The organism is Sulfitobacter sp. EE-36 (genome assembly GCF_000152605.1).
GTDB lineage: Bacteria > Pseudomonadota > Alphaproteobacteria > Rhodobacterales > Rhodobacteraceae > Sulfitobacter > Sulfitobacter pontiacus.
The window spans coordinates 115343-172155 of the sequence record NZ_AALV01000007.1 but is presented as its reverse complement, the minus strand read 5'-3'; the positions used below and the strand labels follow the sequence as shown (position 1 = coordinate 172155).

The window sequence follows — 56813 nt, the reverse complement described above, 5'->3', positions numbered from 1 at the left end:
GAGGCGGGACAGATCAAGGTGACCGAGGACATCGTCGACGGATTGGAAAACGCGCCACAGGCGCTGATCGGCCTGTTGGCCGGTGAGAACAAGGGCAAGCGCATGGTGCGTGTTGCCGCGGACCCATCCTGAAGGAGTATCCCATGTCTGCATTGAAAGAGGCACTAGCCCATAGTGAAACGCTGATCGGGACCGAGGTCGGGGTCTCTGACTGGATCACGGTGGATCAAGAGATGATCGACCAATTTGCCAAAACCACCCACGACATGCAGTGGATTCACATCGACCCCGAACGCGCCGCTGCGGAAACGCCCTTTGGCGGGACGATTGCGCATGGGTTCCTGACCCTGTCGCTGGCGAGCCGCTTTGCCTATGATTGCTTTAACATGATGCCCGGACAGGTGATGGGCATCAACTATGGCATGAACAAGCTGCGGTTCCTGACCCCGGTCAAGGCGGGGTCGCGGCTGCGCGGGCGGTTCACGTTGCAAAAGGTCACGGCGCGCAACGCCACCGATATGCTGCGCGAGAACCTGCTAACGATCGAGATCGAGGGCGTCGAGACACCCGCGATGGTCGCCGAATGGTTGGGGCTGGCGGTTTTCAAAGACTAACCCCCCACACCAGCGCAAAGACAAAGGGCCGCGCATCCCTGCGCGGCCCTTTGCTATTTCGTCACCTCGGTTATCCCGCGGGACAGGCGGCACCCGTCTCGATCCAGGCCTTGGTCAGCTCGCCAAAAATCTCCTGACTGCCGGGTGCGGGCTCGCGGCCCTCGCCCGGATGCCACCCCCAGCCGACCAGACCGTCTTCGGCGTTATGCTCGTGCAGCTCTTCCAGGGTCTTACCGCCATTGCGTTCCTCGTCCTTGATCTGGGCACAGATTTCGGCAGCCGATTTACCGATCCAGCCCATTTCAATCGGGGCCAGTTGCCAAGGGGTATGCCCCGGGATCGACCCGCCCCCCGCGGCAAAGGTAAAGTTCTGTTCGCCATGACAGGTGTTGCAGCGCATGCCGGGCGCGCCAAAGTCCGCCTCTCCGCGTACCACGGGGGGTTCGTGCATCTGCATATCCATCCCTTGGCGTGGGGAGTTATCGACGGGGTGGCAATTCAGGCAACGGGGATGCCCGATCACCACCATCATTTCCTCGAAAAGCGCGGTGGAGCGTTCTGCCTCCCCCTCGATCGCGTCAAATTCGTCAACCGTGCGCAGACCGTTGACGGTCTCTGCCATGACAGGGCCCGCCATCAGCGCAGTGATGGCCATGATGTTCAGTGTATTTTTCATGACTTACACTCCTACAGATTTGGTAAAGGGCAGTTTGGTAACAGCTTGCCCCGTCAGGGCACGCCACGCGTTTGCAACGGCGGGACCGACGGGCGGCAAGCCCGGCTCGCCGATGCCGGTGGGGTCGTTATCGCTTTGCACGATAGCGACCTCTACCTCTGGCATCTCGTTGATGCGCAGCATGCGGTAGGTGTCAAAGTTGCGTTCCATGATGGTGCCGCCTTCGCCAAGGGTGACTTCGTCGAACAGCACCGATCCCAGACCGTAGCCCGCCCCGCCTTCGATCTGGGCGCGGATGACATTGGGGTTCACGGCGACGCCACAGTCAACGGCGCACCAGATTTTGTGCACCTTAGGAAAGCCGCCCTGATCCGAAACTTCGACGATCTGGGCCACATAGGTGTTAAAGCTTTCGTGCACAGCAACACCGTAGGCACGATCCCCCTTCACCTTGGTGCCGTCCCAACCCGCCAGCGCGGCCACTTTCTCCAACACGCCACGGTCGCGACCGGCGTCGCCTTTCATCAGGTCCAGACGCCCCTGAACGGGGTCTTTGCCCCCTGCTTCAAGCAGTTGATCCAGAAACACCTCGGTCGCGTAACCCGTATGCGAATGGCCGACCGACCGCCACCAGAGCACGGAAACGGGGCTATCCTGCCGGACCCAGTCCACCTTCAGCGCGGGCAGGTCGTAGGGCATCTTGGTGGCCCCCTCGTAGGACGTGGGGTCCATGCCGTCTTTCATCATGCCTTCCATCGGACCACCGGCCATGATGGACTGGTTCACCACCACATCATGCCACCCGACGATATTGCCGTCCGCGTCCAGACCGCCCTTCATCTTATGCACGGTCAGCGGGCGATAATAGCCGCCGATCATGTCGTCCTCGCGCGTCCAAAGCAGTTTCCAGGACCCGTTCCCACCCGCGGCTTTCGCGATCTCGGCGACTTCGGCGGCGACATGGGCCGTGGGCTGCGCGCGGCGGCCAAAGCTGCCGCCCGCGAACATCACGTTGATCTGCACCTCCGATGGATCGATCCCCAAGGTGGCGGCCAGAGTTGGCTTGTCGAGCGACGGGAATTGCGAGCCCATCCAAAGCTCCGCCTTGCCGTCCGTGACCTCGAGCACGGCGTCAAGCGGTTCAAGCGCGGCATGGGCAAGATAGGGAAAGTGGAACTCTGCCTCGATCACCTGCGCGGCCCCGTCGATCCCCGCCATGGCATCGCCAACCTCTTCCGCGGCGCGACCGCCTTCGGCAGCGGCACGCGAGAAATCCGCATAGATCTGCGCGCTCGACCGGGTTTCGGCTTTGCTGTCATCCCATGTCACCTGCAATGCCTCGCGCCCTTTAAGCGCGGCACCGGTGGTCTTGGCATAGACCGCGACCCCTTGCGGGATTTCACGTACCGCGATGACACCCGGCACCTTCAGCGCGTCGGTATCGTCAAAGCTGGCGACAACGGCGCCCATCTTATCGGGGTGGGCCACGACGACCGTTTCCATCCCCTCGCGGTAGACATCCATCGTGTATTCCGCCTGCCCGGTTGTTTTGGCATGGGTGTCCAGCTTGGGCACATCGGTGCCGATCAGGGTAAAATCCTTGGCCTCTTTCAGCTTGGGTTCGGCGGGGGCGGTCATGGTCGCCGCCTTCTCGGCGAAAGCACCAAAGCCTGCCTCGGTCCCGTTGGGGTGGGATATCCGCCCTTTCGAGATCGTGATCTCGGACGCGGGCACGCCCCATTCGGCGGCGGCGGCATCAACCAGCATCGCGCGGGCGGCAGCGCCGGCCTTGCGCATCTGCATATAGCTGTTCGCCATCGCGGTGGACCCGCCTGTGCCCTGCAACCCGAACAGCGTATTGGCGTAAAGCTCGTCATTGGCAGGCGCGCTTTCGGCACGCATCTGCGACCAGTCGGCATCCAGTTCCTCGGCCACGAGGGTCGCAAGGCCGGTGTTCGGCCCTTGCCCGAATTCGATATGTTTGATCAGCACCGTCACCGTGTCATCAGGGGCGACGCGCACAAAGGCGTTCGGCGCGAATGTGGCCGGATCGGCCGCCGGATCAAAGGCGGTCGCGGCACCGGACTGGGCGCGCGATTTTTCGGGTAGAACAACGCCGATCACCAGTCCGGCAGAAGCGGTAGACAGAAAGCCGCGGCGAGAGAGATTAAGATTGGTCATGGCTTACCCCTCCAGCTCTTTGGCGGCGTTCTTGATCGCCTCGCGGATACGGACATAGGTGGCGCAGCGGCAGATGTTGCCGGCCATTGCATTGTCGATATCCTCGTCCGTGGGGTTCGGGATCTCGCGCAGCAGGGCCGTGGCGCTCATCACCTGACCGGATTGGCACCAGCCGCATTGGGGCACGTCGATCGCCTCCCACGCCGCTTGGACCGCTTTGGCCTCTGGCCCGTCGACACCCTCGATTGTGGTCACATAGGACCCTTCGACCATAGAAATCGGGGTGACGCAGCTGCGGCGGGTCATGCCGTTCAGCTCGACCGTGCAGGCACCGCATTGCGCGATACCGCAGCCGAATTTCGTGCCGGTCAACCGCAGGTCGTCGCGCAGCACCCACAAGAGGGGCGTGTCATCGGGCGCGTCGACGCTCACCTCTTTGCCGTTCAGGGTAAAGTTTATCATGCTGGCTCCTCCTATTGGATGTTGGCTGCTGGCGTGGAATGTTGGGACTTCCCTCGCAGAGGGAACTAGCCCGCAACCGCGGCGCGTCAATGTGCCCCAACGCAAAAGACGGAGGCAACGCGCGGTTGCCTCCGTCCTGACTTCATCAAAGCACGATGGTGCCTAGCCGGTGGTGTCCTTGACCGGATCCTTGCCGGTGAAACGCGCCACCATCGCAAAGAAATACGGCACGAAAAGAACACCCAGAACAGTTGCGGCAATCGTACCGGCCAGCACACCGGCCCCAATCGCTGTACGTCCACCGGAGCCCGCACCGGTGCTGAGCACCAGCGGCAATACCCCCAGCGAGAACGCCATAGAGGTCATAATGATGGGGCGGAACCGTTGCCGCGCGGCGTCGACAGCGGCGTCAAAGATGCTTTCGCCCTCTTGCCGTCTGTCGCGGGCAAACTCGACAATCAGGATCGCGTTTTTCCCCGTCAGACCCACCACAGTCAGCAGCCCGACCTGAAAGAAAACCCCGTTTTCGAACCCGCCCAGATAGGCGCCGGTCAAGGTCCCCAAAATGCCGATTGGCATGGCGAGCATCACGGCAAAGGGAATCGACCAGCTTTCATAAAGCGCCGCCAGCGCCAAGAAGATCGCCGCCAGGGACAGACCGTACAGCAAGGGGGCCTGGTTGCCGGATTCCTGTTCCTCCAAGGACAACCCGGTCCAGGCGATCTGGAAGCCGGGGGGCAACTGGGTGACCAGACGTTCAAGCTCTGCAATCGCCTCGCCTGTGCTGACCCCTTCGGCGGGAGAACCCTGGATCTGCATCGCGGGGATACCGTTATAGCGGTTCACCCCCTGCGGCCCGTACGCCCAGCTTCCTTCGGCAAAGTTAGAGAAGGGCACCAGCCCCCCGCTATCATTACGCACACGCCATTTCTCAAGGTCCGACGGGGTCGCACGGGCAGCGGCCTCGCCCTGCACATAGACCCGCTTGATCCGCCCCTCATCGACAAAGTCGTTCACATAACGACCCGCCCAGGCGACGGTCAGCAGGTTGCCCACATCCGTGGCACTGACCCCCATCGCACCGGCGCGGCGCCAGTCGATATCCAGATTGAACTGCGCCGCATCTTCCAGCCCGCTGGGGCGGGCAGAGGCGATCAGCGGGCTTTGCGCCGCCATCCCCAAAAGCTGATTGCGGGCCTCCAGCAGCTGTTCGTGGCTTTGACCGCCGCGGCCTTGCAGGTAGAAATCAAAGCCCGACACGTTGCCAAGCTGGCTGACCGAGGGTGGCACGATGGGGAAGACCATCGCGTCCTGTATCTGGCTGAAGGCACCAAAGGCCCGCCCCGCCACCGCCTGCACGCTTTGCGCCGCCTCTGTGCGTTGCTCCCAGTCTTTCAGTCGTACGAAGACCAGACCAAGGTTCTGCCCTTGGCCCGCAAAGCTGAAACCCACCACGCCGAAGACGGATTCAACGACGTCACCCTCGTTTTCCAGATAGTAGTTCTCGACCTGTTTGATGACCTCGAGCGTGCGTTCCGCCGTCGCGCCCGTGGGGGCCTGCACCAGCGTGAACAGCGTGCCCTGATCCTCGGCCGGCAGGAAGCCTGCAGGCGTGCGCATGAACAAGAACACCATCGCCGCGATGATCGCCAGATAGACCAGCCCGACCCGCAGCGGACGCCGCACGAGCCAGCCCACCGTGCCGGTATACCCACCAAGTGTCTTGTCAAAACCGCGGTTGAACAGGCCAAAAAATCCGCGCCGCTTCTCGTGGCTGCCCTGCTTGAGCAGGGACGCACAAAGCGCGGGCGTCAGGGTCAAGGCGACCACCACCGACAGCGTCATCGCCGAGATGATGGTGATCGAGAACTGCTTATAGATTACCCCAGTCGAGCCGGGGAAAAACGCCATCGGCACAAAGACCGCCGACAGAACCACCGCGATCCCGATCAGGGCGCCGGTGATCTGGTCCATCGACTTGCGCGTCGCCTCAAGCGGGCCGATGTGTTCCTGCTCCATGATCCGTTCGACGTTCTCGACGACCACAATCGCGTCATCGACGAGTAGACCAATCGCCAGCACCATGCCCAGCATCGTCAGTGTATTGATCGAAAAGCCAAAGGCCGCGAGCACGCCAAAGGTGCCCAGCAAGACGACCGGCACCGCCAGCGTCGGGATCAAGGTGGCGCGGATGTTCTGCAAGAACAGATACATGACGATGAAAACCAGCACGATCGCCTCGATCAGGGTCTTGATCACCTCTTCGATAGAGATTTTCACGAAAGGCGTCGTATCGAAGGGCACGACATAGCTCACGCCTTCGGGGAAGAACGCCGACAGTTCCTCGATCCGCTGTTCGACGGCGGCGGCTGTATCCAGCGCGTTGGCACCGGGGGCAAGGCTGACCGCCATGCCGGTCGCCGCATTGCGGTTGTAGCGCGAGATCGTGGCATAGCTTTCCGACCCGATCTCGACCCGCGCGACATCGTTCAGCAGCACCAGCCCGCCGTCGGTTTCTGCGCGCAGCACGATCTGGCGGAAATCCTCAGGGCTGGTCAGCAGAGATTGCGCGGTGATCGTGGCGTTCAGCGCCTGCCCTTCGACGGCAGGCCGGCTGCCAAAGGATCCCGCTGAAATCTGCGCGTTCTCGGCCGAAACCGCTGCCACGATGTCGGACGGGGTCAATTCAAACGCGGCGAGCTTCACCGGATCAAGCCAGATGCGCATCGCGTATTGCGCCCCGAACACTTGTACGCTGCCCACGCCTTCGACGCGGCTGATCTCGTTCACCAGATTGGATTGCATGTAATCGCCAAGGTCGGTGGCGTCATACTTCCCGTTCTCGCCAATCAACCCGATCACCATCAAGAAGCCGGCAGAGGATTTCTGCACCGTGATCCCCTGCCGCTGCACCGGTTCTGGCAACAAGGCGGAGGCTTGCGACAGTTTGTTCTGCACCTGCACCTGCGCGATATCGACATCTGTGCCGGTCTCGAACGTCAGCGTAATGCTCGCCCCGCCTTCGCTGGTGGACGACGACGAGATATAGCGCAGCCCGTCCAGACCGGTCATCTGCTGTTCGATCACCTGCGTCACCGTATTGGCCACCGTCTGCGCCGAGGCACCGGGATAGGACGCGCGCACAGCCACAGAGGGCGGCGCGATCTGCGGGTATTGCGCCACGGGTAGGTTGAGGATCGACAAGACGCCGATACCCATGATGAAAATCGAAATCACCCATGCGAAGATGGGGCGGTCAATAAAGAAACGGGCCATGCAAAACGCTCCGGCTTTTGGTTATTCGGCGGGTGCCGGTGCGGCGTCCTCGGACTTGGCGTCTGGGGCGGCTTGCTCTTGTGGGGTAACGGTTGCACCGGGTGCGGCCTTTTGCAGCCCCATCACGATCACACGGTCGCCCGCCGATAGCCCCTCGCTCACGATCCAGTCCGATCCACGGTCCTGCAGCACGGTCAACTGGCGCTGTTCGACGACGTTGTCGCCGTTCACCACCATCGCCAGCGGCTGCCCGCGACGGTCGCGGCTTACGGCTTCTTGCGGGACAAGGAAGGCACCTTTCGCGATCCCCGTGGGCATTTCAACGCGCACATACATGCCCGGCAGCAGCAGACGGTCGGGGTTGTCAAAGGCCATCCGCAGCACGACGACACCGGTTTGCTGGTCCACATCCGGTTCGGCGGCGGTCAGCGTACCGGTCTGGTCATAGATACTGCCATCGGCCAGCGTCAGCTTGACCTCGCGCGGGGTATCGCCAAGGCGCTTTTCCGCATTGCCGCGCCGCCAATCCAGCAGTTCGGCCGCTGATTGCGTCACATCGACATAGACCGGATCAATGTTGCGGATCACGGCCAGCGGGCTGGCCTGACTGTTGGTCACCAAGGCACCGGGGCTGGTCAGGGACCGCCCGATCTCGCCCGATAGACGGGCGCGGACCTGCGTGTGATCCAGCTCGATCTGGGCAGAGCGCAGCCCCGCCTGCGCCGCCTGAAGCGAAGCCGCCGCGCTGTCGCGTGCCGCTATCGCCGCATCCAGCGCCTGATCGCTGGCAACATTGCGCGAGGACAGTTCCTCGAGCCGCTTGGCCTCCCGTTCGGCAGAGCTGGCTTGCGCCTGTGCCTGCGCGACCGATGCCTGCGCCTGCGCGACAGCGGCCTCGTAAACGATGGGATCAATTTTAAAAAGCACATCGCCTTCCGCCACGGGCTCACCCTCGGCAAACAGACGCTCTGTGATGATGCCGGCCACTTGCGGGCGCACCTCTGCCTCGGCAGAGGCGACAACGCGTCCGGGCAAGGTCGTGGCAAGCTGCACATCCTGCGGCTGCATCGTCATGACGGTGACGGCAGCGGGCGGGCGATCGCCCTGCTGCGCCGTTGCGGGGACAGACACCGCACAAATAGCCGTTGCAAGGGCGGCGCAGCGCAGCCCGGAGATCAAGGAGTACATTCTGACGATCCTGTCTTTTAGTTCAAATCGAAAGCACCACCGCGGGGTGCTGTGGATGGGGCGGACAAATTGCCCTATTTTTCCGGTGCCGACACGGGCGACGGCGCCGTCACCTTAGGCCCGCAGGTGGCACGGGTGTCTGCCGGTGCAGCGGCTGCAGGCCGAGGCTGGATCTTGCGATAAACCAGAAACGACACGCAAGCTACCGCGCCCATCATCGGGATTAGGGTTGCCATAGCCAAAAGCGCATTGCCCAGCAAGGCACCAAGCGACCCGACCAACAAACCGGACCCCATCTGGATAAAGCCCAGCATCGACGCCGCCGCCCCCGCAGCCCGCCCAAAGGGGGCAAGTGCCGCGGTGGACATGGCAGGCATCACAAAGGCAATCCCGAAAGAATAGGTCGCGACCGGCACCATCACATGCAGAAAGCTCGGCGGCCAAAGCAGCAGGGTTAACGTCCCCAGACTGCCCAAGGCCACAAACACCAGCCCCGGCCCGACCAGCCGCTCTGCCGAAAACCGGCCCATCAGCTGGCGCACCAACAAGGACGCAGTAAAGAAGCTGCCCGATTGCGCCAACATCGACGCCCCGAATTGCGCAGGCGTCAGCCCGACCTCGTCCATCAGGATAAACGGCAGGAATGTCGCCTGCGCATAGAGCGCGCCAAGGGCACCGCCCATCACCAAAGCGGCGGATAGGAACTGCGGATTGCTGAGCAAAGCCTTGTAGGTCCGGCCAAGCGCCTTGAAATTCAGGCGCGAGGGGTCTGCGGTCACGGTTTCTTTCATGGAAAAAAGCGCGACCCAGATCACGAGGAAACCGATCACGGTCATCAGCAAGAAAATCGACTGCCAGCCAAACACCGGCAGCATCAGCCCCCCGATGGTCGGGGCCAGCGCCGGACCAAGGGCTAGAATAATCCCGATCAGGTTCATGATCCGCGACGACCGGTCATCGGTGAACAGATCCCGCACCAATGCCCGCGAAATCGCGATCCCCGCGGAGGCACCGATACCTTGCAGAAAACGCGCGCCCATCAGAACCTCTACCGTGGGCGACAGGGTCGCAGCGACACTGGCCACACAATAAAGCGCCATGAAGGCAATCGTGATCGGCCGCCGTCCAAGCGCATCCGACAGCGGCCCTGCGATCAGCTGCGCACAGGCGAAGCCCCCGAAATAAAGCGTCAGCGTCAGCTTGATTGCGGATTCCGTGGTGTCAAAGACGCGCACCAGCTCTGTCATCGCGGGCGTATACAAGGCCATCGAAACAGGTCCGATGGCCACCAGAAGCGCGCCGATCAGACTGACCCGCCGTTCTGACATAATGGGCGTTGTCATTCGGCAGCCTCGGATTTGCACGTCGCCCCGCGGGAGGCCGACAGGTTCTGTCGCAGGGTCAGGGCCGTGGCGCGGAAGGTTTGCCACTGCTCTGGCGTCAATCCTTCCGAAATGATCGTCTCTACCCGTGCACCGGCCTGTGCGATCTGCGACAGGATGTCATTGGCTCGCGGAGTCAGGGACGCGATCTTGGCGCGGCGGTCATTCGGGTCGGCGGTACGGGCAATCAGCTCTGCCGCTTCCAGACGGTCCAGAAACCCCGTGAGGCTCATCGGCGTCATGCCAAGACTTTCAGCCAGCATATGCTGCCGCGTCGCCCCGCAGCGCGCCATATGCGCCAGCACCCGTGCCTCTGCCGCCGTCACAGGAAGCTCGGCGGCTTCGATCTCGCGCTCGAACACGCCACGGCTGAGCCTGCCGATGTCGCTGATAAGGAAACCAAAGCTGTCGGGGTTGATCTTGGTACGCATGTCTTGTCCGCTTTTAATATGTTTACCTTATTATATAGCGCACTGATACATCTTGGACCAAGTGTCAATTCGACCCTGCCCCAAAAAAACGTGAGGTTACCACGGTAAAGCTGTCAAATGCGGCGCAGCTCGAACCGGGATCGGTAGCGCACGGGCTTTTCTGGCAGCAGCAAACAATCGGGATACTCGGGGTGGTGCGGGGTATCGGGCCAGAACTGCGGCTCGATCGCGAGCCCTGCCTGTGGCCCATAGGCACCCCCGTCGACGCCCAAATCCGCACCTGTATCAATATGCGCGCCGTTATAGAGCTGCACCCCAGGTTGATCTGTCAACACATCCAACTGTAGACGTTGAGTGCTTAACCGGCACGCAAGCACCATCTGGTCCCCGCCTTGGGAAAGGCAAAAGTTGTGATCCAGCACCGGCCCGATGGCGCGCGCATGGCGATAGTCGAATTCGCTGCCCGCTACCGCGACGGGCGCGCCTAACGGGAGTTGAGCGTTATCCACAGCAAGGTAACTGGTCGCGGGCACCATCAGGCGGTGATCCGACAGATCCGCCGATCCCGTCAGGTTCCAATAGCCATGAAAGGCGGGGTTGAAATAGGTGGGCTGATCCGTCGCGCCCGTCATCTCGATCTCTAGATGTCCCGCAGTATCAATCGTGTATGTAACAGAGGCGTTAATATTCCCGGGAATCCCGCCCAACCCGTCGGGGTGGTGCAGCTCAAGCCGGCAGCGCGTGGGGGTGACATTGGTAAAGCGCCAGTTCCGGCCGGAATATCCCGCGACGCCGCTGTGCAATGTGGTCCGTCCTGCTTCGTTTTGATCAAGCTGATGCCGGATGCCCGCAATCTCCATCTCTGCGCCCGCGATGCGATTGGCGACCGGACCGACCACCGCGCCAAAGTACTGCATGCTGCCAAGGTAGGCAGCCACGTCGCGCCCGCCCAGTATCAGCGAATGCGATTCCCCCATGACGCGAAGCTCTTGAATCGTTGCCCCCCAAGACAAAACGGAAATCGACGTACCGCCATTGCTGATCTGATGCCGGACGATCTTTTCACCCTCTGGCGTTGTGCCGAAAATCGTTGAATCGGCTTTATTTTTCTTGCTCTGCGCCGTCGTCATCGAATGGTCCCTTTCGTCTATTCAACTGCTCAAACGAACATCTAATTAGCCTAAATGCCTAAGTATTTAACCGAGATCGCCCCAATTATGACAAGTTTCGCCATCAGATAGAAAGCAACAGAAACAGCCATACCGAGCTGTTACGGACAAGTAGTAAGGCAAACAAATGAAAATTCTTGCGGTAGATGACGACCCAATCATCCTAGAGCTTTTGTCGCATTTCATTGAAGGCATGACAGACCATACGCTGGTCACTGCCGAATGCGCTGCCGATGCACTTGAGGCGATCAAGGACAACGCCCGCGCCCCGTTCGACAGCTTCCTTCTGGATATTCAGATGCCGGTCACCGACGGTATCCAGCTGGCCAGCCAGATCCGCGCGATGAAGCAATATCTGGATGCGCCGATCCTGATGCTGACCGCGATGTCCGAAAAATCCTATATCGACGCCGCCTTCTCTGCCGGTGCGACCGACTATGTGACCAAGCCGTTCGAAATGACCGAGCTTAAGGCGCGGCTGTCGCTGGTTGAACGCGCGGTTGACGGGTTGGCAACCCGCACGAGCAAAGTGTTCGCGGCCAAGGCGGTTACCCATCACGACGGTCGGCCCGAACGCGCCGTGCAATTGCACGAGCCGATGGCGATCCATGATGTGAACAACCTGATCGAGTTCATGGCGCTTGAGAACTATGTGCAGCAATTGTCGCGCAGCGACCTGTTCGGGTCGATCTGTTTTGCCTTCAACATCCGCGATGTCGAAATCTTCCACGAAAACATGTCGAACTTTGAATTCTGCAGCATGCTCAGCGATGTCGGAGAGATCATTTCGGATACGCTGGAAGGCTGCCAGTTCCTCATGTCTTACGCAGGCGGCGGCACGTTTGTGTGCATCACAGAAAGCGGCTGGCGCCCTGATCCCAAGCTTTTGGCGAATAATATCAACATTTCGCTGGCAAAAACCGAATTGTTCGATAACCGTGGTCAACACATCAACCCACGTATTTGCGCTGGCAAGGCGGTACGGTTGATGTGGAAGACAAATTCCTCGGTCATGGATGCGCTGTCAGAGGCGCATGCCTCTGCCGAAGAAGCGACAGCCAACTACCAGAAGGTCCAGAACGACTTCTGGAATGTGGGGAGAACAGCGTGATGCACAAGAAGCTGGAGTTACCGGGGATCGAGCGTATTCGCGCGCGGTTCCTCGATATGCTAGAGCAGCGCCAGCGTGCGCTGGCCGAGCACGCGCTTGCCGCATGGGAAGGCAGCACGCTGCAAGAGATCAACGATAACCTCGCCGAAGCGCGTACCATTCTGCACCAGATCGCGGGCACGGCCGGTTCTTTGGGATTCGACGATCTGGGTACCGTGGCGCGCGACAACGAGCTTGCGATTGACGCGCATCTGGATGGCCCCAAGGGCAAGATCGCCAACTGCCCGACCGAGATTATCTTTGGTCTGGATGACTTCCTGAAATCCTCCGAAGCGTTGATTGCCGAACAATCCGCGTTGGAATCCGCCTAAACGTTCCTTTGCGCTTCCGGCCCCCACGGGCCATTTGCCGTTGCAGCGCCTCGCGCTCCGGCGATGCGGGGTGTGCCCCGCTTTCCCAGACATCCCATTGATTTCCGCACCATGATGTAGGACGTTCGTCGCGCAACGAAATGCCCCTAGTCGAAAGCGGAACTGCACCATGACCCAACCCCATATCCTGATCGCAGGCGGCGGTATCGGCGGCCTAGCACTGGCGCTTTCGCTGCACCAGCTTGGCCTGCGCTGCACCGTTTATGAACAGGTGCGCAGCTTGAAACCGCTGGGTGTGGGGATCAACATCCAGCCCAATGCCGTGCGCGAGCTGTTTGATCTGGGGTTGACCCAAGCGCAGCTTGACGAAATCGGCGTGCCCGCAAAGGAATGGGCGCTGGTCGGGCAGAAGGGGCAAGAGATTTACGCAGAGCCGCGCGGCACCGACGCAGGCTATCGCTGGCCGCAATATGCCGCGCATCGGGGCCAGCTGCATATGCTGCTGTATCAAACGCTGGTGGATCGCGCTGGTGCCGAGGCCGTGCAGCTTGGTGCCAAGATCACCGGATACACCCACGGGCCAGCGGGTGGCGTGACCGCGCATATCGCCCATGCCGACGGGTCACAGACACATGCCGAGGGCACCCTGCTGATCGGTGCCGACGGGATACATTCCGCCGTGCGTGCGCAGATGCATCCCGATCAGCCGCCGATCCACTGGGGTGGTGCTTTGATGTGGCGCGGCACCTCGCGGGCAAAACCGGTGCGCACGGGGTCTTCGTTTGTCGGGCTTGGCGACCACCGCCAGCGCATGGTGATCTATCCGATTTCAGCCCCCGATGCCGACGGCTATGCCACCATCAACTGGATCGCCGAAGTCACGCTGGACGAGACCGAGGATCGCAAAAGCGGTTGGTACCGTCCGGCGGATCTGTCGGACTTTGCACATCACTTTGACGGCTGGACTTACGATTGGCTGGATGTCCCCGCCCTGCTGCGCGGCGCGACAGAGATTTACGAGAACCCGATGATCGACCGTGACCCGATCCCCACATGGGTCGACGGCCCTGTTGCCCTGATCGGCGACGCGGCCCATGCCATGTATCCCACGGGATCGAACGGCGCGAGCCAGGCGATCATGGACGCCCGCCATCTGTGCGCGCGCTTCCTGCAAGACGGGGTAACCCCCGCGGCGCTGCGCAGTTTTGACGACGCTTATTGCGGACCGATATCAGAGCTGATCCTGCGCAATCGCGGGGCCGGTCCTTTCGGATTGCTGAACATGGTTAACGACCGCTGTGGCGGTGCCTTCGACCAGATCGACGACGTGATCCCTCCTCAGGAACGGGCCGAGTATATGGCGCAGTACAAGACCGCAGCAGGATTTGCCGTTGATCGGTTGAATGCTTCTGACCCCACTTTGCCCCAAGGCGCACGCCTTACAGAGTAAGTCCCTAGGATCACCGCGTATTTTTTGGGAGATGCCAAAAACGTGAGCGGCAAAAAAGTTATCTTACTAAAATTGTCGGGTTGACCTTCCCCGCGATACTGTTCAGGTATTGCGCATAATTTCCATGCCTCCGGCGCGGCCCGTCGATCCGCAATTGTCGACAGCATCCGCAGGCGCGATCCGTCAAAAGGAACTGAACGTATGACCCGCAGCTTGATGACCTCTGTGCTTGCATTGACCTTGGCCTCCCCCGCTTTGGCGGTAGAGAAGTCCGAGGTGATCGACACATACGCCGACATCGCCGAAGCCGCCTACGGCGACAGCCTGATCACAGCCCAAGCGCTGGTCGACGCCGTGGATGCCCTGATCGCAGAGCCCTCCGCCGACACGATGCAAGCCGCCCGCACCGCGTGGCTGGCAGCGCGCGTCCCCTACCAGCAGACCGAAGCCTACCGTTTCGGCAACCCCATCGTTGACGACTGGGAAGGCAAGCTGAACGCCTGGCCGCTGGACGAAGGTCTGATCGACTATGTTGACGCCTCCTATGGCGGGGCCACCGATGAAAACGCCGCCGCCGCGTTGAACGTTATCGCGAACCCCACCTTTACACTGTCGGGCACCGAAGTTGACGCCAGCACAATCACCCCCGACTTCCTTGCCGAAACCTTGCACGAAGCCGACGGGAACGAAGCCAATGTGGCGTCGGGCTACCACGCGGTTGAATTCCTGCTCTGGGGGCAGGATCTGAACGGCACGGAACACGGGGCCGGTGGGCGCGACTGGACAGACTACGCCACGGGCGAAGACTGCACCAATGACAATTGTGACCGCCGCGGTCAGTACCTGAAGGCTGCTGCCGATCTGATCGTGACCGATCTGGAGTATATGGTTGCACAATGGGCCGAAGGCGGTGCCGCGCGCACCAACCTGACCGACAACGAAGACGGCGCGATCTCGGCGATGCTGACCGGCATGGGGTCGCTGTCTTACGGTGAGCTCGCGGGCGAACGCATGCGCCTTGGTCTGATGCTGAACGACCCCGAAGAAGAGCATGACTGCTTCTCGGACAACACACACAACAGCCATTATTACGACGGTCTGGGCATCCAGAACGTGTACCTCGGAGCCTATGCGCGTACCGACGGCACGCTGGTCACCGGCCCGTCCCTGTCCGATCTGGTCGCTGCCGAAAACGCTGATCTGGATGCGGAAATGCAGCTGAACCTGTCGACCACCATGCGCAAGCTTGGCCAGATCAAGACCGCTGCCGAAGCGGGCATGTCCTATGACCAGATGATGGCGCGCGGCAACAAGGGCGGCGAAGCCTTGGTCATGGGGGGGGTGAACGCCCTGATCGCACAGACCAAGACCATCGAACGCGTCGTTGCCACACTCGGCGTCGATGACGTGGCGATTGAAGGCTCCGACAGCCTCGATAGCCCCGGCGCCGTGTTCGAGTAATACCCCGTTTTCATGAGTTCCTCCTCCCACTGAAAGTAAACAAGAATGAAGAAACTAGCTCTCGCCGGTTGCGCTTTGGCGCTGACCGGTGCCACTCCCCTTTTGGCTCAAGAACAGGCATTTGTCTGGGGCGGTGAGTTTGAGATCGGCGTCGACAGCACCGTCACATCCGATGATCCTGCAGGCGAGTTGACCGATAACTACGCCAGCCTGTCGCTTGCCTTCGAAGCCGGTGTCGCGACCAGCATCACGCTGTTTGGTGAAGTGACCCTGGAAAGCGTCACCGATCCGGCCGAAACCCGTCAGTTCGACGATCTGGGTCTTTATGTGAACGAACTTGGCCTGCGCTTTGATCTGGCCGCAGGCGAGCTGAGCGTCGGTAAAGTAAGCCCGACCTTCGCTGTTGCATGGGACGCAGCCCCCGGCTTTTACGGCACATCGCTGGCCGAAGACTATGAGTTGTCCGAAGTGATCGGTGCGACATTCGACATGCCTGTCGCCGCCTCCGGCGGGGTTCTGTCCTTTGCGCTGTTCTATGCGGATGACACGGCGTTCAGCGACTCGCTGGGGACAAAGCGCGGCCGCAACACCACCGCGGATGGCGGCGCGGGGAACACCGGCAAGCTGAACAACGTGGCGCTACAGTACACGCAAGAAGTTGGCGACACGACCTACTGGGTTGGCGGGCGTTTCCTGACCGCGGGTGACAGCGATGTATCCGACGAAAAAGGGGCCGTCATCGGGATGGCGCATGACTTTGGCAACGGTTTCGACCTGATCGCCGAAGTGGCCTATTTCGACGGGTTCGCAGGCACGGGCGAGGATTCCACCTATGCGACGTTGGGCGGTTCCTACGTTCAGGGGCCGTGGGCCTACTCTGCCAGCTACACCGGCATCGACAACACCGCGAACGGTTACGACGATTTGATCACCGTGGGTGTAGACTACACGTTCGAGAATGATATGTCGCTGGGTGGTGGCGTCGGCTTCTACGATGTAGACGGCAACGACTTTACCGCTGTCGGGGCATCGCTGGTGATCCCCTTCTGATATCGAAATAGGGCAGAATATGCATTTCCTCCGGTCTTTTATCCCTCAGGCCCTGGTGATGTCCCTGCCCCTATTGAGCGGTCCGGTCTACGCCGGGCCGCTTGATGAACCCCACCTGGATATCATCCCGCGTACCGCCGATGAAACGGCCCGTATCGCCGATGTGACCGCCCCACCCGACAGTTTTGACGCCCCCAGCCCGTTCGAGGTGAACAGCGGCGGCGCGGCCACCGTACGCCCGCGCATGAACGCCGATGCGTTTTCGCAGGCCTCCGGCAATATGTCGTTCGAGGACGAGCTGACCTTCAAACTGGGCAATGGGCTGTTTCGCAAGCTGTGGGTGTCGTCGCCTTCGTCGACGCTGGCCTCTGACGGGTTGGGGCCCTTGTTCAACGCGCGGTCGTGCCAAAGCTGCCACATCAAGGACGGGCGCGGCCACCCGCCCGAGGGCCCCGACGACAGCGCGATTTCGATGTTCCTGCGCGTGTCTATTCCGGGCAACGAAGACGCCGGCAACATAAAAGAGATCGAAGGGTATCTGGCCACGCTCGCCGAACCCACCTACGGCACGCAAATGCAGGATTTCGCCGTCTCGGGGCATAGTGCCGAGTACCGCTTGCAGGTCGATTATACCGAAGCCCCCGTGACCCTGTCGGGCGGGCAGGTCGTCTCCTTGCGGCACCCGACATACACCGCGGCTGATCTTGGCTATGGTCCGCTGCACCCCGACGCGATGCTGTCGCCCCGTGTGACGCCGCAGATGATCGGGCTTGGGCTTCTCGAAGCGATCCCTGCCGCGGATATTCTGGCGCTGGCAGACCCTAATGACGCCGATAGTGACGGTATTTCGGGCCGCGCCAATATCGTCTGGTCGCAGGAATACAACATGCCGATGCTGGGCCGTTTCGGGCTCAAGGCCGGGATGCCCACGATCCGCGAACAATCAGCTGGGGCCTTTGCGGGCGATATCGGCATCTCTAACCCGATCTTCGGCGATCCGTTTGGCGATTGTTCGACCATTCAGGATGCCTGCGTAAACGCGCCTCATGGGGCCGGTGACGTGCGCGGGTTCGAGATTGACGCCGAAGGGCTGGATCTGGTCACCTTCTACAGCCGCAACCTAGCCGTGCCCGCCCGTCGTGACGCGGACACACCCGAGGTGCTGCGCGGCAAACAGGTGTTCCATGAAACGGGCTGCGCGGACTGCCACCAGCCCAGCTTTGTCACCCATCGCCTGAAGGACCAGCCAGAGCAAAGCTTTCAGCTGATCTGGCCCTATACCGATATGCTGCTGCACGACATGGGCGAAGGTTTGGCCGATCACCGCACCGAGGCCCGCGCCACCGGCACCGAATGGCGCACTGCGCCGCTGTGGGGGATTGGGATGACCGAAACCGTATCGGGACACACGCAATTCCTGCACGACGGGCGCGCGCGGTCACTGCTGGAAGCCGTGCTTTGGCATGGCGGAGAGGCCGAGCCCGCCAAGAACCGCGTCATTGACATGCCACCCGCAGACCGTGATGCTTTGATCCACTATCTGGAAAGTTTGTAACATGAAAAAACTGGTCCTCGCCCTTGGTCTTTTCTGCGCACCATTGGGTGCTGCGGCCGAGGTAGGCTCCGCCGTTTTGCGCGATGTGGTCGATCATCACATCCTGCCCCGCTATACCACACTGGCAGAGCGTACGGATTCACTGGCCACCGTTGCCCAGCAGAATTGCGCCCCCGATGACGCCGCGTTGCGCACTGCCTACCACGATGCCTTTGATGCGTGGATCGCGGTGAGCCATCTGCGTTTTGGCCCATCCGAGACCGACAACCGCGCCTTTGCGCTGGCCTTCTGGCCCGACAGCCGTGGGGCCACACCCAAAACGCTCGCGGGGCTGATCACGGATGCCGATCCCGTGGGCCGTGACCCGCAGGCCTATGCCGATGTTTCCATCGCGGGGCGCGGTTTCTATGCGCTCGAATTCCTGCTGTATGACGACCAGATCAGCACGATGGGCGATGCTGGCTATCGCTGCGCTTTGGTGCAGACGGTAACTGCCGATATCGCCACGCAGTCCCAAGCCATTCTGGACGGCTGGACCTCTGGCTATGCCGAGGCCGTTGCCACCCCCGCCGAGGCAGGCCCCTACCGCAGCACCGAGGAAGCGGCGCAAGAGCTTTTCAAGGCGCTGAACCTCGGGTTGGAGTTTACCGCCGACACCCGCATCGGCCGCCCCATGGGCAGCTTTGACCGCCCGCGCCCCAATCGGGCAGAGACGCGGCGATCGGGGCGGTCTTTGCGCAATGTCGTGGTCGCGCTCACCTCTCTGCAGGATCTGGCGGAGCGGTTGGCGGCGGATGACGTAGCCGTGGTGGCCGCCTTTGACGACCGGTTTGACGAGGCGCTGGCCATCGCTGCCGATCTGGACGACCCTGTGTTCGCTGGAACGGCCAAGCCGCAATCCCGTCTGCGTGTAGAGGTGTTGCAGCAGTCTGTTACCGCGATCCGCGATGTGGCCCGCCAAGATCTGGGCCCGCATTTGGGCGTCGCTTCGGGCTTTAACGCATTGGACGGAGATTGATCCCGTGACCAACCGCCGCCATTTCATTGCAGGGATGCTGGCATCAGGATTGGTGCCCGCCCCTACTTGGGCCGATGCGGGCGGGCCGGCCTATCTTGCCGCTGCCGGTCTGCGCGATGGCAGCTTTGTGCTCTGCGGCATCGACGCGGCGCTTGAGGTGGTGTTCGAAATCCCCCTGCCCGGTCGCGGCCATGCGGCGGCGGCGCATCCGTCCAAGCCGCAAGCTGTCGCCTTTGCACGGCGCCCCGGCAATTTCGCACTGGTGATCGACTGCATGTCGGGGCGGGTCAAGGCCACGCTGCACGCGCCCGAGGGGCGGCACTTCTACGGGCACGGGGCTTTTTCCGCCGACGGGAGCCTGCTTTACACCACCGAAAATGACTATGCCAACGGCATCGGGCGCATTGGTGTCTGGGACGTGGCGCTTGGATATGTACGCGTCGATGAATTTGCCAGCGGCGGAGTCGGCCCCCATGATATCAAACGTCTGCCCGGTGGTGACACGCTGGTCGTGGCGAACGGCGGGATTGATACGCATCCCGATTCAGGGCGCGCCAAGTTGAATATCCCCACCATGCGGCCCAACCTCACCTACATCAACGACCGCCGTATTCTAGAGCAGATAGAACTGCCCCATGACATGCACCGCAACTCGATCCGGCATCTGGCCGTAGGGTCCGACGGGCGTGTCGCTTTCGGGATGCAATGGCAAGGCGACGGCGATGCCCCCGCGCTTGTCGGGCTGCATCAGCAAGGGGAAACACCGCTCTTGCTGGACGGTGCCGAAGATATGCACGGGTACATCGGCAGTATTGCCCTGTCGGACGACGGGTCCGAGATTGCCGTAACCTCGCCCCGTGCCGGTTTGGTGCAGGTATTTGACGCAGCAACCGCGTCATACAGCCGTAGTATCGCGCTTACCGATGTCTGCGGTGTTGCAGCGGCACAGGGTGATTTTATCGTGACCAGCGGTACCGGTATCGTTCAGCGTCTCTCTGGCAGGTTGAACCCGGAAAAACCACTGATGTGGGACAATCACCTCGTCCGGCTTTAGGCCCTGGTGGGGCGGTTTGATGTCGCCGGCTTACATCTTCGAAAACGCAAAAAGCCCCGTGACCGGCATCTTGGCCGGTCCACAGGGCAAAGTAGTAAGGGCCGGAGCAGGCCCGAAAATCGATTAAGCTGATGAACTCTGCCCCGCGGAAATTCGCGCGTTGAGGGTTCACGAAAAAGGGAAAGCGCCGCATTCGATGCCCGTCTGCTGTTAAATCCTTTCAAATCATATCGGGTCGAACACGGTGCTTTCTCGGGCCCTGGCTGCGGCGAGGCATGCCGCTTTGACAGGGCAAACCAGTTAACTTTGACGCATACCTCCTTTCGTTGCCGGGCTTTTGCCCCACAAAAGGGCATCTATTGTTGTGGCTCCCATGTGGTCCGCCATCGCGCCGACCACCGTCTCGTTCACGCCGCTCAGGAAGTTCACAAGTTCCGTCAGCGTCAACTCTTCGAGCAGCAGCTTGAGCGTGCCGGCACCGACATTGTGCAACAGCTCGTCCAGTTCTTCGGCCTCGAGCACATTCAACAGACGCGTCGCTGCAGGGGTGTCGAGGTTTGCAAGCAACACCGCAGCGCTGCCGACACCAAAGGCGCGGTCGAACTCATCGGTGCCAAGGGCGGTCACAAAGGCGTCGATCTCGGCCGAGATCGCGTTGTTCAGCGCGTCGGCCAGTTTGAAGGCTGTCTGCCCTTCGGCAGAGAAATCAAACACAGCGTCGATCAGATCTTCGGCCTGGGCAGCGACACCCACGAAGACCGCGCGGGCCCCGTTTTCCATCGTGATGATGACGTCACCGTCGCGCAAATCGCGGGACCCGGTCAGGCACATGGCAGCGCGCAGATCGGCGCGGGAAGAAAACTGACCCAGGAAGGTGATCGCATCGCCGCGGGCGACGTCAAAATTATTGACGACGATATGCGTGTCGGAGGGTACCACGATAAAGTCAGGCGTGGCGATGGTCATTGTCTCCTGGGTCAGGTCGGGATGTGCAGCCTGGGGCGTGGCCCAGACGTCCTGCACATGAGAGAAGCCAGCGTTGATCTGGATGGCCTGCGTCGGGTCCGCATCTGTCGGCATGACATAGCGGGCGCAGCGCATCCGGTCCGCCGCGAGTTTAAGCGCGGTGCTGTCGGCCGTGATGTCCAAGACGGTGTCGGAAGCGTTTCCCGAAACATGGATGCCAAGTACTGCACCCAAAACCGCCTCGCGCAGGGAGGAGTTGTTGGCGATCTGGGCCAGTTCTAGGAATGTTGCGTTTGCCATCGTCTTCACCTTGGATTTGTTTCAGCCTGTGTTTGGTGGCTGTTAAGATGAAATTAACGCTAAATCCCAAGGCCGTCGCGGGCCTAGGCGGGTAGTCCAAAGCAGCTTGTGGCTATGGCGCTATCCCAAAGGATAGGTATCTCCTGCTGCAGTGGCACTATTCACCCTGCCCTGCAGGCAGAAACGGAGTTTACCATTGCCAAAAAAGCCCGCCCCGCCTAGCCTTTTCGCAACTGCAAAAAGCGCCCGATCAACGAGGCGCAGCAAAAAACGCAGTGAGAGCAGTAGTGAAAGGACAGCACCAGACGACATCCAAGTTGCCATGCTCCGCAGCATATGCCGCGGGGGCGCAATGGAATCGATCGCTTTGGATGCTTTTACAAGTGGTTTGACGTTGTGATGTTTGATAGCAGGAGGCGGGCTTTGACTATGCTTTCCGGTGTCCGCAAAGCGACGAGATGAACCAGAAAGAGAATATGGCGGGCGCTAAAATCGTGAAACAGGCATGGGGCAAGCTGCGTCGAACGCTTTTGGGTGCCGCTATCGCCCTGATCGGTGCACTGCAACCGGCGGCTGGTCAGCAGGTCGACACGATGGATGCGCCCCGTGACATCACCATCGGTATTCTCGCGTCCGAAGGGATTACCCGCGCGCTGGACAGCTGGTTGCCAATGGCCGCCGCGCTGAACACCGCCGCACAGGGCGCAGAACTGAACTACCGTTTCAAGATCGCGCCTTACACCGACGCCACAATGATCAATAAAATCTCGCAAGGCGCGCTGGATTTCTTCCTTGTCGATCCCGCGGCCTTTGTCGTGGCTGAGGTCGAAAGCAACGCCCGCCCGCTGCTCTCTGTCGCCCAGATGTGGGAGGGGCAGGTCTATGATAAAACCAGCGTCGTCGTCTTTACCACCGCTGACAGCGATATTCGCGCCATCCCGGATATCGCAGGTCGCAGCATCATGGGGGTGTCGGCCGACGAAATGACCGGCTGGAAGCTCGCGCTGCAAGAGTTTCGCAAGTACCGGCTGGATATCGATGATATCGCGTCCCGCGCGCTGTTTTCGGGCGGGAACCAACGCGAGGTCGTCTATGCCGTGCAAGCCGGTCTGGTGGATGTCGGCGTCGTGCGCGCCGGTGTGCTCGAAGCGCTGGCCCGCGACGGCGTGATTGATATGAACGATTTCCGCCCCGTGTCCCCTGTCGATCATCCGGGCTATCCGTTCTGGGCCAGTACCATGTTGTACCCCGATTGGGTGCTGGGGACGATCCCCGGCGTGCCGCAGGCGGCGTTAACCATTCTTGTCGACACCCTGTTGGGTCAGGATACCGGCAGCCCCGAGGCGATTGCCGCCGGTGGCACCGTCTGGCTGCCCCCGCAAAATTATCAATCCGTGCACGAGCTGCTGATCTCTTTGCGCGCGCGCCCCTACGAGAATTACCTGCAGCGCTCCGCCTTGCGCATTGCGTCAACCTACAAGTGGCTGGTGTTGGGCACGCTGCTGCTGATCGTGTTTTCGCTGTTGTTCCTGATTTTCCAACTGCGCGAAAACGCGCGACAGGCCCATGCCCGCAAGGATGTGCTGAAGTCGGAAGTTCGGTCCAAGCAATTTTATCGCAACGCGGTAGAGGCCCATACCGTGTTCTGCATGCTGAACCAGAACGGCGCGATCACCCATGTGAACGACCAGTTTGTCCAAGCCAGCGGCCGGTCCCGCGAGGCGCTGATCAGCACGCCGTTGGTTGATGTCATGGATGCCGGCAATCGCGGTGTGCTGACGGGCGATGTCTTGCCCGCCATGATGTCGGGCACCCCGTGGAAAGGCACCATCGTTCTGCATAAGACCGACGGCAAGGCGGTCTGGCTGCAATGTAGCTTTATTCCGATCACCGACGGCGAAAAACAGCTGCGCGAGATCGCGATTGTCGCCTCGGATATGACCAAGACCCGCGAAGGCGTGTCAGAGGCGCGGTTCAACAACACGTTGGAACTGTTGCAGGATCATGTCGTTGTCTTCCAGCCGCAAACCTATGCGGTGATGTATGCCAATGCATCGGTCGCACGACACCTGATGCGACATGATGAAAGCGACGACTGGCGCGGCAAGAGCCTGTCGGACCTGATTGGCAAACGGGATTATGACAGTCTGCGCGAACGCTGCGCCGGTCTCATCAAGGGACCAGAGCGGCGCGTCACCTGGGAGGTCGAGGCAAAATCAGGCATCACCTACGACATCAGCCTTGAATATGTCTGCCCCGCTCAGGACGAACCGCGCTTCATCGCGATTTACCGCGATGTGTCGCAGCGCAAGGTGGCCGAAAAAGCAAAGACCGAATTCCTGTCCACCGTCAGCCATGAATTGCGCACGCCGCTGACCTCGATCAAGGGGGCCTTGGGGCTTGTGCTGTCAGGTGCCACGGGGCAGTTGCCTGACAAGATGAAGGGGCTGATCACCATCGCCGCCTCAAGCTGTGACCGGCTGATCCTGCTGATCAACAGTATTCTTGATATGGAGAAAATCGAAACCGGCACGCTTGATTTCCGGATGAAGACGCTGAACCTGTCCGAGACGCTCAATACGGCGCTGGTGCCGAACCAGCTTTATGCCGAACGCGCAGGCGTATCGCTGCGCCGTGTCGATACCCCCGATGACGATGTAATGCTGACCTATGGCGACTCTAAACGCTTGGTGCAGGTGCTGGATAACCTCTTGTCCAACGCAGTCAAATTTTCGGAACACGGCGGGGAGATCCTGATTGCACTGCACGCGGTCGGGGATCAGCTGCGCATTTCGATCCGCGACTTCGGCACCGGCATTCAGGCTGCCGCTCAGGCGTCGGTGTTTGAAAAATTCACCCAAGGCGACAGTTCTGACAGCCGGTCCAAGGGGGGCACGGGGCTGGGGTTGACCATCGCCAAAGTCATCATCGATCACCATCAGGGGCAGATCACGTTCTTCAGCCGCGAAGACGTGGGGACAGAAATTATCATCTCCCTCCCCCGTCTCGCGCAAGAGGACGCGCCGGCGCCCGACACGCCCGTTCAAGTCGCCCCACCAACGGCCTTTTCTGCCGCATTGGAACAGCAGGCCCGCAAGACACCATCTGTCATCAAAAAGACCGCCGCGGAACATCTGGTGCAACAGATCACACGCGCGGGATACGGGCCGGAGTTCGAGCTTGGCAAAGCCGACGTCGGACGTCTGGCCGCAGGCGTCGAAATCGTCGGCGCGCCGTTGCTGAATAAATGGATCACCCAGAACGAACGCGACACGCTCTCGCAGTTGATCGGCGCGGGCGCGATTGCGGATGCGGCGGTCTGTGTGATCGAAGCCGCCTCGGACACGGATCACAGCGCGGCGGGCAGCGCATCCACCGCTGTGGCTCAGCTGCGGGCATGGTTCGCCACCTGTGCTGAACCCATCGGCAATCCCGCGCAACCGCTGACCATCGCGGCGGTCGATCACCCGGATGTTGCCAGCTGGCTTGAAACCGAAAGCATCGTGACCTTTGACGATACTGTGGATCTCGCAAAATCAGTCGCGACGTCGCAGGCGGATGTCGTGCTGACCTTTGCCATCAACGACGGGTCGGCCAGCGTCATGGCGGTGCCAACCTCGCAAGGTTTGATGCCATCGGGCTGGCCGGTCTGCGTGCTGGTCATCCGGAATGTAGAGAACAAAAATTCGCTGGGTGTGGTGTCAAAATTCAGCAGCGGACGCTAAGGCAAAAAGCGTCACCGGCGCTGCAATACAAACAGCGCGCGCGACGCGTCGTCTAGTGCGGCCTGTTCTGCCCTGTCGGCATCGGCTTTCGCCTCGGTTTGCACTTTCGACAGCACCGTTTGCGTGGTCTTAAGCGCGCGGAACTGCGCGAAAAGCGCATCCTCTAGCGTGTCGATCTGCCCTGACAGCGCATCCCCCTCCGCCGCCAAGCCACGTTGTTGCCGGTCAACCGAGGATAGGTAGGCGGGCAAATAGGCTTGGGTTTCCAAGGTGCTGCCCGTCTGTTCAGCAATCGCCCGCTGGGTCAGCGCCGCACTTTGTTCCGTCAGCGATGTTTGCTGTGCCCGCAGGCCCGAAAGCTGTGCCCCGATCGCATCCAGCTCGTGTTGCCGGATGGTGTTGATCAGCTTAAGCGCAGCGATCTGACGGCGTCCGGCCATGGGTTATGCGGCCTCTGGCATCTGTTTGCGGGCCTCTTCCATCTCGTAAAAGCTGGGCTGCAGGCTGGTGGGAATGTTGCCGCGCCCGATCTCGGTGCAGATCGCGGGCGAATGGCCATGCAGGATGGCGATAAAGATGTCGCGGATCACGGCGTAGTAAATGCCGTCCTGCTCTTCGATGGCTTGCAGACGGTTGGCGACCGGAGAGACGAAAAGATAGGCAAGGAAAACCCCAAGGAATGTCCCGACCAACGCGCCGCCGATCATCGCCCCCAGAACCGCAGGCGGCTTGTCGATCGACGACATCGTCTTGATCACCCCCAAAACCGCCGCAACAATCCCGATGGCGGGTAGCGCGTCGGAGACGGTGGTCAGCCCGTGGGGAGCCACCAAAGCTTCGTGGTGGTGCTTCTTGAGCTTGCGGTTAATGACATCTTCCGCCTGATACGGATCATCGAACTGCATCGCCAGCATACGGAAACTATCGGTGATCAGATCAATGGCAAAGTGGTCTTTCTGCAACTTGGGATACTGCGAAAAGATCGAACTTTCTTGCGGGTTTTCAATATGTTCATCCAGCGCGAGCATGCCATTTTGCTGGTACTTGCGGGCCAACGTATACATGAGATTCAGCAGGTCCACATAGTCGCCCGAATTCCACTTGGGGCCCTTGAATGCCTTGACCAGCGCGCGCCCTGCCCCCGCGATATTGGCAAAGGAATTCGCCGCAATAAACGAGCCAAGCGCGGCACCGCCGATCATCATACCTTCGAACGGTAGCGCGTGGGTGATGATGCCCATGTCGCCGCCAGAGAGCATATACCCCCCAAAGACCATGCCCATCACGACCACGAAGCCCAGAATAATCGTCATTTGTTTTCCACTTGCAAATTTCCAAGCACTTTAAGCATTTTCATTGAAATCTCAAGAACAGTTCATGTTCTTCCAAGTTTAAAAATTTCTCGTTCAAGACCAATTGCTATCTTTCCATGGTGTGACTAAGGTAAACCTCAGAATAAGCTGGAGAGTGCCGTGATCTCGGATGTTGAAACCACAATGATTGTCCTGATTGATGCGGACGATGTGAAATTCGCATTCTCGGGCTGGCCGGATCACATTTGCCTCGCGGCGTGCCTGTCCAGCTTTGGGACCTGCAGCATGATCGTGTTTCGCCGCGATGAACGCCACTTGATGCCGGATCGTTTGGTCAAGCTGCTGAAGCTGCGCCGTGAAAACACCTGCTTTGTCCCCGAGGTTGACGGCTTCAAGACCAAGCAATTCCTCTATTCCGACGAACGCCGGTTGATGGCGCTGGTCGCATCGGACCCGGCGGTTCTAGAGGAAGCGGTCGATTACGCCGTGAACTACAACTACGCGCTGGAAGAAGGGCTGGACCCTGCCAAGATGCTCGGACTTGATATTCCCACTGCCGACCCCGTGGTCGCTGCACCGCGCGGCACGATGGTAAATGAAGAAGCAAACCCCATGCTGCCAGAGTTCTTGCGCCGCTCGGTCGAACGATCCCGCCGGCCGATCTTTGCCAGCCGACGGGTCCCCACCTTGGGCGAATTGATCAGAGCCTGATCACCGCAGCGCGTTGCGCAGGTTCAAGAATACATCATCCTTCAAAGGTGCCGCCACAGGCTCGACATTCTGTGCGACCCGTTGCACCTCGCCACTGTTCTGTGGTGCTACGGGCGCAGGGATCGACGCCTTATATAGCTTCTCGCCGGTCTCGGCTGGCGGTGTCGCCGCATCAATCTGCGTCGGGGCTACGTCATCGCCGGCATAGTCCTCGACCTTCTGATATTGAACCGAGACCGTGATCCGACGGTTAGACGCGTCGGTCGGATTTTCGGGCACCAGCGGCGCGGTATCGGCAAGGCCCGACACGCGGATGATACGATCACGTGCAACGCCCGAGGCTTCGAAAACACGGCGCGTGGCGTTGGCACGGTCCGAGGACAGATCCCAGTTGTCGTATTTCTGGCTATTGGCAAAGCGGACAGCATCGGTGTGCCCTGACAGCGTGATTTTATTCGGCAGGCGTGCCAAAGACTTACCCAAATTCGCGAGCAGCTGATCTGTGGCACCCTGCATTTCGGCACGGCCACTATAGAACATCGGCTGTCCTTCCTGATCGATGATCTGGATCTGCAAGCCTTCGGGTGTTTGCTGGAAAATCAGGTTTTTCTTCAACGGATCAAGGTCGGGATTCTCCTGCATCGCCTGCAAGATATCCTGCTCTAGCTTTTTGAACTTCTCATTGTCCAGCGCGTGCACATTATCAATGGTCGCATCGCCAGCCGATTTAGACCCGTCGGATGCGGCTTGCGACGCGCTGGCAACATTGGCCGCGGCGGGGTTTTCATGGGCACCGTCTTCGGAGCCGATCTGCGTCTCATCTGGCACCGATGTCGCGGTTTCGTCGCGGATTTCCCACTTGGCCGAGGCCGGATCGTCGATTTTCCCAAGCTCGCTGCCACGGGCCACAATCGCCCCATTCGAGGCGGTCAATGTACCGGGTGGCCCCAAGGTCGCCCCGTCCAATACACCACTGCCGCCGGGCAGGGTCGCATTGGTAAAGTATTCGGCAATCCCGCGCAGCTTTTGCTCGTCCGCGCTCGAGAGAATCCACATCAGCAGAAAGAACGCCATCATCGCGGTCATGAAATCAGCATAGGCGACCTTCCAGCCGCCACCGTGATGTCCACCGCCTTCGATAACTTCTACTTTTTTAAATACGCGCGGCTGTGTCGTCGCTGCCATATGTCCTGCCTCTATTCTCGCGACCACGGGGGCCGGTTCGGCAGACGTGCTTCTGCACCGACTGCCTCAGAGACATGTATCGAGGGGGATTAGGTGCTCCGCAGGACAAAACGGTGGCAAAGGAAAGGCATTTGAACTTTACAGCTGCGACCCAAGATTTGCCTGCACCGCCTCGTCGCGGGCATAGCGACCAAGGCCGGCTTTCTTTGCATAATCCGCTTTGCGCAAAGAATAGTTGGGGGCGACGAGGGGATGATCATCATCAAGATTGAACTTGATCCGGTATTCGCTCTCGCTCAACCCGTGCTCTGCGCGCAGGTGACGCTTGAGCATGGTAAAGGATCGGCCGCAGCACAGGCAGGTGACGGAATCATCGGTAAAAGACTCGGCAACCGGAACCGCGGGAATGGCGGTTTCAGTCGTAAACTGCGCTGCAACCTTGCTGATTTCAGCTTTGGCGGCTGCGGGCTGGAGCCCGGCGAGCGCGGCGGGAAGCGCCTGCGACAACGCCAGAATGTCTTGCACGGTTGCGGATTCACGGCCAGCGAATGCGGTAATCACGCGAATTGCGGCCTCGGAAACGGGGGGATCTGTAAACTCTGTCACTTTCGTATGCGCCTTTACTACGTCGGTGCGGGATGAAGCCTCGTGAACAAATCTTGGGAACTCTACTAGAATACCAGGATTGTCCGCCAACCTCACAAAAATTGTCAATGTCTCTTAAGTATAGGTTGGCCCGCCGCAAGGAATGGCGAAAGGACAACAGCTCATGAACTCAGGATAAACTGCGGTGGATTAATTCAACCGGTGGCGGTCGGGATGCAAGCTCGGCAGGTCAGATGTGGCAAAACCTTGCCGTTTCTGACCACTCTCTGCGACTGCGGACAGAACACCCGACTTGGCCACAACTTCTGCCGCGTGAAGGATCACCGCGCGCATGTTTTCATCCTGCACCGCCTCGTCGCGCAAATGGACCAGCCGTTTGGCCGCCGCGAGCGCACGCCGCTTTGGCGCAACAATTTCAAGTATGTCTGCCATTTTCTAGCGCCTATTCTTGAGGTTCTCTCAGACGCGTTCTGCAGTCTGCAAGGATATACATAGCGTGGAAGGTTAAAGAATAGTGAACGTATGGCTTTTTCATGACAAGCAGGCCCAATTATTGCCGCATAACTCTGACTTTGATTTCGCCCACGGGTTCGTGCAACAAAGGGATAATCCAGCTCATCGCTCCCTTTCCTAGTATATGGCCGTTATCATCGTGTCCTTTCCGCGTCTCGCCGCAATGCTATCCGTTTCCGAACATCCATCGGTCAACCCATTGGGGCAGCGCGATAAATGACCAAAATCCTACTCGTCTCGACGGCACCTTCGGTGCGCAACGCCCTGAACTATTTGTTTACGGTTATCCTAAAATTCGACTTTGAATGTATAGACTTTGACGCCTGCGAAGATTGGCTACACAACAATGAAAACGTTAATGCCATTTTCGTCGATATGACCGAAGCGAACAGCAACCCGGCACCGCTGATCAACAAACTCACCACCCACGCGCAGCCCGGAGTCGTGCTCGCGATACAAGAGTTGAAGGGGGTATGGGGTGCCGATGCGTTTGAAGCGGGTGCGATCGATGTACTCACATGGCCCTGCAATCTGCGCGAGCTGTCTTTGCGACTGAACCGACGCCTGCCAACCCCTACGCCGTCAATTGAACAGCCTCACGATGTGAGCTGGGATGTCGAAGCGTATATCGCTCTGCGCGCCGGATTAACGACGGCGGAAGCTCAGATCATGCGGGTATTATTCGCCCAAGACGGGCAAATCGTGACCCGCGATGCGCTTAGTCTCGCCGTAGAATCTCGGCCGTGGCGATATGGTGATCGGAAATTTGATGTCCACGTCGCGAAAATTCGTAAGAAATTTGCGGACACATTTGATGAACGTATTTCCGTCGAAACGGTACGGTCCAGTGGCTACATGCTGCGCACGGGCGGCTTGAATGCCTTCGATCCGACGTAAGGGATGCCCGTACCTGCACGGTGAGAGAATCGCACCTTTCCGCACTCACACTTGCCGCACATTCTCAACACATTTATTGTAAATTCGCATACGGGTGAACATGCAGCCATATTTCGCCCCGCCCACCAATACTTGTGCTGTGGATAACATTTTGCCCCATATTTGGTTCCCAAAAATATGGGTGATCGGGGGAATTTTGCCGAAATCGCCGAAAGCGACAGCGCAAAATCGCTTGGCCGATCGTGGTTAAAATTCAAGAGCAGCTTGCGAAGTTTAACAAATCCGGAATTCAAAAAACCGTGTCGGGAAGATACCTTGGGGTTGCACACGCGACACTTGGGGAAGTTTTAACTATGCGTTCTGATTTGATGGGGCACATCTGGGGCGGTCGGCTGGAATTTTGCGCCGATCCTTGCAACACGCCCTTGGGCCGCATCCTGTCGTCACTGCTCGCGTCGCCGATCACCCGTTTCACCGTCGCCGTAGAGGACGCTGATCTGACCCCCTTCGCGATCTACGCCGGAGAAGAGATCATTTCCGGCGCTTCCCTGGCCGATGTTCTAGATCAGGAGTTTGGCCTTGATCTGGAAGATGACGCCATCGTTTTGATCGAACCCTGCGCCCAACCAACCCTGACGCCTACGTGCCCCGTTCAACTTGGCCACCACATCGGCCATATCATCGTTTCCCTTGCCCAGTCCGAGCGTGACGGCACCGCCCCTGACGCCTTGCTTTCCGCTGATAATATCGCCCACAGCTTTCACCGTGAAATGCTGCGCGCGGTCACTCCGGGCCAGCATATTCATTAACACTGCAGCCCCCCGAAAACCCCGCCACAGTGTGACATGCAAAGCATGATTTAAAAACAAGTGCTGAAAATTATCCTTGCTTTCAAGAAATTAAGGATTTTTTAATTCTCCCTTAACTCTGCCACCCTATAGTTGAACCGAGGCAGAATAAAAAGGCAGTGAAATGAGTGTAACCGCGTATAAGCGGACCATCTCGCACACCGAAGATCCGCGCCAGATTGAGCGTCGGATTTTGGCGAGCGTGACATCCAAACTTGAAAACAAATTCGAAGCATTTGACGGTGCTGCGGAAAAATCTCAAAAGCTTCAGATGCTTGCAGATGGCCTGCGCGATACCCTGTGGGAGAACCAGCGCGTTTGGCTCACGTTCAAGGCCGATTTGGCCGAGAAAGATAACGGGCTGACGGCCGATTTGCGCGCTGCGCTGATCTCGCTGGCTCTTTGGGTGGAAAACCACACCAAAGCGGTCCTGTCCGGGTCTAAAAATGTGAAGCCTTTGATTGATATTAACCGCAGTATTATCGACGGTCTGAGCGGACGGGCTGCAAAAGTCGCGGCGGAGTAAGCTTTATGGCGCTGCGATTAACCCTGAAACCGAACGAGCGGATCCTGATTAACGGCTGTGTCGTGCGCAACGCCGATCGCCGTCAGATGATTGTGATCGAGAATCAGGCTGACATCGTGCGTGAAGCCGATCTGTTAAAAGAGGATGAAGAGCGCACCCCTGTAAAAGAGGTCTATTTCTTCATCCAGACCGCCTTGCTTGAGCCATCGACCCGTAAAAAATTGGTGTCGATCATCCAAAAGAAACTAGGCGCGCTTGCGCCGGTTTTCCACGACGAGATGGCCAGCCACATCTTTGAAGCCGCGGCTCACGTGTCTTCTGCTGACTTCTACAAAGCGATGCGCACATTGCGCCCCCTGATCGAATATGAAGAAAAACTGTTCAAAATGATCCGGGAAAAGAACACAGCCACGGCGGCGGAATAGGGTAAACCTATGATCAGCATTTCAGGTTTAGGCAGTTCCACCGCGCTCAAGCTGATTGACGCAACGCGGGACAAACAGCTTGATCTGATGCGTGATTCTGCCGCCAATAAACGCGCGGAAGAAGCGTTTCGCGACAGAATCGGCGACATCTCCAGCCCGGAAGAGCTGATCGCGGATTTCGAAGTCTACAGTTTTGTGATGCGGGCCTTTGACTTGGAAGACCAGATTTTCGGCAAAGGGCTGATCCGCAAAATGCTGGAATCCGATCCGGTCGAACCTTCATCCCTGCTGAACCGACTGACCGACAGCCGCTTCCGCGAAATGCATCTGGCTCTTGGCTTCACGACAGAGGCAGGTCCGCAGACCCCTGATTTGACGGACCCGGATTTCCTAAATGATGTGACGACGCGCTTCTATAATCGGCAATACATCAACGAAAATGACGCCCAGAACGAGACCGTGGGCACGGTGCTGGAATTTCGTGACAAGTTTAGCGGTATTAATAACTGGTTCGAGGTGCTGGCCAGCGAGAAGTTGACTAATTTCTTCCAGGTCGCCTTGTCACTCCCCGAACAGATGTCTGCCCTTGATCTCGACAAACAAAAGGCCCTTCTCGCTGATAAATTCGACCTCGAAAAACTGGCGGATCCGGCGGAGCGTGAGAAGCTGATCGCGCGCTACGTTGCCATTTCAGATGCCGTTAACCCACAGGGATTTCAGGCAAATTCAATAGCGCTTGACCTGCTGCAATCCTACAATCTGGGCGGCCAGTTCGTGCCGATCACAATCGATGTGACGGCTGTCACATTCTCTGCATCGCGCCTGTATCGCTGATCAGCTCGGCATATCCGACATCATATCCTCGTCATTTTCGGGCAAGGATACCTCTCCTTCCGACATCAAACGCAATGCGGCTTCGACCAACTGAGCCTGCGCGCCTTTAACATCTTTGGACCGGACAGGGCCCATTGAAGACATTTCATCCTGCAGCATTCCACGTGATCGCGAAGGCAGGGACGCCAGGAAATGTTCACGCACTTCCTTCTTGGCACCACGCAGCGCCATCGGCAGGGTATTCCCGCTCACTTCGCGCATGATTTTCCCCAACATCATTTCGTTGAACTTAACCAAATCATCGAAAACAAACATTTTTTGCTTGATGGACAAAAGCTTATCGGGCTGGCGTTCTTCCAGGTTGCGGGTGAGATTAACCAACATATCTTCATCGAGTTTGTTGAAAATCGACACCAATTGGCTCTCGATCCGGGCTTCAGCGCTGTTCCCGGCCTTGGCCAACACATCTTCACGCAGTGTATTCTCAATATTCTGAATCGTATCGATCGGTAGCTTGTCCATGCCCATGATGCGCTCAATCAGATCAGCGGCGCGTTCGGCCCCCAAAAGCGGCAATACCTTTGCTGCGACGTCAGGCCGGATTCGTGTCAGGATGACCGCGATCGTCTGGTTGTGTTCCTTCTGGAGAAAGGCGACCAACTCCTTCTCGTCCAGATCCGACAGGTCTTTCCAAACATTATCGATCTTTTTGCCGTCAATTTCCTGCAAAATTTCAGCAACACGATCTTCGGGGAGGAATTCTTTCAGCAATCCGCGCGCAGCATCAATCGAGCCGACCACACTACCGCTGTGATTCACTTTTTCATCAAATTCCGAGATGATTTCTTCGACGATACCAGCGTCGACTTCGCCCATCGTCGAGATAGCTGTGGTGATCTGGCGGATCTCATCAACATCAAGCTGCTGCATGATCGCGCCGCCCCTCTCCTCACCTAGACACAGGAAAAGGATCGCCGATTTCTGCGCGCCGGACATGTGGCGATGTTTGCGAAGGGGTACAAACTGGTTCATGAGATCGTCGATTCCCGCAGGCTGGATATTATCGCACAAGGATAGCCGAAACTATTCTTGTTTGACATGGCTATTTATGACCGCGGCGGTTTATCCGGAAACGTAAGATTGAATCAGCGACCCAGCCAGCATGTACCACCCATCGATCAGTACGAAAAAGATGACCTTGAAGGGCAGCGAAACCAACACGGGCGGCAGCATCATCATGCCAGCGCTCATCAAAACCGATGCCACAATCAGGTCGATCGCGATGAATGGAAGGTAAATCAGAAAGCCAATGGTAAACGCGCGACGCAGCTCCGAAATCATGAAGGATGGCACCAGCACCCGCCAGCTTGGCAACGCAGCAGGCCCGTCCGAGGGCGGCGACGCTTCATCCGCAATATCGGTGAAAAGCTGGAGGTCCTTGTCGCGCGTATTAACCAACATGAAGTTGTAAAACGGCTCGGATATATTGCGCACGGCTTGCTCTTCGATAATGGCGTTTTCCATTAAGGGGACCAGCCCGCCCTCCCACGCATCCTCGAACACCGGCTGCATTACAAAGAAGGTCATGAACAGCGCCATAGCGTTCAACACGATGTTCGGTGGTGTTTGGTTTAGCCCAAGCGCAAGCCGTAACATCGAGAAAACAATGACGAATCTGGTGAAGCTCGTGACCATCACCAATAGCCCCGGTGCCACGCTCAGGACCGTGATGATCGCGAACAGCTGGATCAGACGGCCAGACAGGCTGGCCCCCTCGTCCGTCCCCGGGGTGACGTCGCCGAAAGCCGAAGAGAGGTCCCGCACCATGCTGCCAAGGTCTGCCTCTTGTGCCCATCCAGTCGATGCTGACGCAACGACACCGGCCAAAACCAAGGCCAGACCACACATCACGCGTGGTGCAAACAGGGGCAGCAAACGGGGGGACATCAGATATCCGAGACGAAATCTTTGACGATCTCACGCAGCGCAACTCCAAGGGAATCCCCCTGCACGCGCACCAGATCACCGCGCGCGACCATGCGATCGTTAATCATGATGTCGACGGGTTCACCCACGCGGCGGTCAAGCTCGATCACCGACCCTTTGGTCAGGTTCAGCAGCTCCGAGATCGGCATACGGCTGCGCCCCAGAACGACACGGACGTCCAGTTTGACACCAAAGATCGCATCGAGGCTTTTGCCATCCAGACCCGCCGGCGCTTTGGTCTCTGCATCCTGAGCGTTGTTGTCAGTCAGGTCTGCTTGGGTTTTATCCTGGTCATTATGTAGCATTATTCAGCAATCCTTGTGGTTGCGGTCAGTTCAACGGCGGCGGTTTGCAAGGCGCTGCGCACGGCCGTGGTTGCCTCTTCGAGATCGTATTCCAGCTTCCCGCCCTGCCAGACGACCCGCGCTGCACCACGGGGCAGATCGCTATCCGCGACAATCTTGATCGACGCGGCGTCTGTTGATGCAGGTAGCCAAACCGGCGGCTCGGCCTGCAGCCGCGCGGCGACTTCGGGGCAGGCGGTGATGGACAGAACCGGTGTACTGCGGCTTAGGGCGACGCTTTCACGGATGCGACCAATGGCCAGATCGACGCCGTAGTTTTGCAGCAACTCTGGTACAAGCCGGTCGCCGATGCCGAGGAAGAGTTCCACGATATCAGTCTCTGTTGCGCGGCATTGTCTCGTATCTTGCGCGATCAGCGCGTCAAGCTGCGCACGGATTTCAGCGCTCTCCGCCTCTAGTCGTGCATCCTCTTGCGCGTCAAACTCCGCCTTTGCATCTTGTTGCCCGACGGCGCGCCCGGCATCAAAGCCCTGCTTGCGCGCTTCGGCAAGACGCAGGTTCAGCTCTTCCTCGTCGATTGTAGTGACGGGCGCCGCGGGCGCATTGTCGCTGTCAAAGTTTCGGGCGAAAAGATCGATCATGCGCCTGCCTCGGCAGGAAGCCATGACCGGATCACGCGCAGAACCTCTTGGGGTTTCTCATCTGCAAGCTGTTGGATCGTCTCGATCTTTTTCTTGTGCAGATTCCCACGGATGCCCTCCTTGCGCACGTATTCAGCCACTTCCGCAGCTTCGATATCGTCATCCGTGATAGTCAGCGGGTCGTCATCCTCGGCAATATCCGCGACGGCTGGCGTGGTGCCGGGCAGCTTGGGGCGCTGGCCTTCCGCTGTCAGTGCGGCGGGTTCGGCGGCCTTTTCTGCGGTCAGGGCGGGATCTTCGTAGCTATTGAGCTGATCGCCTTCGCTGAACTTACGCAGCATGGGTCGCACGCCAAAGACAAGGATCAGGCCGACAACCAGCAGGGCCAGAACACCGCGCACAATAGACACGACATTCTCGGACAACTCATCCCCGATAGATTTGTCGATCGGATCGCCAAGATCCATCGAATAATCCATGAAGCGCATACTATCGACAGAGACACTATCCCCGCGTGTAGTGTCGAATCCGACCGCAGTTTTGACCAGCTCCCCAAGCCGCGCAAGCTCTTCCGGCGTGCGTTCAGCGTAGATCACATCGGACCCGTCAACGTTGTAGATCCCGTTCACCAGAACCGCGACGGACATGCGCCGCACGTCGCCGGCTTCGCGCACGATCTCTCGGCGCGTGTTGCCGATCTCATATTGCACGATCTCGTCAGCCTCGGAGCGGCGGGTCGATGTTCCTGCCCCGTTGCCATCGGCCAAAGCGGCAGGGATGTTGTTTTCCACACCGACGTTGCCAGCCTCTTTCGTGCCGGTCTGGTCTTCGGACTTCGTCTCGGTCGACCGCACGACCTGCTGGTCGGGGTCGTATGTCTGCTCGACAATGACTTCGCGCTGCGTGGTCAATTCAACGTTCACATGGACGCGCGCGTTCCCCGCGCCGACCCGCGCTGTCAGGATGTTCTGGATCTCTTGCGACAGGCGGTCTTCAATGCCTGCTTTGGCGGATTGGACGCCGCCTTGGCTGCTACCGTCCGGCCCTTCCGCCAGGATCGTCTCGCCACTGGCCGACAGAACGGTGACGCGCGAAATATCCAGGTCTGCAACGGCAGAGGCGACCAGATTGCTGACCGCCACGGCCTGCTTACGGGTCACCGCACGGCCGGATTCGGGGCGCAGGATGATAGAGGCACGCGGCGCAGGCGCATCGCGGGAGAAAGGCTCGCGGTCGGGCAACACCAGATGAACCCGCGCAGACGAGATCCCGTCAAGCGTCTGGATGGAGCGGGCGAGCTCCCCCTCCATCGCGCGCATCTTATTGATCTTCTGCAGGAAGGAGTTCATCGCCAGCCCGCTGCTTTCGTCGAACAGCTCCCATCCCGGATCCCCATCGATGGGCATGCCGGTCTCTGCCAAAACCATACGCGCCCGCACCGCGTCCCCGCGGGGAACCGAGATGCTGGTGCCGTCTTCAGAGACCATCGCATTGAAGCCGGCGTTTGCCAGCGTCGCCTCGATCGAATTGGCGGAGGTGATCGACAGATTCGAATAGAGCGGCGCGTAGTCCGGACGGGTCACGGCACCAATGCCGAGAATCATCAACAGCACCACACCAATGCCCGCCCCACCAAGCATCATGAGCTTGTTTTTACCGAGCGACTTGAGATTGTCGATTAATCCTTGCATGGGGCCCCTCAGCATCGATTTGTTGTGAATATATTGATCAATTCATGCCTCAAGGCAAGTATTAAACAATTTTTAACCTTGTGTTTTTGCCCTTAAAAGGGGAATGTGGCATTAACACCAAGTTAAGGTTTCCACATGGCCGACAAAGCGAAAAAAAAGCCAGCTGCGGCAAAGCAGGCCGCCTCTGCTGACGCAGCGGACCGGCCACGCGGATCGCGTAAAATGCTGATCGCGGCCGCGCTCATGTGCGTGGTATCCTTGGGTGGCGGATTTTTCCTTGCCCGTGCGGCCTACGTCAAAGACGCCGAAGCCTTTGAGCCCGAGTATAAAAGCGAAGAAGCCGATCAGACGGACACCAAGGATGATCACGCCGACACGGAAGATCATGGTAAAGACGATCATGCCAAGGACGAGGGTGATGCCGAAGACCACGCCGATAACACCAAGGCCGCAAGCACAGGGCTGATCGATCTGGGCGAGATGCTGACAAACATCCAAGGTTTCGATCAGAACGGCACCCCGACATCGGCGTTTCTTAAGGTGAACCTGATGGTCGCCTACCGGCCCGATGAGGACGCGGACAAGCTGATGGTCGAACGCCAGCCCTTCATGCGCGATCTTTTCAACGGCTACCTGCGGGGGCTGACCGAAAACGACGTGCGCGGCATGGCGGGCATTCTTTATATCAAGGCCGAACTGCTGAAACGGGCGCGCGCCGCCGTGGGCAGCGATCTGCCACAGGAAATCCTGATCAAAGACCTGATCGTGCAGTAGGAGGCGGCGATGAGCGAGAGCGACACAACAGCACGGCGACCCGACGAAGCAGGCAGCACCCTGATCGACGAAATCATCCGCATGTCGGATTTCACCTTTGATCGCCTGCCCATGCTCGACATCATTGGCGATCGCATGGTCGAAAACCTGTCGGTTGCCCTGCCCGACCTGATGCGCGCCATGTGTGAAGCCTCACTCGCCTCGCTTGACTATATCCCTATGGGCAAAGTGATAGAAGGGCTGCCCAAGCCCACGTTTCTGGCCGTTGGCACAGGTCACCCCTTTGTTGGTGAAATCCTTGTGGTGATGGATCAAGCGGTGCTTATGACCGCGGTTGAACTGATGCTGGGCGGGAACGCCAAGAACGTCGATCTCGACAACACCGATCCCTTTACCGCGATCGAGCTTGGCTTTGGCGAACGGCTTGCCTCTGCCGTCTTTGCCGAGTTGGAGCGGTCTTTGTCGGTTGTGGGGGCTGCGAACCTCGAACTCGATCGCATCGAAACCGAGGCCGAAGGTGCCGCGATTGCCAAAAACACAAGCCTTTGCGCGCGGTTACGGCTGTCGTTGACCCTTGCCGGAAATACCGGAAACCTTGATCTAGTCATCCCCTATGACGCACTTGAACAGATCTTGCCCGACTTGGGCAAAGTCTATTTCGGCGACCGTATGGTGTCGCAAGACCAGTGGCGCGGGTTGATCGGGGCGCAGATCGAACGGGCGAACGTCGATCTGGATGTCGTCCTGTCCGAAAACGTCTTTCCGCTCCAAAAAATCATGTCATGGCGGCCCGGCGACACCATTGATTTCGGCATCGAGGAAGGCCGCGATGCCACTGTGACCTGTGCCGACACCCCGATGTTCAACGTGTCGTTGGGCAAACGTAACAACGGCTATGTGGCTGTGCAAATTACCGAAAAGCTGGAAATTCTGGAGGACCACGAAGATGATGGCAACGATAATTGACAGCCTGATCGTCGTATTGCTGATCGGCAGCATCGGCTATGGCTACGTGGTTTCGATGAAATTGCGCAAGTTGACGGCGACGTTGAAACAGCTTGAACCGCTGGTCGAACAATTCTCCTCTGCGGTCGATAAATCCGAACAATCTGTGCACCACATGCGGGAAAGCATCGAAACCGCGCAACGTGCGCCGGCCCCCGTCGAAGCGCCCCCCCCGCCCGAAGAAACAGCCGCCTCTTTCGCCAGCCGCCGCGCGACCAAGCAAGCGCCGGCAGAACGCAATGGCGTGCGTGTGGTACGGGATAAAAAAGAGATGGTGCGCGCGTTTTTCGAAAATTCTTCTGCGGCAAAGGGCTGATAGATGTTTGGACCAGGTATGTTGAACGGGAAAATTATCCTTGGGGGGCTGGCCCTGACGCTCTGCGCCAAAGCCGCGCTATCCTTTCCTGAATTGCCCTTGTTCAAGGATAGCGCGCTGCCGCAGCAGCCGATGGTCGTTCTTGCCGCTGAAACCAAAGAGGAAACGGGCCTGCAACCGGTTCAGGATGCCCCGCCGCTGGTGGGCAACCTGCCCGAACTTTCAAACGGTTGCGAAGCACCCGAAGACGTTTTGATCTCGCTCACGAAAGAGCGCGAATTGGTGCGGTTGCAGCAGGAAGAGCTGGAAAACCAACGTGCTGAATTTGCGCTGGCCCGCGAACGGCTTAACATCGAAAAAGCATCTCTGACCGAGCTCAAGACCTCTATCGAGGATCTGCTGGGTCGCGTTGATGCCGCGCAGACCGAAGACCTTGATCGTCTGATCCAGCTTTACACGAATATGAAGCCGACCGATGCGGCGCGTATCATGGATGATCTGGACATCGAGACGACGATTATGATCCTTGGTACCATGAAGCCAAGAACAGCTGCGCCTATCCTTGCAAAGATCCCGCCTGTACGGGCGCGCGCCGTCTCCAAAATCATTCTGGAACGTTCGCAGCTTCCGGCGGATCAAGATCTTACAGGTATCAAGCTTCGTTAATATGGATCGGTCCGCAAGGTAGACCCCTGCGGCGCCGCCCGCTTTTTATTGTTGCGCAGGTCAAAGACGAAGCTGATGATCTCGGCGACAATTTCCCAATGGGCGACGGGAATGACCTGATCGACGTCGATCTCGTCATATAGCATTCGCGTTAACGGTTTATTCTCGATCATCGGAATATCGTGCTCCGCAGCCACTTCGCGGATGCGCCGCGCCAGATGATCCGCGCCTTTGGCGATACAAACCGGGGCCATATCCTGCGCCGGGTCATATTTCAGCGCGATTGAATAATGGGTCGGGTTGGTCAGAATGACATCCGCCAAAGGCACAGCAGTGATTGTACGCTGCTGTGACAGCTCGCGCCGGCGACGCGCCCGTTTCTGCCGGATTTCGGGGGAGCCTTCGGATTCCTTATGTTCGTCCTTGATGTCTTTCTGGCTCATCCTTTGCTTGCGCCGCCAATCAAAACGACGCCACAGGATGTCGGCAATCGCGATTGGCACAAGCAGAATTGCAGCCGCAATCAACAGCTTAACAGCAGCGGCGGTCAGATAGCCGGGCAGATGCTCGGGGATAAAGCCCGACGAGGTCCAGATACGCCGCACCGCTTCATTCGTGAACCACACGGCAAGCCCACCGATTGCCAAGACTTTGACGATACTTTTCGCGAATTCGACCAGCGCATTCGCCGAAAAAAGACGCTTCAACCCTTCCAGCGGTGACAATTTGGAAAGCTTTGGTTTGATACGCTCTGCCGCAACGACCGTTTCACCCTGAATCACAGCGCCAATCGCACCGCCCAAAAACAAAACGCCAAAGATAGGAAGGACTGCCCACACGATCATATAGAAGAATTCGCTCATGATCTGCCCCAGCCGGATCACCCCCGGCTCCCCCGTGGCGACCATTAGATTTGGGGAATGGTCCAGCAGAACTGACAGCGCGACGACGATTTGCGGGGCCTGATAGGGCAAGACCAAGGCGGCGATCCCCAACATCGCCACGACAACGACCATGTTCCCCGTCTCCTTTGAAGACGGGACATCCCCTTTCTTGCGCGCGTCCTTAAGCTTCTTTTCGGTCGGCTCTAGGGTCTTTTCCGTGCTGTCGCTATTCTCGGCCATGATTAGATCCTAAAGCCCATGATCCACTCCTGGAATCGCACTAGGAAGTAATCAAGCATGGCCGGCAGGGCGATAGCAAGGATCAGCAGCCCTGCCCCGATCAACAGCGATGCCGCCACGAAAAACACGGGCAGTTGTGGCATCATCCGGTTTGCCAGCCCCATGCCAAGGTTCAAAATCACACCCATCACAAAGAAGGGGGCGGCAATTGCCGTCCCGATATAGAGGCTCGCACTCGCGACACGAAGTATTTGATCTGCCAGATCGGCGAGCACGAACTGTCCGGGCGGGAACACCTGATAACTGGCAAGCAATGCGCGGATGATCAGATGATGGGTGTCTGTGACAAAGATCATGGTCACCGCGCTCATCAGCAGCAAGGTCGCCACCATCGTCGCGCCTTCAAACGACCCGAACGACGGGCCAAAAGCGTTTGCCAAACCAGACACCTGCCCGACCTGAAACCCCGCAAACTGCAATGCTGACAACAGGATACGCGCGCAAAGACCAATCCACAGCCCGATCAGCACCTCGGCGCCCAGCAGGAACACCGCGGTCACCGCGCTATCAGGCAGCGCGCTTGCAATGGGCGTCAGCGGAAGCAGGGAAAGACTGATCAGCACTGCCAAGGACAGCCGCGGGCGCACCGGAATCTGCACCTCCCCAAACCCGGGCATAAACATCAGCGCCGTGCCAATGCGGGCAAACACCACAAAAAAAGAGAAAAATAGCGTCGAGATGAAGGGTTCGATTGCCACGATCGGTTAACCGACGGTGCCAACAGTGCGTAGCGACGCTTTGCGGTGGACTTCGTTGTGCGAAATCACTTGGGTCATCGGGCTCACCCGTTCGAGGATCGACCGGACGTAGGGCCGCGCTTGAGGGCTGACCAAAATGGCCGGCCATTCATCTGCGCTCGAAAACTTTTGGATTTCCTTGCGTACTGCAAGAACAAATTCCTGCACCCGCGACGGCGACATCAGGAAGGTTTCTTCCCCGTTCGCTTTTGAGATCGAACTCGCAAGCTCGCGCTCCCAATCTCCACCCAGATTTATGACCGGCACATATCCTTGAGAATCCTTCAAGGATTGGCAAATTTGTTTAGCCAGTTTGCTCCGGGCGTGCTCGATCACTGTGCGGATATTCTTGGACGTGGCGCTTGCCTCCGCGACCGCTTCGATGATCATCGACAGATTTCGGATCGACACCCGCTCTGCTAGCAGCGCCTGCAAGACGTGCTGCAACATCACAGCCGAACTGCTGTCAGAGCCGCTTGAAAGCAGTTTCTGATATTCCTTGCCCTGCCCCTCGATCAATTCCTGCGTCGCGGCATAGGTCAGGATCTCGGGCATATGCTCCTTGATCACCTCGGTCAGATGCGTGGTGATCACGCTTTCCGGATCAACGACAGTCATCCCCATGAGCTCTGCTTCGGATGCGCGCGTTTCGTCAACCCAGATCGCTTCCAACCCGAAGGTCGGTTCGCGCGTGCGTTTGCCGGGAAGGTTAATTTCTTGCCCCGACGGGTTAATCACCATCATCATCATCGGGTCAACTTCCCCACGGGCGGCCTCCACCCCTTGCAGGGAAATGGCGTAGGTATAGGCGGGAAGCTCCGCATCGTCCTTGATCCGAACCAACGGCAAGACAAACCCGAAGTCCTTTATAAACAACGACCTTAGGCTTTTCACCTTACCCGGAAGCGCCGCATTGACCGACGTAATCATCGGCACGAGACCAGAGCCGAGATCCAGCCGGACATCATCAACGCGCAGCATATCCGACAGCTTGTCTTCTGCACTCTCAACAGGTGCTGCGTCGCGCGCGGCGGCGAGTTTCTCGGCCTTGTCCCGCTCTACAAAGGACTTCTGCATGATATAGCCAAAGCCCGCCATCCCAGTAGAGAGCGCGAGAAAGATCATCAACGGAAAGCCGGGCAGCCAACCGATACAGAATGTCAGTCCCGCCGCGACATACAAAGCCTTGGGGAAATTGCTGAGCTGCCCCAAGACGGCTTCGTTCGCCGCACCCAGTGTTCCGCCCTTGGTCACCAACAAACCAGCAGCAAGAGACACGACCAACGCAGGGATTTGAGTGACCAAACCGTCACCGATCGTTAGCACTGTATAGCGGCTCATCGCGTCGCCCACGCTCAGTCCGTGGCTGATCATACCGATCATAATGCCGCCAAAAACGTTGATCAGCGTGATGATCAACCCAGCAACAGCATCCCCGCGGACGAACTTGGACGCACCGTCCATCGCCCCGAAGAACGAGCTTTCTTCCTCGACCGTTTTACGCCGTAGTTTCGCCTCCTCCTCCGTAATGGCACCGGCGCCGAGGTCAGCATCGATCGCCATCTGTTTGCCCGGCATCGCATCCAGCGAGAATCGCGCCGCAACCTCCGCGATTCGAGTAGAGCCCTTAGTGATGACGATAAAGTTAATGATCACCAGAATTGTGAAAACAATAATGCCGATGATGAAGTCGCCGCCCAGAATGAACTGCGAAAATCCCTCGATGACATTCCCCGCTGCGCCCGGTCCGTTATGGCCTTCACTCAAAATTAATCTGGTGGAGGATACGTTCAGCGCCAGACGCAGCATCGTGACGACCAGCAAAAGCGTCGGAAAGGAGTTGAATTCCAAGGGTGTACCGATCCACAGGGCCACCATAAGAATCAGAACGGACAACGCGAGGGAAATCGCCAAACCCAGATCCAGAAAGAAGGGAGGCAAAGGAATAAACAACATCGCCAGGATGAGAACCATCCCCACGGCGAACCCGATGTCGCGATTGGCACCGCTAAGCTTGGCAAAGCTGAAGGGCTGCGGATTTGTGTCTGGTGTCGCCACGCTCAGTTGACCTCTGCGTAATGGGGCAGGATGGGGGCCAACGCCTGCGTAGAATAGATAGACAGCGCGCCACCCGCTTTTCCGGAGTTTGCACCGCTCAGATCGGCGCTCCAGTTGAAATCGGGCATCTCGCGGGTGGCTGCAACCTGCTGCGGGGTGCTATTGACCGGGCTAACATCGCTTGCAAAGCGGGTCAGGAATGCCTGGGCGATGCGCTGGTTCTGCTGCAACTTCTGCAGATAAACAGCTTTGTAGCTGGGGTTAGACGAATGGTACCGGCCAGCGGCTTGCCACCAATCGCCTGTCTCGTGATACAGTGCGGTCAGGAAACGTGCGGCATAATCGACGTTATGCGCTGGCGTCGTCGCCTCTTCTAGCGAGGAGAACTGGTCGCCATGCCACCGTTGGTTAATCTGCATGCATCCCACATCCGTGGACCGGATGCCGCGACCCTCTGTCTCGCGCACATGCGCTTCTAATGCGAGCTTGCTGCCAAAAAACGTGCCGGTGCCGTTTGTGTTTGCGGTCCACGGCCATACCACCAGCTTGTTGTTCACCTGACGGCCAGCTTCCTGAATCCCGATCGCCAACAATAGGTTACCGGGAATGTTATAGCGCTGTTCAGCCGAGAGGATCTCGTCCACGCAGACGCGCATCGGGTTTGACGTGGCGTTTTGCCGACCCAACTTCACGGCAGGAGCGGATGACGTGTAAAACCCTGTCCAACCGCCTTTGTCCGCCAAGGCAGAGACGGGCAGCAAGAGAACCATGAACAAGACGGTGAGCCGCACCCTAGAGCCCCCCGTTGGAGACAAGATCGAACACCCGGTCCGAGAGCCCGACAAGTGTCGAAAAAATAAATGGAATGCTGATGGCGAGCGTCACAAAAATCGCCGCGATCTTGGGCACGAACGTTAGCGTCATTTCCTGAATCTGTGTCAAAGCCTGGAAAAACGCGATCGCAAGCCCGACGCCAAGCGCCACAACAAGCACAGGTGCCGACCCGATCAATGTCACGGTTAACGTCTGCCGGATGATTTCGTAGATAGTGACAGAATCCACAGCGGACCTCCGAAAAACATGGCGCGTGTTAACCTGACGTTAAACCGGCATACGCATAACTTCTTGGTACGCTTCCACCAGTTTGTCACGCAGCGCGACCGAAACCTGAACTGTCTGCTCCATCGCCATGGTGGCCTGAACAACCTCTTGCAGGCTGGCTTGCCCTGTCAGCCCCTTGATCGCCATCTGGTCGCCTTCGCGCACCGAATCCACCGCCTGCGACGCGGCATCGCCGACCATCTGGGCAAAATCTTTTGGGGCGGGGCCAGCGGGTTTTGCACCCCGCGTTTCACCCTGCACCGTCTTTGCATAGGCGGCTTCAACATAAGAAGAACGGATGGCGGAAAAATCTGTCATTCTGGCACCTTACTTCAACAGCTCGACCAACTGACGGCGCATGTCACGCGCCTTGTCCAGCATCGAAAGGTTTGCTTCATAACTGCGCGCGGCTTCACGCATATTACTCATTTCGATCAGCGGGTTCACGTTCGGCATCTTGATATAGCCGTTCTGATCCGCAGCGGGATGCGATGGTTCATACCGCAGTGTGAAATCGGCATCATCCCGCAGCACGCCTGCGGACTGCACAATCGCGGCCCCCGTTGACGGATCCGTGGCGCTTTCAAAAGAAATCGTCTTGCGCTGATACGGGTCGCCCCCCGCCGTTTGCGCGGTCGAACTGGCATTTGCAAGGTTTTCAGAGACGATGCGCAACCGGTCACCCTGCGCCCGCATCCCGCTGGCGGCTGTTGCCGAAATTCTGGAAAGGGAATCCATCGCGCGTCTCTCCGTTATTTCCGGCCAGCGACGGCGTAAACCATCTCGTGCGCTTTGCGGTACAGGCTCGCGGCCATTTGAAACTGACCCGAGGCGCTGTTCGCCTCGACCAACTGCTCTTCCAGGTTCACATTATTCCCGGTTGCCGTAGCGCCACCCAGAACCCGCGCCTCAACCACCTCGGCCTCCTGCAAACGTTGCGACCGACCTGCGTCTTCCAGATAGCTGGCAAAGCTTTGCACATCCTGCGCGCGGTATCCCGCAACGTCAGAATTCGCGATATTCTCCGACACGACATTCTGCCGCGTTGCAAGCCACTGCAAACGCTTGGGCGCAAGACTGAACAAGGATGTGGGATCTGTATTCATACTAGACTCATTATTTATCCTTGTTATATAGCAAGGATAGAATATTTTCGAAAGAGTATATTTTGACTTCTGCCTTCGCAAACCTGCAAAAGTCCATCTATTCATGCGCCAGCGCAAAGATCTCGGGCACCGTCAGGTCCATCACTGGCATGACCCTCACCGTCAGCGGGCTAGAGGCGATGGCGGCGATCGGCAGCCAATGTCGGGTGTACACCCCCGCAGGACACATCGATGGCGAAGTCGTCAGCGCACAGGGCAGTGATCTTTGCGTTCTGCCGTTCGGCACATGGGAGGGCGTGTCCGTCGGGAATACCGTCGAATTGATTGAGCATGACGATATGGTATCCCCCGACGACAGCTGGATCGGCACGGTGGTTGATGCGCTTGGCCGCCCGCTCACGCAATACACTCGCGCGCGCCGCCCGCGCCGCAAAACCCGCTTTCGCGCCAACCCACCCGGTGCATTCGACCGCAAGAAGGTGGGCGAGAAGCTGGAAACACAGATCAAATGTATCGATATTTTCACACCGATTTGCCGCGGCCAGAGGATGGGTGTTTTCGCGGGTTCAGGTGTCGGCAAATCGACCATGATGGCCATGCTAGCCCGCAATACGGATGCCGATGTGATTGTCATCGGGCTGATCGGCGAACGCGGCCGCGAGGTGCAACAGTTCATCCAGGAGGATCTGGGCGAAGAAGGCATGGCCCGCGCCGTTGTCGTCGTCTCTACCGGGGACGAGGCACCGCTGCTGCGCAAACAGGCCGCATTAACCACAACCGCGATTGCCGAATACTTCAAATCGACGGGAAAGCAGGTGCTGCTGCTGCTGGATAGCGTCACCCGTTTTGCGATGGCGCAGCGTGAAATCGGCCTCGCCCGCGGCGAGCCGCCAACCCTACGGGGCTATCCGCCGTCGGTGTTCAGCGAACTGCCCCATTTGCTGGAACGTGCGGGCCCCGGCATGGCGGCAGAAGGTGACATTACCGGTCTTTATACGGTGCTGGTGGATGGGGACGATATGAACGAACCCATCGCGGATGCGGTGCGCGGGATCGTGGACGGGCATCTGGTGCTCGACCGGCGCATCGCCGAACAGGGGCGTTTCCCCGCGATTGATCTGCAAAAATCGCTGTCGCGGATGCTGCCGGGCTGCCACTCTCCCGAAGAATACGAGATCACCAAAGTCGCGCGCAAGGCCTTGGGCCGCTACGCCGATATGGAAGATTTGATCCGATTGGGGGCGTATAAAGCCGGGTCCGACCCGGAAACCGATCAGGCAATTACCTTCTTTCAAGCAGCCAGCCCGTTCCTGTCACAAAGCCGCGGCGACAAGACCCCAGCCGCCGAAGGCTTTGCCGACACCTACCGGATGATACTGGAATCCGGCATCGATGACCCGCTGCGTAGTTTTTTCGAGGAACGCGCCCGCGCCGAAGCGACGCCAGCGCAATAAAAAAAACCGGCGGGACGTATGTCCAAGCCGGTGGCCACTTCGTCAGAGCCCCTCCCCACCAGTGGCGGAGAGGGGTTTTTCATATAACGCCTGAACCGAATTAACGGAACAAGCTCAGGATGTTCTGAGGCGCCTGGTTTGCAATCGACAAGGACTGCGTCGCCAGCTGCTGCTGAACCTGATAGGCTTGCAAACGCGCCGCTTCTTCTTCCATATCCGCATCAACCATCGAGCTCACACCGGAATCCAGCGTGTCTGTCAGGCTGTCGATGAACTCCATCTGACCTTCCAAGGCGTTTTCGGTGATGCCGAGAGACGTAGCTGCAGTAATGGAGTTCGCAAGCTCACCTTCGGCTGTAGCAAGATCAGCTGCAAGATCAGTTGAGGTTTCGACGTTGATAGCTTCCATCGCTGTCTTGATCGCACCAAGATCAACACCATCGAAAGTATAGGTTGTAGTGCCAAAGCCGCTTGAGTCTCGTTTTACACCGTTCACCAAAGTAACTGCATTAGGTGTAGTCGAGGTGGCCATTCTGGTACCATCGACCAGATTGTCCCCATTGAAGGTTGCTTGCTCAATCGCGGTGCCCATGTTTTCAACAAGCGCATCGATTTCGAGCTGAACATCCGCGCGGTTTACACCATCGGTTTGAGCGAAAGCAACACGCTCGACGATCTGCTGCGCGATGTCGGAAACGGTTTCGGCACCCAGACGGGCTGTCGCGACGGAGTTCTTGGTCGCGGTCATGCCTTCGTTGATGGCTTTGAACATGCCGCTGTCGCCTTTCATCGTCTCGGAGACGGCGAAATAGGCAGCGTTGTCTTTACCAGAGGCCACTTTCAGGCCTGTGGAAACACGGCTTTGGGTATCGTTGAGCCCGCGGTTCACGTCTTTCAACGTGGCCAGAGCGTTCATTGCGGAGCTATTGGTGAGAATGGACGACATTTAATGTTCTCCTTGCTTCTCGTATTGATCCAGTCTTCTGACTGAGGTCAGCCGTAAAGGCTAACCTGAACTACATAGCAGTTCAGGTTAAAGCAAGGTTAACAAATTGGGTAAAATCGACGGAACGCGCGTTAGAATTTCTGATCGACGTGCATATTCTTATCCGCAACGCCGCTCACACGCTGGCCCATCTTGCCATAATTTCCGTCTAGCGCATTGCGATTGCTGATCTTTTTGACCTCGCGCAGAATGGTGCGGGCGGCGACGGCCATGCGCGACAAAATTGCGCTATCCTCTTCAATCGCCCCCTTTAACTGCTTGAGGTGTGCCTTCACCTCCAGCTCAACCATAATCGGGTGATCCATAAAGGGTTCGACCAGCGGGGTTTGCAGCTCCAGCCACTTCAAAGCACGGGATTTTTCTTCGAAGATCGCGCTGACGACATCCAGATTGCCGGCTTTAATCGCATCCACCTCGCGGTTCAGCACGTCGATGGTGTCGTCGATTTTCGCGACATAGGCGTGAATGTTTTCCTCGTCCTGCGAGGTCAGCACCAGCTGATCAGGGGCGTCGCCCTCGGGCGCGGGGCCCCGTTGACCGAAACGGAAGGTGCGCGGGGTCATTCGCCCTGCTCCGCAAATTTGGCTTTGCCCTGCCCGTAGGCGTCCAGCATTTGCGACACGCTACCGGAAAAGCCCAAACCGCCCTGCTCTACCAACTGGCCAGCGACGGCTTCGGACATGAAGGACCGCCACATATCCGCCTGCTGTTCCCCGCCGAAAGCAGAGGCACCGGCGGTTTTCATCATCTCGTCGACGAACTGGGTTAAGAACACCTTTTCGAATTCTTTACCTGTCTGCACCGCGCGGTCGGGTTTGGCGATATCGAAAGTCGGCAGGGATGGGGGGATTGAACCGGTCATCAGATAATCTCCAGATCGGCGTGAAGCGCCCCTGCGGCTTTGATTGCCTGCAAAATCGCAATCGTTTGCCGTGCGCCGACGCCGATGGCGTTCAGCCCGTCGACAAGCTCTTGCAGGCTCACGTCACCGTTGAGAATGGTAAAGCTGCCGTCAGTTTCTTCGATATCAATCTCGGTCTCCGGCACGATCACGGTCGTCCCCCCGATAGAGATAGGTTCCTCGCTGATCACGGCCGTATTTCCGCCAAGGCTGATCGGACCGGGCTGGCTGACGCCGAAATTCTCGCGCACGCGCACGGTCAGGCCACCCTGGCTGATCGCGACCTGCGCGATGCGCACGTCCGAGCCCATGACGATGGTGCCCGATTTTTCGTCAATCACGACCCGCGCCACGGCGTCCGGAGTGACCAGCAGGTTTTCCACCGCCATAATCGTCTCCGGCGCGTTGCGTTTGTCACCGACCCAGACCTCGATCGTGCCGGAATCCAGCACCTCGACCTGACTGGACCCAAGGTGTTTCGCAATGGCTTCGCGCACGCGATCCGCCGTGGTAAAATCGGGGTTATTCAGCGCAATCCGGATACTGTCGAGCTGAAAGAGGCTGAATTCGATCTCGCGTTCGACGATAGCCCCGTTTTCGATCCGCGCGATGGTCGGCACGCCATCCACAACGCTCGCGGCATTGCCATCCACCCGGTAGCCCGAGGCCGCAACCGCGCCCTGCCCCACGGCATAGACTTCACCATCCGCGCCCGTCAGCGGGGTGATCAACAAGGTGCCGCCCCGCAAACTCGTCGCATCTCCAAGCGAAGAGACCGTGATATCGATGGGCGAGCCGCGCCTCGCAAACGGGGGCAGCTTGGCCGTAACCATCACGGCGGCGGTGTTCTTGGTTTTCAGCGCCTCGCCATCAAGGTTCGCAACGCCAAGCCGTTCAAGCATCCCACGAATGGATTCACGGGTGAACGGGCTGGAGTTCAGCTTGTCCCCCGTCCCCAGAAGCCCGACAACGAGGCCATATCCGATCAGATGGTTTTCCCGCACACCTTCAAAATGCGCAATATCCTTGATCCGGACCTCGGCCCAGGACGGCATCGCGGGCACAACCAAAAGTGTTGCGGCGGCAAGCGCCTGCAGGCAGCGCAACAGGCGGGTCATGGGGCGTCGCTGGCTGTGCGCCATTGCGAAATCTCCGGTACAAGAACAGTTCAACTATCCTTGGCATAATCACGTAATAACCGGATTTATACAAGTTAAATCATCTATTAATTGTTGCTACCGCAGAATATACTTGCTACCGATAGGAATAGTCAGGGTTTAGGGCACACAAACATGCGCATGTATATTTTCGAACAGCGGAAAGAACGATGCGCCGGCCTTACGGCAGAGCTGCGCAGCGCAGGTATCGAGCTTCAGTTCGTCACCGCCGAGTTTTTCACGACGGGCCTTGGCCCATTGCTGCAACCGGGCCATCAGACCAATGCGGTTCTGATCGGTGAATGTGACGATACGCGTGAATATATCCGCGCGATGCGTACCGCAGGCTGCGTCAATCCGGTGATCGTGCTCAAGGATTTCCGCAACGCCAAGGATACGTCGGACCTGCTGAACCTTGGCGCGGATGATGTGATCGTCAGCCCGATCCGTGGCGCCGAAGTGCTGTCGCGGACTAATTCGATCATCCGGCGTCACTATGGCCATGCCTCCGAAAGCGTGATCGTCGGAGAGCTGACCGCCTATTTCGACGGGCGCGATCCGATTGTATCGGGCAGCCGCATCAAACTGTCGAAACGGGAATATTCGGTGTTCCAGCATCTTGCGCTGAACTCGAACAAAGTCATCTCTAAAGACGCGATTTATGACGCAATCTACGGCAGCAGCATCGATCAGCCCTTCGATAAGGTCATCGACGTCTACATCTGCAAGCTGCGCAAAAAGCTCGCTTCCGCGTCGAAGTCAGGCTGGCAGTATATCGAAACCGTGCATGGCCGCGGCTACAAGCTAAGCTCGCCCGAGGTGACGTCGAAAGCCGGCTGATCAGCGCAGGTAATTCAGGATCGACAGGCTCGATAGCCGCGAGGAAACCTGATAGCTCGCCTGCAACTGCGTCTCGAGGCTATTCATGCGCGTGATCGCCTCGTAGGGATCAACACTTTCGTAGTTCGAGATTTGCGTCCGCTGCACCAGCGACAGATCGGTCAGCTGCGTTTGGGTCTTCTCGACGATCTGCTGGTTGAACCCGATCCGCGCCGAGATATCCAACATACCCTCTTGCGACGCCGACAGGCTGTCGACCACCTCTGACATCCAGGTGCTATAGGCCGCTTCGTCCATCTGGCTCACGTCGGTCACGGCCAGCATCGCCAACCCTTTGTAGGCATCGCGGAAAGACTGGTCATTGGCGCGCACACCGTAGACGACCTCTTGGCCGGTATTCACCCAGGCGCTGATCTGTTTTGTCTCGGCCCCACTGGCATCACGCTCGGGCGAGCCTTGATAGAAGGTGCCCTGAAAGTTCCGGCTGGCGTCGGCGTCTTGCGAGTTGAACACGGTCTCTAGCTGATCCGCGATGGCTTGGGCGCTGGCTGGGTCGGTTGGACCGGTGCCAAAAATCTCTTCGACCACCGATTGCGGTGAACGGCCTGTGTCGGCACTGGTTTCAGGCCAGCGGGTCAGCGAGGTCTTGTTGGATTCCAGCCCCGAAAACAGGTTCTCGCCATTATACGACGTGTTCATCGTCGACACGAGGCTTTCCAGCGCGGCGCGGGCCTGCATCTGCAACACCTCGGCCCCGTTGCCATTGCGTGTGGCATTGACCAGCGCGCTTTCCAGCACCGATTGTACCTGCGTGCGTGCCGCATCGACGGACGCAAGCATCGCGTCAAGCTTGCTCGCCAGCACGTCGTTCGATGTCATGAAGGTTTGCGTATTCGCCTCGCGCCCGTGCAGCTTCATCACCGAGGCCGCGCGCGGGCCCAGATCGGCATAGATGTCGGCCTTTTTTCCGGTAGAGACTTCTTCGCTCACCCGTTGCAATTCCAGCGTCGTGCGCTGCACGTTCTGACGGTTGAAAAGGTTAAACTGGAACGACGAAAAACTGCTGATACCTAGAACCATTGTCCCTGCCTCATACCGCTGCGATCAGCGTGTCGATCATCTCTGACACTGCTGTAAGCACTCTGGAGTTTGCCGCATAGCTTTGTTCAATCAACAGCAGTTGCTGCATCTCGTCATCAATATTCACACCCTCAGAATTGCGCCGCGCGGACATCACGACCTCGGCCGCAGAGGCCGCGGCGTTAAAGTCATTCTCTGCCCGTGCGCGCGTGGCCGCTTGGCTGGTGATCATCTCTGCCGAAAAATCGCGCAAGGTGACCTCGGCCGGAATACCCGTGCCCGTCGCTGCATTCATCGCCGTGTCGAGCCCTGCCAGAAATGCGTTGATCTGCACCGTTTCAGACCCTGCACCGGGGGACGTGGCCCCAAGACCATCTCGGATACGCCAAACTTCGGCGTCGCCGGTAGAGGAGATTTTGCTGTTTATTTGCAAACGGCTCGCCAGGCCGGTGATATTCGCCGGATCAAACGCATTGCCATTATCGGTAAAAAGCCCCGCCTCGCCCGGTGCAAGGCTGGCATCGGCATCCTCAAACGTCTGGATCAGCCCCCGCGCGTATTCGTCCAACTGTTGACTAAACTGCGGAATAGTCTCTCTCTTCAGCTCGGAAAGCCCCGCAAGACTGCCGTGCTGAATACCACGCACACCGTCTTTGAACGGGGTGATATCCTGATTGCCCGCCATCAATGTGCCGTCGCTGGGGTTAAAGGTTACATCCTGTACGACGCGCCCCTCCAGCAATGCGGCCCCGCTGACCGTATAAAGGCTGATCGATCCGTTCGAAGACCGATGTATCCGCGTGTCAACGATCCCGGAAATCTGGTCAAGGATCGTGTCGACCTTTTCATCAAACTGCGCGGCCTCCAGCGAACCGGGGGTAAAGCCGCTGCCCGAGGCATTCAGATCGCGCAACTGGTATAGGGCCGTGTTCAGGTCCGCGACTTCATAGCGGATTTCCATATTCACGTCGTTCAACGTCGTGGACAGCGTTGTCGCCGCCCCTTTGACCGACCGCACCAGATCCTCTGCCGCCAGCGCAACGGATGTCTGCGCCCCGTTCGACGACGGCATATTGACCAGCGTTGTCAGGCTGTTCTGGAAATCGTTAAACCGGTCCGCGGGCGATGTGCCGTCCCCGGGTTGCCCCAGATAGGCGGTATAGGTGGTCAGCCCTTCCTGAATAGACTGATACTGCGTCATCCGACTGTTTTCGAGCCGCGACATCCGTTGCAGCGTCGCATCGACCTCGCGGCGGACCTCGCTGATGACGGCACCGCCCTGCCCGCCGCTGGCGGTGACCAGCACCGCCTCGCGCCGGACATAACCGGGGGTCATCGCATTCGACACGTTATCCGCCGCGATCCGCGACTGACCCTGTGTCGTATGCAAACCGGCTGTGGCCGAATTCAGCGCGCCCGAAAGGCTCATGTCATGCTCCGGTCAGACCGTCTGGCTTATCGTTTCAGACGGGTGGTTTCATCCATCATATCGTCGACGGTGGTGATCACTTTGGCATTGGTCGAAAATGCCCGCTGCGCCTTGATCAGGTCGGTCATCTCTTGCGCAATGTCCACGTTAGACCCTTCAAGCGCACCGGCGTTGATCGACCCCACGGTCGAGGAATTGGCCTGCAATGCAGAGAACGACCCTGTTTCACCCGACAGGCGATAGGCGTTGCCCTTCACTTCGACCAGCCCGTTGGGGTTGGCGACGACAGCGACGGGAATGTCATAAAGCGCGCGGCGCATGCCATTATCGAAAACGCCGAACAATGTGCCGTCTTCGGTAATCTCGGTGCGCACCAGCTCGCCCGCGCTGGACCCGTCCCGATCAAACGCGAGGCTGAAGTCCCCCGCGAACTGGCTGATCCCGTCGAATGCGCCGGGCTTGCCAAGGGTGATGTCGATCTCTTGCGGGACAACCCCGTTATCAAGGGTGATCGTCGCCACGCCTGTCGCAGGGTCCACGGTAAAGGCGGCAGGTGCCGTCGCGGTGGAATTGATGTTGCTATAGCTCAGCGGCGACCCCGCCGCAGGTCCGGCGTTATTGAACTCGATCGTGACACTGCCCAGCCCATTGCCATTCTGATCCGCAATCGCCAGATCCCATGTGTTCGCCGTGGTGCCAGGTGCCCAGGAAAAGCTCACGCGTTGGCTTTCACCCAAGGCGGTGAACACTTCGGACGAGGTGACAAAAGGTGCGCCGGGATCGGCTTGGCCTGTGTCCTGCGATGGCAGGTTGCCAAAGGCCGTGATGGTCGAGGTCACGCCGGCAGAGATGTTCAGATTGCCGATGTTGACCGTTTCCATATCCTTGAAGGACGTCCGGTCGACCGACCCGATGTCCCCTTCCAGCCCGTAGGGGTAGCCCGCAAGATAATATCCCGCCGCGTTCTTCAGGTTGCCCTGCTCATCCGGCAAGAACGACCCCGCGCGGGTCAGCATGTAGTTGGTCTGCACTGTCTCGTTCGGGTTCATCGACACTGCGAAAAAACCGTTCCCGCCAATCGCCAGATCGGTAGAGGAGTTGGTCGAGATCAGGCCGCCTGCTGTCGCGATGTCCAGCTCTTCAACGGCGTTGACCGACAAGACCCCGTCGCCATTCCCGCCCGAGGCAGTGGTCGTGACCATATGCGCGAACCCGCGGCGGTACCCCACCGTGTTCGAGTTTGCGATGTTCTCGGAGATGCTGCCAACCGCCTTGGAGTTGGCGCGCAGCCCGCTGACACCCGTCTGAAGCGCACTTGAAATGCTCATTTTCCTACCTCGTTGTCGTTCTTGGTATTCTTGCCTAACAGGACAAATAATCGAATTGGTTTAAAGAAGGTTAAATTTTCGCGATTTATTTTTGTCTAACCTTGGTTTAGCCGAAATTTGTAGCCGAGTTCATGGAGATATCCCTGAATTCGCGATGCTTTCAAAGGCATTCTCTAGCTGCTCCAGCCGCTTCGCCGCCCCGCCCGCGCTCAGCGGCAGCACGTTATCGCGCACCTCGGATATGCTATTCGCTAGTGAAATCAGGTCTTTAGACGGTGTGAGACTGGGGAACGAGCGCGTCACCTGCTGCAACGTCTCTTGGTCTTCGGACCGATAGGCCGCGATCAACAGACGTGTGGCATCCTGCAAGGAAAAATCCTGCGGATATGTCCGCCAAAGCTGCGAAAGAACGTCCGCCGCCTGCGGCCAGCGCTCTTCCTCCGACAGCGCGAGGCCCACATCTCGCAAATGCTGCGCCGTTGGTGCATCGACAGACGCCTTCAGCAACGCAGGCTTATCCCCCAGCTTAGAGAGGGTTTGCGCCAGCAAACTCTGATGCGCCTCCTCCATCTCGGGGGCGATACTTACGTCCATCAGTTCCAACGTCAGCCGTGCATCGGCGAATTGCCCCCCCTGCACCTGCGCTTGCGCAAGCTTCATGTTCAGGCGAAAAATCTCGGCCGCGCGGGAGGTGCCTTGTTCTTCCTGCTTTTCTTGCAAGATACGCACGGCACGACGGTATTCCTTGGC

Annotated in this window: 58 protein-coding genes (2 of these 58 running past the window's edge); 23 read left to right on the top strand and 35 right to left on the bottom strand. The window is 58.7% G+C overall.

What is annotated here, in order from left to right; genetic code table 11:
- Both EE36_RS02430 and EE36_RS02425 read left to right on the top strand, forming a co-directional pair.
- A protein-coding gene (locus tag EE36_RS02430) for an NADP-dependent oxidoreductase (RefSeq protein ID WP_005849105.1) crosses the window boundary here: on the top strand, window positions 1-132 show its end. The gene continues 873 nt to the left of window position 1, outside the view; only the last 132 of its 1005 coding nucleotides appear in the window; the start codon falls outside the window, past its left edge; it ends in the stop codon at window positions 130-132.
- Between the two features lie 11 nt (window positions 133-143).
- Window positions 144-614 carry a MaoC family dehydratase gene (locus EE36_RS02425; protein WP_005849103.1) on the top strand — a complete coding sequence of 157 codons (471 nt, stop codon included), beginning with the start codon at window positions 144-146 and terminating at the stop codon, window positions 612-614.
- 70 nt (window positions 615-684) lie between these two features.
- Here EE36_RS02425 and EE36_RS02420 read toward each other — a convergent pair whose 3' ends face one another.
- From EE36_RS02420 to EE36_RS02385, 8 genes are all read right to left on the bottom strand, one after another.
- On the bottom strand, window positions 685-1290 hold the full coding sequence (locus EE36_RS02420; protein ID WP_005849102.1) for a hypothetical protein: 606 nt from the start codon (window positions 1288-1290) through the stop codon (window positions 685-687).
- A gap of 3 nt (window positions 1291-1293) precedes the next feature.
- Window positions 1294-3471, bottom strand: coding sequence for a xanthine dehydrogenase family protein molybdopterin-binding subunit (locus EE36_RS02415; RefSeq protein ID WP_005849100.1), 2178 nt, complete (start codon window positions 3469-3471; stop codon window positions 1294-1296).
- Between the two features lie 3 nt (window positions 3472-3474).
- Window positions 3475-3933, bottom strand: coding sequence for a (2Fe-2S)-binding protein (locus EE36_RS02410; protein ID WP_005849099.1), 459 nt, complete (start codon window positions 3931-3933; stop codon window positions 3475-3477).
- A gap of 162 nt (window positions 3934-4095) precedes the next feature.
- A complete protein-coding gene (locus tag EE36_RS02405; RefSeq protein WP_005849098.1) occupies window positions 4096-7209 on the bottom strand; it encodes an efflux RND transporter permease subunit in 3114 nt (1037 codons plus the stop codon).
- Window positions 7210-7230: 21 nt separating this feature from the next.
- Window positions 7231-8397, bottom strand: coding sequence for an efflux RND transporter periplasmic adaptor subunit (locus tag EE36_RS02400; protein WP_005849097.1), 1167 nt, complete (start codon window positions 8395-8397; stop codon window positions 7231-7233).
- 74 nt (window positions 8398-8471) lie between these two features.
- Window positions 8472-9740 (bottom strand): multidrug effflux MFS transporter, encoded by a 1269-nt coding sequence (locus EE36_RS02395; RefSeq protein ID WP_039911400.1) that lies wholly within the window; start codon window positions 9738-9740, stop codon window positions 8472-8474.
- Complete coding sequence (locus EE36_RS02390) at window positions 9737-10210, bottom strand: MarR family winged helix-turn-helix transcriptional regulator (RefSeq protein ID WP_005849095.1); 474 nt, start codon at window positions 10208-10210, stop codon at window positions 9737-9739. The genes EE36_RS02395 and EE36_RS02390 overlap by 4 nt, the downstream gene beginning before the upstream one ends.
- Before the next feature lie 113 nt (window positions 10211-10323).
- The gene (locus tag EE36_RS02385; protein WP_005849094.1) at window positions 10324-11340 is read right to left on the bottom strand and encodes an aldose epimerase family protein; all 1017 of its coding nucleotides are present in this window, start codon (window positions 11338-11340) and stop codon (window positions 10324-10326) included.
- Between the two features lie 166 nt (window positions 11341-11506).
- On the opposite strand from EE36_RS02385, the gene EE36_RS02380 reads away from it, so the two are divergent.
- The 8 genes from EE36_RS02380 (at window position 11507) to EE36_RS02345 (ending at window position 20449) form a co-directional block, all read left to right on the top strand.
- Window positions 11507-12490 carry a PleD family two-component system response regulator gene (locus EE36_RS02380; RefSeq protein ID WP_005849093.1) on the top strand — a complete coding sequence of 328 codons (984 nt, stop codon included), beginning with the start codon at window positions 11507-11509 and terminating at the stop codon, window positions 12488-12490.
- Entirely contained in the window at window positions 12490-12861 is a 372-nt protein-coding gene (locus EE36_RS02375; protein WP_005849092.1) for an Hpt domain-containing protein, read from the top strand. The genes EE36_RS02380 and EE36_RS02375 overlap by 1 nt, the downstream gene beginning before the upstream one ends.
- Window positions 12862-13030: 169 nt before the next feature.
- Window positions 13031-14311: a flavin-dependent oxidoreductase gene (locus EE36_RS02370; RefSeq protein ID WP_005849090.1), complete on the top strand. Its 1281-nt coding sequence runs from the start codon at window positions 13031-13033 to the stop codon at window positions 14309-14311.
- A 201-nt stretch (window positions 14312-14512) separates the two neighbouring features.
- The gene (locus EE36_RS02365) at window positions 14513-15772 is read left to right on the top strand and encodes an imelysin family protein (protein WP_005849088.1); all 1260 of its coding nucleotides are present in this window, start codon (window positions 14513-14515) and stop codon (window positions 15770-15772) included.
- A 45-nt stretch (window positions 15773-15817) separates the two neighbouring features.
- Window positions 15818-16822 (top strand): hypothetical protein, encoded by a 1005-nt coding sequence (locus EE36_RS02360; protein WP_005849086.1) that lies wholly within the window; start codon window positions 15818-15820, stop codon window positions 16820-16822.
- 58 nt (window positions 16823-16880) lie between these two features.
- Window positions 16881-18377 carry a di-heme oxidoredictase family protein gene (locus tag EE36_RS02355; protein WP_050752191.1) on the top strand — a complete coding sequence of 499 codons (1497 nt, stop codon included), beginning with the start codon at window positions 16881-16883 and terminating at the stop codon, window positions 18375-18377.
- A gap of 1 nt (window position 18378) precedes the next feature.
- A complete protein-coding gene (locus EE36_RS02350) occupies window positions 18379-19395 on the top strand; it encodes an imelysin family protein (protein ID WP_005849082.1) in 1017 nt (338 codons plus the stop codon).
- A 4-nt stretch (window positions 19396-19399) separates the two neighbouring features.
- Window positions 19400-20449 carry a DUF1513 domain-containing protein gene (locus tag EE36_RS02345; RefSeq protein WP_005849080.1) on the top strand — a complete coding sequence of 350 codons (1050 nt, stop codon included), beginning with the start codon at window positions 19400-19402 and terminating at the stop codon, window positions 20447-20449.
- 300 nt (window positions 20450-20749) lie between these two features.
- Here the strand turns inward: EE36_RS02345 and EE36_RS02340 are convergent, their stop codons facing one another.
- A complete protein-coding gene (locus EE36_RS02340; RefSeq protein WP_005849078.1) occupies window positions 20750-21715 on the bottom strand; it encodes a hypothetical protein in 966 nt (321 codons plus the stop codon).
- A 458-nt stretch (window positions 21716-22173) separates the two neighbouring features.
- Here EE36_RS02340 and EE36_RS02335 point away from each other — a divergent pair, with 458 nt between their 5' ends.
- Window positions 22174-25440 (top strand): ATP-binding protein, encoded by a 3267-nt coding sequence (locus EE36_RS02335; protein WP_005849076.1) that lies wholly within the window; start codon window positions 22174-22176, stop codon window positions 25438-25440.
- An 11-nt stretch (window positions 25441-25451) separates the two neighbouring features.
- Here the strand turns inward: EE36_RS02335 and EE36_RS02330 are convergent, their stop codons facing one another.
- Entirely contained in the window at window positions 25452-25880 is a 429-nt protein-coding gene (locus EE36_RS02330) for a hypothetical protein (protein ID WP_005849074.1), read from the bottom strand.
- A 3-nt stretch (window positions 25881-25883) separates the two neighbouring features.
- Complete coding sequence (motA, locus tag EE36_RS02325; protein ID WP_005849072.1) at window positions 25884-26753, bottom strand: flagellar motor stator protein MotA; 870 nt, start codon at window positions 26751-26753, stop codon at window positions 25884-25886.
- Window positions 26754-26912: 159 nt separating this feature from the next.
- Here motA and EE36_RS02320 point away from each other — a divergent pair, with 159 nt between their 5' ends.
- On the top strand, window positions 26913-27464 hold the full coding sequence (locus EE36_RS02320; RefSeq protein ID WP_005849071.1) for a hypothetical protein: 552 nt from the start codon (window positions 26913-26915) through the stop codon (window positions 27462-27464).
- Here EE36_RS02320 and EE36_RS02315 read toward each other — a convergent pair whose 3' ends face one another.
- From EE36_RS02315 to EE36_RS02305, 3 genes are all read right to left on the bottom strand, one after another.
- The gene (locus EE36_RS02315; RefSeq protein WP_005849069.1) at window positions 27465-28649 is read right to left on the bottom strand and encodes a flagellar motor protein MotB; all 1185 of its coding nucleotides are present in this window, start codon (window positions 28647-28649) and stop codon (window positions 27465-27467) included.
- 138 nt (window positions 28650-28787) lie between these two features.
- Window positions 28788-29255 (bottom strand): MucR family transcriptional regulator, encoded by a 468-nt coding sequence (locus EE36_RS02310; RefSeq protein WP_005849067.1) that lies wholly within the window; start codon window positions 29253-29255, stop codon window positions 28788-28790.
- 189 nt (window positions 29256-29444) lie between these two features.
- Entirely contained in the window at window positions 29445-29687 is a 243-nt protein-coding gene (locus tag EE36_RS02305; protein ID WP_005849065.1) for a hypothetical protein, read from the bottom strand.
- Window positions 29688-29984: 297 nt separating this feature from the next.
- Between EE36_RS02305 and EE36_RS02300 the strand changes: the two genes are divergently transcribed.
- From EE36_RS02300 to EE36_RS02280, 5 genes are all read left to right on the top strand, one after another.
- Window positions 29985-30665 (top strand): winged helix-turn-helix domain-containing protein, encoded by a 681-nt coding sequence (locus EE36_RS02300; protein WP_050752189.1) that lies wholly within the window; start codon window positions 29985-29987, stop codon window positions 30663-30665.
- A 353-nt stretch (window positions 30666-31018) separates the two neighbouring features.
- On the top strand, window positions 31019-31474 hold the full coding sequence (locus tag EE36_RS02295) for a hypothetical protein (RefSeq protein WP_039911395.1): 456 nt from the start codon (window positions 31019-31021) through the stop codon (window positions 31472-31474).
- A gap of 163 nt (window positions 31475-31637) precedes the next feature.
- On the top strand, window positions 31638-32039 hold the full coding sequence (gene flaF / locus EE36_RS02290; protein WP_005849061.1) for a flagellar biosynthesis regulator FlaF: 402 nt from the start codon (window positions 31638-31640) through the stop codon (window positions 32037-32039).
- A gap of 5 nt (window positions 32040-32044) precedes the next feature.
- Window positions 32045-32464 (top strand): flagellar biosynthesis repressor FlbT, encoded by a 420-nt coding sequence (locus tag EE36_RS02285; RefSeq protein WP_005849060.1) that lies wholly within the window; start codon window positions 32045-32047, stop codon window positions 32462-32464.
- Between the two features lie 9 nt (window positions 32465-32473).
- On the top strand, window positions 32474-33298 hold the full coding sequence (locus EE36_RS02280; RefSeq protein WP_005849059.1) for a DUF1217 domain-containing protein: 825 nt from the start codon (window positions 32474-32476) through the stop codon (window positions 33296-33298).
- Here the strand turns inward: EE36_RS02280 and EE36_RS02275 are convergent, their stop codons facing one another.
- The 5 genes from EE36_RS02275 to fliF all read right to left on the bottom strand — a co-directional run bounded on the left by EE36_RS02275 (window position 33299) and on the right by fliF (window position 37921).
- Window positions 33299-34330 (bottom strand): flagellar motor switch protein FliG, encoded by a 1032-nt coding sequence (locus EE36_RS02275; RefSeq protein ID WP_039911419.1) that lies wholly within the window; start codon window positions 34328-34330, stop codon window positions 33299-33301. It lies immediately after the preceding gene.
- Window positions 34331-34420: 90 nt separating this feature from the next.
- A complete protein-coding gene (fliP, locus tag EE36_RS02270; protein ID WP_005849053.1) occupies window positions 34421-35245 on the bottom strand; it encodes a flagellar type III secretion system pore protein FliP in 825 nt (274 codons plus the stop codon).
- On the bottom strand, window positions 35245-35589 hold the full coding sequence (gene fliN, locus EE36_RS02265; RefSeq protein ID WP_005849052.1) for a flagellar motor switch protein FliN: 345 nt from the start codon (window positions 35587-35589) through the stop codon (window positions 35245-35247). Before fliN ends, fliP begins: the two co-directional genes overlap by 1 nt.
- A complete protein-coding gene (locus EE36_RS02260) occupies window positions 35589-36230 on the bottom strand; it encodes a hypothetical protein (RefSeq protein ID WP_005849051.1) in 642 nt (213 codons plus the stop codon). The genes fliN and EE36_RS02260 overlap by 1 nt, the downstream gene beginning before the upstream one ends.
- On the bottom strand, window positions 36227-37921 hold the full coding sequence (gene fliF, locus EE36_RS02255) for a flagellar basal-body MS-ring/collar protein FliF (RefSeq protein WP_039911392.1): 1695 nt from the start codon (window positions 37919-37921) through the stop codon (window positions 36227-36229). Before fliF ends, EE36_RS02260 begins: the two co-directional genes overlap by 4 nt.
- Before the next feature lie 135 nt (window positions 37922-38056).
- Here fliF and fliL point away from each other — a divergent pair, with 135 nt between their 5' ends.
- From fliL to EE36_RS02235, 4 genes are read left to right on the top strand one after another with little or no spacing between them, the layout of a single operon-like run.
- Window positions 38057-38695: a flagellar basal body-associated protein FliL gene (fliL, locus tag EE36_RS02250; RefSeq protein ID WP_005849049.1), complete on the top strand. Its 639-nt coding sequence runs from the start codon at window positions 38057-38059 to the stop codon at window positions 38693-38695.
- 9 nt (window positions 38696-38704) lie between these two features.
- The gene (locus EE36_RS02245) at window positions 38705-39661 is read left to right on the top strand and encodes a flagellar motor switch protein FliM (RefSeq protein ID WP_005849047.1); all 957 of its coding nucleotides are present in this window, start codon (window positions 38705-38707) and stop codon (window positions 39659-39661) included.
- The gene (locus EE36_RS02240) at window positions 39642-40016 is read left to right on the top strand and encodes a hypothetical protein (protein ID WP_005849045.1); all 375 of its coding nucleotides are present in this window, start codon (window positions 39642-39644) and stop codon (window positions 40014-40016) included. Before EE36_RS02245 ends, EE36_RS02240 begins: the two co-directional genes overlap by 20 nt.
- A gap of 3 nt (window positions 40017-40019) precedes the next feature.
- On the top strand, window positions 40020-40682 hold the full coding sequence (locus EE36_RS02235; RefSeq protein WP_005849044.1) for a MotE family protein: 663 nt from the start codon (window positions 40020-40022) through the stop codon (window positions 40680-40682).
- On the opposite strand, the gene EE36_RS02230 is transcribed toward EE36_RS02235, so the two are convergent.
- Genes EE36_RS02230 through EE36_RS02195 form a run of 8 tightly spaced genes read right to left on the bottom strand, consistent with a single transcriptional unit; the run spans window position 40679 to window position 46868 of the window.
- Window positions 40679-41806 (bottom strand): flagellar biosynthesis protein FlhB, encoded by a 1128-nt coding sequence (locus tag EE36_RS02230; protein WP_005849043.1) that lies wholly within the window; start codon window positions 41804-41806, stop codon window positions 40679-40681. The genes EE36_RS02235 and EE36_RS02230 overlap by 4 nt on opposite strands.
- A gap of 2 nt (window positions 41807-41808) precedes the next feature.
- Window positions 41809-42564 (bottom strand): flagellar biosynthetic protein FliR, encoded by a 756-nt coding sequence (locus EE36_RS02225; RefSeq protein ID WP_005849041.1) that lies wholly within the window; start codon window positions 42562-42564, stop codon window positions 41809-41811.
- A 6-nt stretch (window positions 42565-42570) separates the two neighbouring features.
- Window positions 42571-44661, bottom strand: coding sequence for a flagellar biosynthesis protein FlhA (gene flhA, locus EE36_RS02220; RefSeq protein WP_005849039.1), 2091 nt, complete (start codon window positions 44659-44661; stop codon window positions 42571-42573).
- A 2-nt stretch (window positions 44662-44663) separates the two neighbouring features.
- Entirely contained in the window at window positions 44664-45452 is a 789-nt protein-coding gene (locus EE36_RS02215) for a lytic transglycosylase domain-containing protein (RefSeq protein WP_005849037.1), read from the bottom strand.
- Window position 45453: 1 nt separating this feature from the next.
- Complete coding sequence (locus EE36_RS02210; protein ID WP_005849035.1) at window positions 45454-45723, bottom strand: flagellar biosynthetic protein FliQ; 270 nt, start codon at window positions 45721-45723, stop codon at window positions 45454-45456.
- 39 nt (window positions 45724-45762) lie between these two features.
- Window positions 45763-46080: a flagellar hook-basal body complex protein FliE gene (locus tag EE36_RS02205; RefSeq protein ID WP_005849033.1), complete on the bottom strand. Its 318-nt coding sequence runs from the start codon at window positions 46078-46080 to the stop codon at window positions 45763-45765.
- Window positions 46081-46089: 9 nt separating this feature from the next.
- Window positions 46090-46500, bottom strand: a complete 411-nt coding sequence (gene flgC / locus EE36_RS02200) for a flagellar basal body rod protein FlgC (protein WP_074636865.1) — start codon at window positions 46498-46500, stop codon at window positions 46090-46092.
- A gap of 14 nt (window positions 46501-46514) precedes the next feature.
- A complete protein-coding gene (locus tag EE36_RS02195; RefSeq protein ID WP_005849029.1) occupies window positions 46515-46868 on the bottom strand; it encodes a flagellar basal body protein in 354 nt (117 codons plus the stop codon).
- Window positions 46869-46930: 62 nt separating this feature from the next.
- On the opposite strand from EE36_RS02195, the gene EE36_RS02190 reads away from it, so the two are divergent.
- Window positions 46931-48322 (top strand): FliI/YscN family ATPase, encoded by a 1392-nt coding sequence (locus tag EE36_RS02190; RefSeq protein WP_005849027.1) that lies wholly within the window; start codon window positions 46931-46933, stop codon window positions 48320-48322.
- Window positions 48323-48422: 100 nt separating this feature from the next.
- On the opposite strand, the gene EE36_RS02185 is transcribed toward EE36_RS02190, so the two are convergent.
- From EE36_RS02185 to EE36_RS02170, 4 genes are all read right to left on the bottom strand, one after another.
- Entirely contained in the window at window positions 48423-49268 is an 846-nt protein-coding gene (locus EE36_RS02185) for a flagellin (RefSeq protein ID WP_039911387.1), read from the bottom strand.
- A gap of 131 nt (window positions 49269-49399) precedes the next feature.
- Window positions 49400-49891, bottom strand: a complete 492-nt coding sequence (locus EE36_RS02180; RefSeq protein ID WP_005849025.1) for a hypothetical protein — start codon at window positions 49889-49891, stop codon at window positions 49400-49402.
- Window positions 49888-50190, bottom strand: coding sequence for a hypothetical protein (locus EE36_RS02175; RefSeq protein ID WP_005849024.1), 303 nt, complete (start codon window positions 50188-50190; stop codon window positions 49888-49890). The genes EE36_RS02180 and EE36_RS02175 overlap by 4 nt, the downstream gene beginning before the upstream one ends.
- Entirely contained in the window at window positions 50190-51347 is a 1158-nt protein-coding gene (locus EE36_RS02170) for a flagellar basal body P-ring protein FlgI (RefSeq protein ID WP_039911415.1), read from the bottom strand. Before EE36_RS02170 ends, EE36_RS02175 begins: the two co-directional genes overlap by 1 nt.
- A 174-nt stretch (window positions 51348-51521) precedes the next feature.
- On the opposite strand from EE36_RS02170, the gene EE36_RS02165 reads away from it, so the two are divergent.
- A complete protein-coding gene (locus tag EE36_RS02165) occupies window positions 51522-52226 on the top strand; it encodes a response regulator transcription factor (RefSeq protein ID WP_005849021.1) in 705 nt (234 codons plus the stop codon).
- Here the strand turns inward: EE36_RS02165 and EE36_RS02160 are convergent, their stop codons facing one another.
- The 4 genes from EE36_RS02160 to EE36_RS02145 all read right to left on the bottom strand — a co-directional run.
- The gene (locus EE36_RS02160; RefSeq protein WP_005849020.1) at window positions 52227-53306 is read right to left on the bottom strand and encodes a flagellin; all 1080 of its coding nucleotides are present in this window, start codon (window positions 53304-53306) and stop codon (window positions 52227-52229) included. It lies immediately after the preceding gene.
- A gap of 10 nt (window positions 53307-53316) precedes the next feature.
- A complete protein-coding gene (flgK, locus tag EE36_RS02155; protein WP_005849019.1) occupies window positions 53317-54735 on the bottom strand; it encodes a flagellar hook-associated protein FlgK in 1419 nt (472 codons plus the stop codon).
- A gap of 26 nt (window positions 54736-54761) precedes the next feature.
- A complete protein-coding gene (locus tag EE36_RS02150; RefSeq protein WP_005849017.1) occupies window positions 54762-56063 on the bottom strand; it encodes a flagellar hook protein FlgE in 1302 nt (433 codons plus the stop codon).
- Window positions 56064-56192: 129 nt separating this feature from the next.
- Window positions 56193-56813, bottom strand: the final stretch of a protein-coding gene (locus EE36_RS02145) for a lipopolysaccharide assembly protein LapB (RefSeq protein WP_254655534.1). Its footprint extends 1197 nt past the window's final position; 621 of the gene's 1818 nt are visible here — the last part of the coding sequence; the start codon falls outside the window, past its right edge; it ends in the stop codon at window positions 56193-56195.

Excerpts from the sequence above, each read along its gene's own strand:
- EE36_RS02285 (WP_005849060.1), top strand. The coding sequence starts at position 32,045 with ATGGCGCTGCGATTAACCCTGAAACCGAACGAGCGGATCCTGATTAAC.
- EE36_RS02350 (WP_005849082.1), top strand. The coding sequence starts at position 18,379 with ATGAAAAAACTGGTCCTCGCCCTTGGTCTTTTCTGCGCACCATTGGGT.
- EE36_RS02400 (WP_005849097.1), bottom strand. The coding sequence starts at position 8,397 with ATGTACTCCTTGATCTCCGGGCTGCGCTGCGCCGCCCTTGCAACGGCT.
- EE36_RS02160 (WP_005849020.1), bottom strand. The coding sequence starts at position 53,306 with ATGGTTCTAGGTATCAGCAGTTTTTCGTCGTTCCAGTTTAACCTTTTC.
- fliP (WP_005849053.1), bottom strand. The coding sequence starts at position 35,245 with ATGTCCCCCCGTTTGCTGCCCCTGTTTGCACCACGCGTGATGTGTGGT.
- EE36_RS02260 (WP_005849051.1), bottom strand. The coding sequence starts at position 36,230 with ATGATCGATCTTTTCGCCCGAAACTTTGACAGCGACAATGCGCCCGCG.
- EE36_RS02295 (WP_039911395.1), top strand. The coding sequence starts at position 31,019 with ATGCGTTCTGATTTGATGGGGCACATCTGGGGCGGTCGGCTGGAATTT.
- EE36_RS02245 (WP_005849047.1), top strand. The coding sequence starts at position 38,705 with ATGAGCGAGAGCGACACAACAGCACGGCGACCCGACGAAGCAGGCAGC.
- EE36_RS02360 (WP_005849086.1), top strand. The coding sequence starts at position 15,818 with ATGAAGAAACTAGCTCTCGCCGGTTGCGCTTTGGCGCTGACCGGTGCC.
- EE36_RS02340 (WP_005849078.1), bottom strand. The coding sequence starts at position 21,715 with ATGGCAAACGCAACATTCCTAGAACTGGCCCAGATCGCCAACAACTCC.
- fliL (WP_005849049.1), top strand. The coding sequence starts at position 38,057 with ATGGCCGACAAAGCGAAAAAAAAGCCAGCTGCGGCAAAGCAGGCCGCC.
- EE36_RS02150 (WP_005849017.1), bottom strand. The coding sequence starts at position 56,063 with ATGAGCATTTCAAGTGCGCTTCAGACGGGTGTCAGCGGGCTGCGCGCC.
- EE36_RS02300 (WP_050752189.1), top strand. The coding sequence starts at position 29,985 with ATGACCAAAATCCTACTCGTCTCGACGGCACCTTCGGTGCGCAACGCC.
- EE36_RS02410 (WP_005849099.1), bottom strand. The coding sequence starts at position 3,933 with ATGATAAACTTTACCCTGAACGGCAAAGAGGTGAGCGTCGACGCGCCC.
- flgC (WP_074636865.1), bottom strand. The coding sequence starts at position 46,500 with ATGGATTCCCTTTCCAGAATTTCGGCAACAGCCGCCAGCGGGATGCGG.
- EE36_RS02385 (WP_005849094.1), bottom strand. The coding sequence starts at position 11,340 with ATGACGACGGCGCAGAGCAAGAAAAATAAAGCCGATTCAACGATTTTC.
- EE36_RS02175 (WP_005849024.1), bottom strand. The coding sequence starts at position 50,190 with ATGACCGGTTCAATCCCCCCATCCCTGCCGACTTTCGATATCGCCAAA.
- EE36_RS02315 (WP_005849069.1), bottom strand. The coding sequence starts at position 28,649 with ATGGCAGCGACGACACAGCCGCGCGTATTTAAAAAAGTAGAAGTTATC.
- EE36_RS02330 (WP_005849074.1), bottom strand. The coding sequence starts at position 25,880 with ATGGCCGGACGCCGTCAGATCGCTGCGCTTAAGCTGATCAACACCATC.
- EE36_RS02235 (WP_005849044.1), top strand. The coding sequence starts at position 40,020 with ATGTTTGGACCAGGTATGTTGAACGGGAAAATTATCCTTGGGGGGCTG.
- EE36_RS02185 (WP_039911387.1), bottom strand. The coding sequence starts at position 49,268 with ATGTCGTCCATTCTCACCAATAGCTCCGCAATGAACGCTCTGGCCACG.
- EE36_RS02365 (WP_005849088.1), top strand. The coding sequence starts at position 14,513 with ATGACCCGCAGCTTGATGACCTCTGTGCTTGCATTGACCTTGGCCTCC.
- EE36_RS02180 (WP_005849025.1), bottom strand. The coding sequence starts at position 49,891 with ATGACCCCGCGCACCTTCCGTTTCGGTCAACGGGGCCCCGCGCCCGAG.
- EE36_RS02205 (WP_005849033.1), bottom strand. The coding sequence starts at position 46,080 with ATGACAGATTTTTCCGCCATCCGTTCTTCTTATGTTGAAGCCGCCTAT.
- EE36_RS02170 (WP_039911415.1), bottom strand. The coding sequence starts at position 51,347 with ATGACCCGCCTGTTGCGCTGCCTGCAGGCGCTTGCCGCCGCAACACTT.
- EE36_RS02355 (WP_050752191.1), top strand. The coding sequence starts at position 16,881 with ATGTCCCTGCCCCTATTGAGCGGTCCGGTCTACGCCGGGCCGCTTGAT.
- EE36_RS02425 (WP_005849103.1), top strand. The coding sequence starts at position 144 with ATGTCTGCATTGAAAGAGGCACTAGCCCATAGTGAAACGCTGATCGGG.
- EE36_RS02370 (WP_005849090.1), top strand. The coding sequence starts at position 13,031 with ATGACCCAACCCCATATCCTGATCGCAGGCGGCGGTATCGGCGGCCTA.
- EE36_RS02275 (WP_039911419.1), bottom strand. The coding sequence starts at position 34,330 with ATGAACCAGTTTGTACCCCTTCGCAAACATCGCCACATGTCCGGCGCG.
- fliF (WP_039911392.1), bottom strand. The coding sequence starts at position 37,921 with ATGCAAGGATTAATCGACAATCTCAAGTCGCTCGGTAAAAACAAGCTC.
- EE36_RS02305 (WP_005849065.1), bottom strand. The coding sequence starts at position 29,687 with ATGGCAGACATACTTGAAATTGTTGCGCCAAAGCGGCGTGCGCTCGCG.
- EE36_RS02280 (WP_005849059.1), top strand. The coding sequence starts at position 32,474 with ATGATCAGCATTTCAGGTTTAGGCAGTTCCACCGCGCTCAAGCTGATT.
- EE36_RS02165 (WP_005849021.1), top strand. The coding sequence starts at position 51,522 with ATGCGCATGTATATTTTCGAACAGCGGAAAGAACGATGCGCCGGCCTT.
- EE36_RS02230 (WP_005849043.1), bottom strand. The coding sequence starts at position 41,806 with ATGGCCGAGAATAGCGACAGCACGGAAAAGACCCTAGAGCCGACCGAA.
- EE36_RS02405 (WP_005849098.1), bottom strand. The coding sequence starts at position 7,209 with ATGGCCCGTTTCTTTATTGACCGCCCCATCTTCGCATGGGTGATTTCG.
- fliN (WP_005849052.1), bottom strand. The coding sequence starts at position 35,589 with ATGCTACATAATGACCAGGATAAAACCCAAGCAGACCTGACTGACAAC.
- EE36_RS02240 (WP_005849045.1), top strand. The coding sequence starts at position 39,642 with ATGATGGCAACGATAATTGACAGCCTGATCGTCGTATTGCTGATCGGC.
- EE36_RS02395 (WP_039911400.1), bottom strand. The coding sequence starts at position 9,740 with ATGACAACGCCCATTATGTCAGAACGGCGGGTCAGTCTGATCGGCGCG.
- EE36_RS02375 (WP_005849092.1), top strand. The coding sequence starts at position 12,490 with ATGCACAAGAAGCTGGAGTTACCGGGGATCGAGCGTATTCGCGCGCGG.
- EE36_RS02335 (WP_005849076.1), top strand. The coding sequence starts at position 22,174 with ATGAACCAGAAAGAGAATATGGCGGGCGCTAAAATCGTGAAACAGGCA.
- flaF (WP_005849061.1), top strand. The coding sequence starts at position 31,638 with ATGAGTGTAACCGCGTATAAGCGGACCATCTCGCACACCGAAGATCCG.
- EE36_RS02415 (WP_005849100.1), bottom strand. The coding sequence starts at position 3,471 with ATGACCAATCTTAATCTCTCTCGCCGCGGCTTTCTGTCTACCGCTTCT.
- EE36_RS02420 (WP_005849102.1), bottom strand. The coding sequence starts at position 1,290 with ATGAAAAATACACTGAACATCATGGCCATCACTGCGCTGATGGCGGGC.
- EE36_RS02390 (WP_005849095.1), bottom strand. The coding sequence starts at position 10,210 with ATGCGTACCAAGATCAACCCCGACAGCTTTGGTTTCCTTATCAGCGAC.
- EE36_RS02380 (WP_005849093.1), top strand. The coding sequence starts at position 11,507 with ATGAAAATTCTTGCGGTAGATGACGACCCAATCATCCTAGAGCTTTTG.
- flgK (WP_005849019.1), bottom strand. The coding sequence starts at position 54,735 with ATGAGCCTTTCGGGCGCGCTGAATTCGGCCACAGCCGGTTTGCATACG.
- motA (WP_005849072.1), bottom strand. The coding sequence starts at position 26,753 with ATGACGATTATTCTGGGCTTCGTGGTCGTGATGGGCATGGTCTTTGGG.
- EE36_RS02195 (WP_005849029.1), bottom strand. The coding sequence starts at position 46,868 with ATGAATACAGATCCCACATCCTTGTTCAGTCTTGCGCCCAAGCGTTTG.